This window comes from Fredinandcohnia onubensis, from assembly GCF_002734285.1.
Taxonomy (GTDB): Bacteria; Bacillota; Bacilli; order Bacillales; family Bacillaceae_L; genus Ferdinandcohnia; species Ferdinandcohnia onubensis_A.
The window spans coordinates 134,251-191,921 of sequence record NZ_NSEA01000016.1; the positions used below are offsets into that span (position 1 = coordinate 134,251).

At 40.6% G+C, this 57,671-nt stretch carries 56 protein-coding genes and 1 riboswitch (1 of these 57 running past the window's edge); of the genes, 16 read left to right on the plus strand and 40 right to left on the minus strand.

All coding sequences use genetic code 11. The features are described from left to right. Positions 1-391 precede the first annotated feature (391 nt). Both CKJ95_RS16740 and CKJ95_RS16745 read left to right on the plus strand, forming a co-directional pair. Entirely contained in the window at positions 392-595 is a 204-nt protein-coding gene (locus CKJ95_RS16740) for a helix-turn-helix transcriptional regulator (RefSeq protein ID WP_099354599.1), read from the plus strand. A gap of 2 nt (positions 596-597) precedes the next feature. Continuing rightward, the gene (locus CKJ95_RS16745) at positions 598-1,071 is read left to right on the plus strand and encodes a hypothetical protein (protein WP_099354600.1); all 474 of its coding nucleotides are present in this window, start codon (positions 598-600) and stop codon (positions 1,069-1,071) included. 148 nt (positions 1,072-1,219) lie between these two features. Here CKJ95_RS16745 and prmC read toward each other — a convergent pair whose 3' ends face one another. Together prmC and prfA are read right to left on the minus strand one after the other, a co-directional pair. Continuing rightward, positions 1,220-2,089, minus strand: a complete 870-nt coding sequence (gene prmC, locus CKJ95_RS16750; RefSeq protein WP_099354601.1) for a peptide chain release factor N(5)-glutamine methyltransferase — start codon at positions 2,087-2,089, stop codon at positions 1,220-1,222. Further along, entirely contained in the window at positions 2,089-3,165 is a 1,077-nt protein-coding gene (gene prfA / locus CKJ95_RS16755) for a peptide chain release factor 1 (RefSeq protein WP_099354602.1), read from the minus strand. Before prfA ends, prmC begins: the two co-directional genes overlap by 1 nt. Positions 3,166-3,622: 457 nt before the next feature. Between prfA and CKJ95_RS16760 the strand changes: the two genes are divergently transcribed. Next, positions 3,623-4,138 (plus strand): MerR family transcriptional regulator, encoded by a 516-nt coding sequence (locus CKJ95_RS16760; RefSeq protein ID WP_180271556.1) that lies wholly within the window; start codon positions 3,623-3,625, stop codon positions 4,136-4,138. A 67-nt stretch (positions 4,139-4,205) separates the two neighbouring features. On the opposite strand, the gene CKJ95_RS16765 is transcribed toward CKJ95_RS16760, so the two are convergent. From CKJ95_RS16765 to CKJ95_RS16795, 7 genes are all read right to left on the minus strand, one after another. Next, positions 4,206-4,826: a thymidine kinase gene (locus CKJ95_RS16765; protein WP_099354604.1), complete on the minus strand. Its 621-nt coding sequence runs from the start codon at positions 4,824-4,826 to the stop codon at positions 4,206-4,208. A 173-nt stretch (positions 4,827-4,999) separates the two neighbouring features. Further along, positions 5,000-5,200, minus strand: coding sequence for a 50S ribosomal protein L31 (rpmE, locus tag CKJ95_RS16770; RefSeq protein ID WP_099354605.1), 201 nt, complete (start codon positions 5,198-5,200; stop codon positions 5,000-5,002). Positions 5,201-5,405: 205 nt separating this feature from the next. After that, positions 5,406-6,698 carry a transcription termination factor Rho gene (gene rho / locus CKJ95_RS16775; RefSeq protein WP_099354606.1) on the minus strand — a complete coding sequence of 431 codons (1,293 nt, stop codon included), beginning with the start codon at positions 6,696-6,698 and terminating at the stop codon, positions 5,406-5,408. Between the two features lie 447 nt (positions 6,699-7,145). Continuing rightward, positions 7,146-8,108 (minus strand): class II fructose-bisphosphatase, encoded by a 963-nt coding sequence (gene glpX / locus CKJ95_RS16780; RefSeq protein ID WP_099354607.1) that lies wholly within the window; start codon positions 8,106-8,108, stop codon positions 7,146-7,148. Between the two features lie 142 nt (positions 8,109-8,250). Then, a complete protein-coding gene (locus CKJ95_RS16785) occupies positions 8,251-9,537 on the minus strand; it encodes a UDP-N-acetylglucosamine 1-carboxyvinyltransferase (RefSeq protein WP_099354608.1) in 1,287 nt (428 codons plus the stop codon). Positions 9,538-10,221: 684 nt separating this feature from the next. Next, positions 10,222-11,085, minus strand: coding sequence for a class II fructose-bisphosphate aldolase (locus tag CKJ95_RS16790; RefSeq protein ID WP_099354609.1), 864 nt, complete (start codon positions 11,083-11,085; stop codon positions 10,222-10,224). Between the two features lie 337 nt (positions 11,086-11,422). Then, positions 11,423-11,794 carry a response regulator gene (locus CKJ95_RS16795; protein ID WP_010677224.1) on the minus strand — a complete coding sequence of 124 codons (372 nt, stop codon included), beginning with the start codon at positions 11,792-11,794 and terminating at the stop codon, positions 11,423-11,425. Positions 11,795-12,080: 286 nt separating this feature from the next. On the opposite strand from CKJ95_RS16795, the gene CKJ95_RS16800 reads away from it, so the two are divergent. Continuing rightward, complete coding sequence (locus CKJ95_RS16800; RefSeq protein ID WP_099354610.1) at positions 12,081-12,614, plus strand: DUF2529 domain-containing protein; 534 nt, start codon at positions 12,081-12,083, stop codon at positions 12,612-12,614. A 78-nt stretch (positions 12,615-12,692) separates the two neighbouring features. Here the strand turns inward: CKJ95_RS16800 and CKJ95_RS16805 are convergent, their stop codons facing one another. The 9 genes from CKJ95_RS16805 to CKJ95_RS16845 all read right to left on the minus strand — a co-directional run bounded on the left by CKJ95_RS16805 (position 12,693) and on the right by CKJ95_RS16845 (position 26,365). Further along, a complete protein-coding gene (locus tag CKJ95_RS16805; RefSeq protein ID WP_099354611.1) occupies positions 12,693-14,300 on the minus strand; it encodes a CTP synthase in 1,608 nt (535 codons plus the stop codon). A 339-nt stretch (positions 14,301-14,639) separates the two neighbouring features. After that, the gene (rpoE, locus tag CKJ95_RS16810) at positions 14,640-15,212 is read right to left on the minus strand and encodes a DNA-directed RNA polymerase subunit delta (protein ID WP_099354612.1); all 573 of its coding nucleotides are present in this window, start codon (positions 15,210-15,212) and stop codon (positions 14,640-14,642) included. Between the two features lie 192 nt (positions 15,213-15,404). Continuing rightward, positions 15,405-18,665: a fused isobutyryl-CoA mutase/GTPase IcmF gene (gene icmF, locus CKJ95_RS16815; protein WP_099354613.1), complete on the minus strand. Its 3,261-nt coding sequence runs from the start codon at positions 18,663-18,665 to the stop codon at positions 15,405-15,407. A gap of 126 nt (positions 18,666-18,791) precedes the next feature. Next, positions 18,792-19,430: a TetR/AcrR family transcriptional regulator gene (locus CKJ95_RS16820; protein WP_099354614.1), complete on the minus strand. Its 639-nt coding sequence runs from the start codon at positions 19,428-19,430 to the stop codon at positions 18,792-18,794. 77 nt (positions 19,431-19,507) lie between these two features. Continuing rightward, positions 19,508-20,647, minus strand: coding sequence for an acyl-CoA dehydrogenase (locus CKJ95_RS16825; RefSeq protein ID WP_099354615.1), 1,140 nt, complete (start codon positions 20,645-20,647; stop codon positions 19,508-19,510). An 87-nt stretch (positions 20,648-20,734) separates the two neighbouring features. Beyond that, a complete protein-coding gene (locus tag CKJ95_RS16830; protein WP_099354616.1) occupies positions 20,735-21,868 on the minus strand; it encodes an acyl-CoA dehydrogenase in 1,134 nt (377 codons plus the stop codon). 70 nt (positions 21,869-21,938) lie between these two features. Beyond that, positions 21,939-22,793 (minus strand): 3-hydroxybutyryl-CoA dehydrogenase, encoded by an 855-nt coding sequence (locus CKJ95_RS16835; RefSeq protein ID WP_099354617.1) that lies wholly within the window; start codon positions 22,791-22,793, stop codon positions 21,939-21,941. Between the two features lie 58 nt (positions 22,794-22,851). Continuing rightward, positions 22,852-24,033 (minus strand): acetyl-CoA C-acetyltransferase, encoded by a 1,182-nt coding sequence (locus tag CKJ95_RS16840; RefSeq protein ID WP_099354618.1) that lies wholly within the window; start codon positions 24,031-24,033, stop codon positions 22,852-22,854. 211 nt (positions 24,034-24,244) lie between these two features. Next, the gene (locus CKJ95_RS16845) at positions 24,245-26,365 is read right to left on the minus strand and encodes a (Fe-S)-binding protein (RefSeq protein WP_099354619.1); all 2,121 of its coding nucleotides are present in this window, start codon (positions 26,363-26,365) and stop codon (positions 24,245-24,247) included. A 186-nt stretch (positions 26,366-26,551) separates the two neighbouring features. Between CKJ95_RS16845 and cls the strand changes: the two genes are divergently transcribed. Then, entirely contained in the window at positions 26,552-27,754 is a 1,203-nt protein-coding gene (gene cls / locus CKJ95_RS16850) for a cardiolipin synthase (protein WP_099354620.1), read from the plus strand. A 135-nt stretch (positions 27,755-27,889) separates the two neighbouring features. On the opposite strand, the gene CKJ95_RS16855 is transcribed toward cls, so the two are convergent. From CKJ95_RS16855 to speE, 6 genes are all read right to left on the minus strand, one after another. Beyond that, on the minus strand, positions 27,890-28,069 hold the full coding sequence (locus CKJ95_RS16855) for a XapX domain-containing protein (protein WP_099354621.1): 180 nt from the start codon (positions 28,067-28,069) through the stop codon (positions 27,890-27,892). 227 nt (positions 28,070-28,296) lie between these two features. Then, on the minus strand, positions 28,297-29,967 hold the full coding sequence (gene argS, locus CKJ95_RS16860; protein ID WP_099354622.1) for an arginine--tRNA ligase: 1,671 nt from the start codon (positions 29,965-29,967) through the stop codon (positions 28,297-28,299). Beyond that, positions 29,968-30,396: a DUF1934 domain-containing protein gene (locus CKJ95_RS16865; RefSeq protein WP_099354623.1), complete on the minus strand. Its 429-nt coding sequence runs from the start codon at positions 30,394-30,396 to the stop codon at positions 29,968-29,970. It lies immediately after the preceding gene. Between the two features lie 143 nt (positions 30,397-30,539). Further along, positions 30,540-30,917, minus strand: a complete 378-nt coding sequence (locus tag CKJ95_RS16870) for a cytochrome-c oxidase (protein ID WP_099354624.1) — start codon at positions 30,915-30,917, stop codon at positions 30,540-30,542. Positions 30,918-31,079: 162 nt separating this feature from the next. Further along, the gene (speB, locus tag CKJ95_RS16875) at positions 31,080-31,958 is read right to left on the minus strand and encodes an agmatinase (protein WP_099354625.1); all 879 of its coding nucleotides are present in this window, start codon (positions 31,956-31,958) and stop codon (positions 31,080-31,082) included. A 14-nt stretch (positions 31,959-31,972) separates the two neighbouring features. After that, a complete protein-coding gene (gene speE, locus CKJ95_RS16880) occupies positions 31,973-32,800 on the minus strand; it encodes a spermidine synthase (RefSeq protein WP_099354626.1) in 828 nt (275 codons plus the stop codon). Positions 32,801-33,043: 243 nt separating this feature from the next. Here speE and CKJ95_RS16885 point away from each other — a divergent pair, with 243 nt between their 5' ends. Then, positions 33,044-35,113 (plus strand): transglycosylase domain-containing protein, encoded by a 2,070-nt coding sequence (locus CKJ95_RS16885; RefSeq protein ID WP_099354627.1) that lies wholly within the window; start codon positions 33,044-33,046, stop codon positions 35,111-35,113. Between the two features lie 194 nt (positions 35,114-35,307). Here the strand turns inward: CKJ95_RS16885 and CKJ95_RS16890 are convergent, their stop codons facing one another. Next, positions 35,308-35,817, minus strand: coding sequence for a YwhD family protein (locus tag CKJ95_RS16890; RefSeq protein ID WP_099354628.1), 510 nt, complete (start codon positions 35,815-35,817; stop codon positions 35,308-35,310). Between the two features lie 61 nt (positions 35,818-35,878). After that, on the minus strand, positions 35,879-36,559 hold the full coding sequence (locus CKJ95_RS16895) for a site-2 protease family protein (protein ID WP_099354629.1): 681 nt from the start codon (positions 36,557-36,559) through the stop codon (positions 35,879-35,881). Between the two features lie 87 nt (positions 36,560-36,646). Here CKJ95_RS16895 and CKJ95_RS16900 point away from each other — a divergent pair, with 87 nt between their 5' ends. Continuing rightward, entirely contained in the window at positions 36,647-36,835 is a 189-nt protein-coding gene (locus CKJ95_RS16900; protein WP_099354630.1) for a 2-hydroxymuconate tautomerase, read from the plus strand. A 57-nt stretch (positions 36,836-36,892) separates the two neighbouring features. Here CKJ95_RS16900 and CKJ95_RS16905 read toward each other — a convergent pair whose 3' ends face one another. Further along, positions 36,893-37,453: a DUF4256 domain-containing protein gene (locus tag CKJ95_RS16905; RefSeq protein WP_099354631.1), complete on the minus strand. Its 561-nt coding sequence runs from the start codon at positions 37,451-37,453 to the stop codon at positions 36,893-36,895. Positions 37,454-37,700: 247 nt separating this feature from the next. On the opposite strand from CKJ95_RS16905, the gene CKJ95_RS16910 reads away from it, so the two are divergent. Beyond that, on the plus strand, positions 37,701-39,002 hold the full coding sequence (locus CKJ95_RS16910; protein WP_099354632.1) for an NCS2 family permease: 1,302 nt from the start codon (positions 37,701-37,703) through the stop codon (positions 39,000-39,002). Positions 39,003-39,043: 41 nt separating this feature from the next. Here CKJ95_RS16910 and CKJ95_RS16915 read toward each other — a convergent pair whose 3' ends face one another. From CKJ95_RS16915 to CKJ95_RS16925, 3 genes are all read right to left on the minus strand, one after another. Further along, positions 39,044-39,550 carry a YwgA family protein gene (locus CKJ95_RS16915; RefSeq protein WP_099354633.1) on the minus strand — a complete coding sequence of 169 codons (507 nt, stop codon included), beginning with the start codon at positions 39,548-39,550 and terminating at the stop codon, positions 39,044-39,046. A gap of 41 nt (positions 39,551-39,591) precedes the next feature. After that, a complete protein-coding gene (locus CKJ95_RS16920) occupies positions 39,592-40,890 on the minus strand; it encodes an HD domain-containing protein (RefSeq protein WP_099354634.1) in 1,299 nt (432 codons plus the stop codon). A 209-nt stretch (positions 40,891-41,099) separates the two neighbouring features. Then, positions 41,100-41,327 carry a DUF1450 domain-containing protein gene (locus tag CKJ95_RS16925; RefSeq protein WP_099354657.1) on the minus strand — a complete coding sequence of 76 codons (228 nt, stop codon included), beginning with the start codon at positions 41,325-41,327 and terminating at the stop codon, positions 41,100-41,102. A 285-nt stretch (positions 41,328-41,612) separates the two neighbouring features. Between CKJ95_RS16925 and CKJ95_RS16930 the strand changes: the two genes are divergently transcribed. Next, positions 41,613-42,305 carry an RsfA family transcriptional regulator gene (locus tag CKJ95_RS16930; RefSeq protein ID WP_099354635.1) on the plus strand — a complete coding sequence of 231 codons (693 nt, stop codon included), beginning with the start codon at positions 41,613-41,615 and terminating at the stop codon, positions 42,303-42,305. 53 nt (positions 42,306-42,358) lie between these two features. Here the strand turns inward: CKJ95_RS16930 and CKJ95_RS16935 are convergent, their stop codons facing one another. From CKJ95_RS16935 to CKJ95_RS16970, 8 genes are all read right to left on the minus strand, one after another. Continuing rightward, positions 42,359-43,933 carry a hypothetical protein gene (locus CKJ95_RS16935; RefSeq protein ID WP_099354636.1) on the minus strand — a complete coding sequence of 525 codons (1,575 nt, stop codon included), beginning with the start codon at positions 43,931-43,933 and terminating at the stop codon, positions 42,359-42,361. Positions 43,934-43,947: 14 nt separating this feature from the next. Beyond that, positions 43,948-44,967 (minus strand): ABC transporter permease subunit, encoded by a 1,020-nt coding sequence (locus tag CKJ95_RS16940; RefSeq protein ID WP_099354637.1) that lies wholly within the window; start codon positions 44,965-44,967, stop codon positions 43,948-43,950. Positions 44,968-45,139: 172 nt separating this feature from the next. Further along, positions 45,140-45,523 carry a VOC family protein gene (locus tag CKJ95_RS16945; protein ID WP_099354638.1) on the minus strand — a complete coding sequence of 128 codons (384 nt, stop codon included), beginning with the start codon at positions 45,521-45,523 and terminating at the stop codon, positions 45,140-45,142. Further along, the gene (locus CKJ95_RS16950; RefSeq protein WP_180271557.1) at positions 45,513-46,535 is read right to left on the minus strand and encodes an ABC transporter permease; all 1,023 of its coding nucleotides are present in this window, start codon (positions 46,533-46,535) and stop codon (positions 45,513-45,515) included. The genes CKJ95_RS16945 and CKJ95_RS16950 overlap by 11 nt, the downstream gene beginning before the upstream one ends. Continuing rightward, positions 46,516-48,036: a sugar ABC transporter ATP-binding protein gene (locus CKJ95_RS16955; RefSeq protein WP_099354640.1), complete on the minus strand. Its 1,521-nt coding sequence runs from the start codon at positions 48,034-48,036 to the stop codon at positions 46,516-46,518. The genes CKJ95_RS16950 and CKJ95_RS16955 overlap by 20 nt, the downstream gene beginning before the upstream one ends. A gap of 43 nt (positions 48,037-48,079) precedes the next feature. Beyond that, positions 48,080-49,156, minus strand: coding sequence for a sugar ABC transporter substrate-binding protein (locus tag CKJ95_RS16960; RefSeq protein ID WP_099354641.1), 1,077 nt, complete (start codon positions 49,154-49,156; stop codon positions 48,080-48,082). Positions 49,157-49,313: 157 nt separating this feature from the next. After that, positions 49,314-49,470: riboswitch (SAM riboswitch) on the minus strand. Between the two features lie 198 nt (positions 49,471-49,668). Beyond that, the gene (locus CKJ95_RS16965) at positions 49,669-50,496 is read right to left on the minus strand and encodes a lipoate--protein ligase family protein (RefSeq protein WP_099354642.1); all 828 of its coding nucleotides are present in this window, start codon (positions 50,494-50,496) and stop codon (positions 49,669-49,671) included. Between the two features lie 104 nt (positions 50,497-50,600). Then, complete coding sequence (locus CKJ95_RS16970) at positions 50,601-51,140, minus strand: CarD family transcriptional regulator (protein WP_099354643.1); 540 nt, start codon at positions 51,138-51,140, stop codon at positions 50,601-50,603. A gap of 181 nt (positions 51,141-51,321) precedes the next feature. Here CKJ95_RS16970 and CKJ95_RS16975 point away from each other — a divergent pair, with 181 nt between their 5' ends. After that, positions 51,322-51,768: a MarR family winged helix-turn-helix transcriptional regulator gene (locus tag CKJ95_RS16975; RefSeq protein WP_099354644.1), complete on the plus strand. Its 447-nt coding sequence runs from the start codon at positions 51,322-51,324 to the stop codon at positions 51,766-51,768. Between the two features lie 157 nt (positions 51,769-51,925). Here CKJ95_RS16975 and pta read toward each other — a convergent pair whose 3' ends face one another. Then, on the minus strand, positions 51,926-52,897 hold the full coding sequence (pta, locus tag CKJ95_RS16980) for a phosphate acetyltransferase (protein WP_099354645.1): 972 nt from the start codon (positions 52,895-52,897) through the stop codon (positions 51,926-51,928). A 295-nt stretch (positions 52,898-53,192) separates the two neighbouring features. On the opposite strand from pta, the gene hemQ reads away from it, so the two are divergent. The 3 genes from hemQ to gerQ all read left to right on the plus strand — a co-directional run bounded on the left by hemQ (position 53,193) and on the right by gerQ (position 55,132). Next, positions 53,193-53,945, plus strand: coding sequence for a hydrogen peroxide-dependent heme synthase (gene hemQ, locus CKJ95_RS16985; protein ID WP_099354646.1), 753 nt, complete (start codon positions 53,193-53,195; stop codon positions 53,943-53,945). A gap of 221 nt (positions 53,946-54,166) precedes the next feature. Next, positions 54,167-54,589, plus strand: a complete 423-nt coding sequence (locus CKJ95_RS16990; RefSeq protein ID WP_099354647.1) for a cell wall hydrolase — start codon at positions 54,167-54,169, stop codon at positions 54,587-54,589. 75 nt (positions 54,590-54,664) lie between these two features. Next, positions 54,665-55,132 (plus strand): spore coat protein GerQ, encoded by a 468-nt coding sequence (gene gerQ, locus CKJ95_RS16995; protein ID WP_180271561.1) that lies wholly within the window; start codon positions 54,665-54,667, stop codon positions 55,130-55,132. A gap of 60 nt (positions 55,133-55,192) precedes the next feature. Here the strand turns inward: gerQ and CKJ95_RS17000 are convergent, their stop codons facing one another. After that, positions 55,193-55,564, minus strand: a complete 372-nt coding sequence (locus CKJ95_RS17000) for a DUF423 domain-containing protein (RefSeq protein ID WP_099354649.1) — start codon at positions 55,562-55,564, stop codon at positions 55,193-55,195. A gap of 96 nt (positions 55,565-55,660) precedes the next feature. Between CKJ95_RS17000 and pxpB the strand changes: the two genes are divergently transcribed. The 3 genes in view from pxpB to CKJ95_RS17015 are tightly spaced (at most 4 nt apart) and all read left to right on the plus strand, a layout consistent with a single transcriptional unit that may run on beyond the window. After that, the gene (pxpB, locus tag CKJ95_RS17005) at positions 55,661-56,383 is read left to right on the plus strand and encodes a 5-oxoprolinase subunit PxpB (protein WP_099354650.1); all 723 of its coding nucleotides are present in this window, start codon (positions 55,661-55,663) and stop codon (positions 56,381-56,383) included. Continuing rightward, a complete protein-coding gene (locus CKJ95_RS17010; protein WP_099354651.1) occupies positions 56,370-57,128 on the plus strand; it encodes a LamB/YcsF family protein in 759 nt (252 codons plus the stop codon). The genes pxpB and CKJ95_RS17010 overlap by 14 nt, the downstream gene beginning before the upstream one ends. Positions 57,129-57,132: 4 nt before the next feature. Beyond that, a protein-coding gene (locus tag CKJ95_RS17015) for a 5-oxoprolinase subunit C family protein (protein WP_099354652.1) crosses the window boundary here: on the plus strand, positions 57,133-57,671 show its 5' portion. 388 nt of this gene lie beyond the right edge of the window; the window shows 539 of its 927 coding nt (coding positions 1-539); the start codon lies at positions 57,133-57,135; the stop codon falls past the right edge of the window.

Genomic DNA, 57,671 nt, shown 5'->3' on the forward strand with positions numbered 1-57,671 from the left:
CACGCCTGATTCTGACAGTACGAAAAAGAATTACGATCAGCGAGTCAGAATACACGCCCGATTCTGACAACACAAGCAGGAATTGCAGCCAGCGAGTCTGAATACACGCCTGATTCTGACAACACAAGCAGGAATTGCAGCCAGCGAGTCAGAATACGTGGCTGATTCCGACTGCACGAACAGGAATTGCGAGCAGCGAGTCTGAATACATGCCTGATTCTGACTGCATGGGGAAGGAACTACCGGCAGTGTGCCCAAATAGGAGAAGGACTTGGACCGAGCGACCAGGATTAGGTTTTTAAATCATTTTTAAATATAGATGTAAAGTTGACTTTACAAAATGTATAGTTTACCATACAATAAAGGCAGAAACATTTGGAGGATATTGCCAATGGACATTAAAAATCGTGTGAAGGAGCTCCGTGCAAAGCACAATCTTACACAGGGTGCACTTGCTGAAAAAGTGAACGTGACGCGGCAAACGATTGTGGCATTGGAAAAAGGAAGCTATGTACCATCACTATTGCTCGCAATGAATATCGCAAGAACGTTTAACTTGCCAATCGAAAAAATTTTTTATTTGGAGGATGAGTGAAGATGAGTATTGTTCGTAATGTGATGTATTCGATTGTTTCAATCATGCTTATGGGCTGGGCCTTATCGTCAATGTATTATGCACAAATGGACTTTGCCAAAATCGTAAAAACCAATCAAGAACCACCATGGACCATTGAGGTAAACACGTTACCCATTTTTATCGCAATCATAGTAGGCACTCTTTTTACCATATTTACGTACCCAAAATTAAAAAAGAAACGAAAGTCATGGAAAAACGTATTTTTGTTGCCGACCGAATTTGAAGAAGGAGATGAACGTGAAAAGGAACTCACCGGAAAAGCATGTCGAGCTTCTTATATCAGTATGTGGTACACATTCCCAATTATCACGAGCCTATTTTTACTCTATCCATTCATCTCAGACAAAGCTCCATACTACCCAATAATCTTATTTTTGCTGTATCCATTAATACAGATCATTGCTTATTTTATTTCTTGGAAGAAGAACTACTAGAAAAATGGTAACGTGGAATAATTGACCTTATAACGCACTTCTCGTTCAGGATCACGCAATTAACGTAATTAAAACGCAAAAAAGCGTAACATCACGCAATCCATCCTCTGCACCATCAAAAAAGGCTTGGCACCTACGCCAAGCCCTTTTAAAAACCTATTTCAGCAAAAACCATACGGTCTTTTCCATTTATGTCGTTAACCACTTCAACTTTTGCTTCAGGAAAAGTAACACGTAGCATTTGTGCAACATCTTCCCCCTGACCAACACCCACTTCAAAGGCCACTATCCCTCTTTCTTTTAAAACGAGAGGTTTCTCCTTCATAAATCGGCGATAGAAATCCAATCCATCTTGGCCACCCACTAAAGCCCGTAGAGGTTCATGATCCTTCACAACCGTTGATAACGTTGCAATATCATCTTCTGGAATATATGGTGGATTGGATACAACCACATCGACCTTTTGTCCTTCTTCTATTAACGGTCCTAATAAGTCACCTTCAATAAACCTTACCTTCGCGCCTAACCGATCTGCATTTTCCTGCGCCACATCAATAGAAGCCTTTGCAATATCCACTGTCATTACATCTAGTCGATTGTTTTCAAGAGCAAGCGTGATCGATATCGCTCCACTCCCGGTCCCAACATCCACGACTTTAATCACGTCTGTTGTAGGATACAACCGTCCAATCCTTGCAAGTAACCCTTGAACCAATTCTTCCGTCTCAGGTCTTGGAATCAAGACTTCCTCATTCACTAAAAATTTACGCCCGTAAAACTCCTCATAGCCCATGATGTGTTGGACTGGAATTCCACTCACCACTTTCTCGATAGCTGCTACAAACTTCTCCTTCACAGCAGGAGGAAGCTCTTCTCTAATTTCTGCAAGAAGTTGAGCCCGACTTAACTCTAAATAATGACATAACAGCATTTCCCCGATATTTTCTTCCCGACCATGTTCCCGTAAAAAAGAAGAAGCCCATTTGAGGGCTTCGAATATTTTATGAAATTCTGCCATTATTCGGCTTGCTCCATTTTTCTTGCTTGGTCTTCCATGATGAGAGCATCAATAACTTCATCAAGTTTCCCTGTTAGGATTTGATCAAGCTTTTGAATCGTTAACCCGATACGGTGGTCAGTTACACGGTTTTGTGGGAAATTGTACGTACGGATACGCTCTGAACGGTCACCTGTACCTACGGCTTGTTTACGGTTTTGGTCATATTCCGCTTGTACTTCCCGTTGGAATTTATCATAAACACGGGCACGCAATACTTTCATTGCTTTTTCCTTGTTTTTGATTTGCGATTTCTCATCCTGACAGGAAACTACAGTTCCAGTTGGCAAATGCGTTAAACGAACCGCTGACATTGTGGTGTTAACACTTTGTCCTCCAGGTCCACTGGATGCAAACGTATCGACACGAATATCCTTTTCATGAATTTCGACTTCAACCTCTTCTGCTTCAGGTAATACCGCTACAGTTGCAGTTGATGTATGGATACGTCCACCAGACTCTGTTTCAGGTACACGTTGCACACGGTGTGCTCCATTTTCGAACTTCAATTTCGAATAAGCACCTTTTCCGCTAATCATAAAGATAATCTCTTTATATCCGCCAACACCAGTTGAGTTTGTATCCATAACTTCAGTCTTCCAGCCTTGTTGCTCAGCAAAGCGGCTGTACATGCGGTAAAGGTCACCAGCAAATAGCGCAGCCTCATCTCCACCTGCAGCTCCGCGAATTTCCATGATAACGTTTTTGTCATCATTCGGATCCTTCGGCAATAGTAACACGTGCAGGCGCTCTTCAAGGTCTTCCATCTGGTCCTCGAGCTCGTTGATTTCTTCCTTCACCATTTCACGCATCTCTGCATCAAGCTTCTCTTCAAGCATTGCTTTTGCATCGGTTAACTGTTCCTTAACCTCTTTGTACTCTCTATACTTCTCTACCGTCTCTTGTATATCAGATTGTTCTTTTGAATATTCACGTAGTTTGTTTGTATCACTTACGATATCCGGGTCACTCAATAGTTCATTTAGTTTTTCATATCGGGCTTCAACAGCCGCTAAACGATCGAACACGTTCTTCACCTCAAAATTTAGTCCATAACAGTATAATTATAGTATAGGGTACCCACATCGTCAAAGCAAATTACAAACGAAAAGCGCAGGCGCCTTGAAAAACGGAACATCGACTAACTACTGCCACGTCCTGTGGCAAACGTCGATGTCAGCACTTCCTGTGCAAGTCTGACAAGCATAAGAAAAGCTGGCGAGAAGGATGCTTTTTATCCTTCTTGACGGATTGGCTTATGACCTCGAGGGGCTAGGCGCTGGAGCTAGACACAATAACCTTATAATCATTCTCTCCCAAATTTCGCTGTCGAATTACAGATATTATGTTGGATTGGTTCTTTCTTTGACGAAAAGGTTCTAGTTTTGTCTAGACGGAAGGATTTTATCGATAAAAGGAGAATCGTAGTAGTAGATAAAGAATCGGAAGAAAGACAGTGAATATAAAAACAGAGAAATAGGGGGATTGATTGGTGTGAATACTGCGCAGTTCGCGAAAAAATTGGGGGTATCAACAAAAACGGTTCGGAAATGGATTAAAATCTTTAATTTACAATGTGCGAAAAACGAATACGGACACTATGTATTTGAGGAAACAGATTTTCCACTATTCGAAGGAATACGGAATCAAGTGAAATCTGGTGTCCCTTCTGATAAAATCGAATTATCGACACCAGCGCCTAGGAAGGGGACCGCACGGAAAATGGTTCAAGCATCAGATAAAACACTCTCAGAAAAGCTAAACACAATCATGGATCGAATTAAAGAAAACGAAAGACAAATTCAAGAAAAAGCGAGTGACGTTGTTTCCTATCAGCTTCTTCAACATCGCAAGGAAATTGATGAACTACAGAAGAGGATGCAAAAGATGGAGGACTATATCGAACAGCTTGAAAGAGAAAAGGAAGAGCTACAAAAACAAACTGCCATTACACTCGAAAAAGTAGAAGGTTCAAGAAAACGTAAAAGAGTCCTAGGATTCCTCTTTTAAGATCAGGACAATCAAACCTGGTCTTTTTTTATGCCCGAAAAGAAAAAGCACCCCCATCAGGAGCGCCTTATAATTTCAATGTATCCTTTTGAACAGCAGCTTGCAATAATGGTTTTCCTGGTACTTCATGATGGTGACGGCAACGTGGCTCATATGACTCCGAAGCACCTACTAAAATAATTGGATCATCATAGGATGCAGGTTGTCCATTAATCAGGCGTTGTGTTCTGCTTGATGGTGAACCACAGACTGAACAAACCGCCTGTAATTTAGTAACGAGCTCAGCTAGCGAAAGTAGCTCAGGCACTTTCCCAAATGGCTCTCCTCGGAAATCTTGGTCCAAGCCAGCAACGATTACACGATGGCCACGATTTGCAAGTGTTTGAACCACTTCTACAATCTCATCATCAAAAAATTGAACTTCATCAATTGCAACTACATCTGTATCCGCAGAGACCTCTTTTAAAAGATCAGCTGAGGTTGCAACTGGTTTTGCTATAAACGATGAACCATTATGCGACACAACGGAATTTTCACTATATCGATTATCTATTTGAGGCTTAAACACCTGAACGGATTGTCTTGCGAATTCAGTACGACGTACACGTCGAATCAGTTCTTCGGATTTTCCTGAAAACATGCTTCCACAAATTACTTCAAGCCAGCCACTTTGCTTCATAATATACATGAAACGAAAGTCTCCTTTCCTCGGGTTGTTTCTACCGAGCCAACTAATTGACTATGGGTTTGAGGATTTTTTTTAAGAGGTAAGTATCTATAATTGCGAGAAAAAATAGGTTTAGTAGCAAAAAAAACAGGCAAGAAGAAAAAACTTGCCTGTTTTTGGCTTTCAAACCGATATTATTTAATACCGTATTTTTTGTTGAATTTATCTACACGTCCACCTGCATCAGCGAACTTCTGACGGCCTGTATAGAATGGGTGACACTCTGAGCAAACCTCAACGCGGATCCCTTCTTTTACAGAACCAGTTTCAAATTCGTTTCCACAAGCACATTTCACCATAACTTTTTTGTAGTTTGGATGAATTCCTGATTTCATTCGTCTCATCTCCTTCCGCCCTGAATCATTGATCGAAACAGAGTTACGTTTTAGCTATCATTTTAAATACCTAAAACGCACATGTTGAAATTATAACAAGTGAATCACTGAATTGCAACTTAATCCTGCTGTTAAAAATCGCCAATTCGCAATATTTTTTCAAACACAAATTTGAAGCAGTCACAAGCTTTAGTGTGTATTTACCTTACGAATCAGAACGATTGCCGCTTCTTCTAGCAGCTGCCGCTTTCTTTTCTGCCTCAAGCATTTCAAAGAACTCTGCATTTGTTTTAGTTTGCTTAAGTCGACGTAAAAATTTCTCAGCAAAATCTGGAGAATCTGACATTGCTTTTCGAATTGCCCAAATTTTATCCAGCTTGTCTTTTTCGATAAGTAGTTCTTCTTTTCTTGTACCAGAACGACGAATATCGATCGCAGGGAAAATACGTCTTTCTGCGAGTGAACGATCAAGGTGAAGCTCCATGTTACCAGTACCTTTGAATTCCTCATAGATTACGTCATCCATACGCGAACCTGTGTCAACAAGTGCAGTCGCTAAAATGGTTAAGCTTCCGCCCTCTTCAATATTTCTCGCTGCCCCAAAGAAACGCTTTGGACGGTGGAATGCAGCAGGGTCAATACCCCCTGATAATGTACGTCCACTTGGCGGGATGACAAGGTTATATGCTCTTGCTAGACGAGTAATACTATCCATTAAGATAATGACATCGCGTTTGTGCTCAACAAGACGCATAGCCCTTTCTAATACAAGTTCAGCAACCTTAATATGGTTTTCAGGAACCTCATCAAAAGTAGAACTTACAACATCCCCTGCTACTGAGCGTTCGATGTCTGTAACTTCTTCTGGGCGCTCGTCGATTAATAATACGATCAGCTCAGCCTCTGGATGGTTCGTTGTAATGCTGTTTGCAATTTCCTTAATCAGCATCGTTTTACCAGCCTTTGGAGGCGCCACAATTAATCCACGTTGTCCGAAACCAACCGGTGCTAAAATGTCCATAATTCGAGTTGAAATATGATTTGGCTTGGTTTCTAAGATAACTTGACGATCAGGATATAAAGGTGTTAGACCTGGGAAGTGAACACGTTCCTTTGCTGATTCTGGATCATCGCCGTTAACAGCCTCCACGTGAAGTAGTCCATAATAACGTTCATTTTCCTTTGGAGGACGCACTTTACCTGATACCTTATCCCCGTTTCTTAAGTCAAAACGACGGATTTGGGATGCAGAAATATAGATATCCTCAGACGATGGAGAATAGTTGATTGGACGAAGGAATCCGAATCCTTCTGATTGGATAATTTCTAGAACACCTTCCATAAATAAAAGGCCGTCCTGCTCTGCCCGTGCTTTTAAGATTGCAAAAATCAATTCTTTCTTCGTTAACTTGCTATAATAAGAAACCTTAAATTCACGTGCTAATTCGTATAATTCTTTTAGCTTCATGTTTTCTAGGCTTGAAATTGTAATACTCATTCGTACACCACTCTTTTTCTAGTTTAAAATGATTTCTACTTACTCGTAAATGCTCTCCAATTGATTTGGTTATGACGCCCGCCAAAGCGCATTTGATGATTGGTTCATTCGTCCATTATATAAAAGCGTTTTCGCACTTTTCTCTTACGCAACAAGAGATAGATGAAACATTTTATATGTAACGGTATGGATTAAATGATAAAGAAGCATTATGAGGATTGCATAGAAGTTTTACCGCGGTACTCATTTTTGTTTAGGAAATTGGAATCCCTATTCATGAATTAATTGAAGTTTAAATAGTCTTCTTTATTTTACCCTATTCTTGTATTTTTAATCAATACCATTATTTTGATAGAGTTTGAAGTTTCGGGGTCAAAAAGCTGTTTAGCTAATACACGTATGGGTAAAAGTAAACAAGAGAAGCGAGTACAAAGACTCGCCTCTACTTTATTTCATTACTAGATTGGGCTTTTTCTTTAAGCTGTGTCTACCATCTATGAATCTAACAGTTCCTGATTTCGCACGCATAACAAGTGAATGAGTGGTTCCGATTGATCCCTTAAACTGCACTCCACGTAATAGCTCACCATCTGTGACACCTGTTGCTGCAAAAATCGCGTCATCTCCACTAACTAAATCTTCCATTTTAAGAATTTTTGAAACATCTAGTCCCATTTTGATGCAACGAGCAATCTCTTCATCGTTTTGAGGTAGAAGCTTACCTTGAATTTCGCCACCTAGACATTTCAATGCAACTGCTGAAAGAACACCTTCCGGGGCACCGCCTGAACCAAATAAAATGTCTACACCCGTATGGTCAAATGCTGTATTAATGGCACCCGCAACGTCACCATCATCGATTAACTTGATTCGAGCTCCTGCTTCACGAAGCTGTGAAATGATGTGCTCGTGTCTTGGACGGTTTAAAACCGTTGCTACGACATCTTCAATGTCCTTATTTTTCGCTCTTGCTACTGCTTTAAGGTTATCGATTATCGGTGCGTTAATATCGATTAATCCAACCGCTTCAGGGCCGACTGCGATTTTTTCCATATACATATCTGGGGCATGAAGTAAGTTGCCATGGTCTGCAACTGCTAGAACAGAAAGTGCGTTCCATCCTCCTGAAGCCACGATATTGGTTCCTTCAACTGGATCCACTGCTACGTCAACTCTTGGACCATAGCCGTTTCCAAGCTTTTCGCCAATATATAGCATTGGAGCCTCGTCCATTTCTCCTTCTCCAATGACAACTTGTCCCTTCATTGGAATCGTGTCAAACACATCTCGCATCGCAGAAGTTGCTGCTCCATCTGCTTCATCCTTTTTACCGCGACCCATCCAACGAGCTGATGCTAATGCCGCTGCTTCTGTTACACGTACAAGCTCCATCGATAAGCTTCTTTCCACACTCTCTTCCCCCTAGCTAATAATTTGATTCTATTTTTTCACATAACCTTTACATAACAAAAACGTCTTCTCTCTACTTTTCTTTATAAGGATACATGAAAACTCCCACTTTTTGTAGTGGGAGTTTGAATTTTCTATCCAATTACGAATTTTGGAGTTGTTCAATTTCTTCTTCTGTTAGGCTTTCTCTCCAAATAGTTGCACCTAAGCCTGTTAGTTTTTCTTCTAAATGACTATAGCCACGGTCGATATGCTCAAGGCCAGTAATTTCAGTTACACCTTCTGCCATTAACCCAGCAACAACTAGTGCAGCACCTGCACGTAAATCACTTGCTTTGACCTTTGCACCTTGAAGCTGAACAGGTCCGGTGACGATCGCTGAACGGCCTTCAACTTTAATTTGAGCATTCATACGACGAAGCTCATCGATATGCTTAAATCTTGCACCATAAATCGTATCTGTTACAACGCCTGTTCCACTTGCTTTTGTTAGCAAGGATGTAAAAGGCTGCTGGAGGTCAGTCGGAAACCCTGGATAAACCAGTGTCTTGATATCAACAGACTTTAAGTTCTTATTACCAGCAATCCAAATTTGGTCGTCACTTGTTTCAACCGAAACACCCATCTCACGGAATTTGGCAATCAGTGATTCCAAGTGAAGTGGGATAACATTATCAATTAATACACCTTCACCCATTGCGGCACCGATAATCATATATGTACCAGCTTCAATGCGGTCAGGAATAATCGTATGGCGGCAGCCTTGTAGAGAATCTACGCCATCAATACGGATGACATCTGTTCCGGCTCCCTTAATTTTTGCCCCCATGCTTGTTAATAATGTTGCAACATCAATAATTTCAGGTTCTTTTGCCGCATTTTCAATGACAGTACGACCTTTAGCACGCACTGCTGCTAACATGATATTAATGGTTGCTCCGACACTCACAACATCAAGGTAAATGCGGGCACCTCTTAACTCGTCAGCACGAAGATAGATTGCACCTTGCTCATTGGTCACCTTAGCCCCAAGTGCTTCGAAGCCTTTAATATGCTGGTCAATTGGTCGTGGTCCTAGGTGACATCCACCTGGTAGACCAATTACTGCCTTTTTAAAACGACCAAGCATTGCCCCCATTAAATAATAGGATGCACGAAGTTTTTTGACTTTACCATTTGGTAGTGGCATTGAGACAATATTTGACGGGTCAACATAAATTTCTTCTTTACTTATTGATACGTGGCCACCAATTTCTTCAAGCAAATCACCTAAAATTTGCACGTCAGAAATATCTGGTAGTCCCTCAATTGTTACTGGCGTTTCTGCTAGGATTGTTGCTGGAATGAGGGCAACTGCACTATTCTTTGCCCCGCTGATTTTTACAGATCCTTTTAGTGGATAACCGCCTGCTATTTTTAGTTTTTCCATATGTGGCTCCCTTCTAGCGAAGATGACGGTTTTGTAAGGGAATTCTCGAATTGCCACGGATACAACCTGTCCGGAATATTTTCCGGAAGAAAACTAACTTTAGGCAGCCCTTTTCCCTTGTTTACGTTACATAATCATAACGACACTTCACTCGAATTGGTATATTTTAACATAGATTGAATACAGAACTATACGAGTATTAACTCTTAGTTTACATGAAAATCGGAAAATCATGTATCATTTTATCCTTTTTCATTAAAACAAGCAAATTCACCTATAGAAGAAAAAATCAATAGGTCAAAGTTCGTACTACAAAAGAAGCGTTCTTTCTTATTCATATTGAGATCATTTAACGTGGCATTTAGTGTGTTTGAAGTGATTCTTGTTGAAGGTCTAAGTCCTTATACGTTATAGCGTTCGTCTAAGTTTCAAATTTTATGGGTAAGTTACACAAATCAGCTCCTTCCACTTTTTTTGTGTTTGATTACCTGTAATTACCCCTAGACTCCCATCTAAATCGGCAAGGTTTTTCCAAAAAACTCCTTGCGCAATTCTTATTATAACGCAAGAAAACCGCTATCTCCAAATCATGTTGTCAATAACAGGAAATAAGCGGCTTTTTTTTGGGTTGGAGACCATTCTCCAATCTATTTAATTAGACGTTTTTTACATCCAAAAGGTTACTTACGCGTTAGCTTTTCCAGAGGAACCAAATTCACGCATTTTGCCTTTAACAGTTTCACGAATTGCATCACGAGCAGGTCCTAAATATTTACGTGGATCATACTCTTCTGTCTTAGCAGCTAATGTTTCACGAACTGCTTTCGCTGAAGCAATTTGGTTTTCTGTGTTAACGTTGATTTTAGCTGTTCCAAGAGAAATTGATTTTTGAATATCTTTTGTTGGAATACCTGTTCCACCGTGAAGTACGAGCGGTAAACCAGTTTTGTTACCGATTTCTTCCATCTCTTTGAAACCAAGGTTTGGTTCACCTTTGTAAGGACCGTGAACAGAACCTAAAGCTGGAGCTAAGCAATCAATACCAGTGCGGTTAACAAGCTCAACACACTCATTAACATCTGCATAGATAACACCTTCAGCTATTACGTCATCTTCTTGTCCACCAACAGTACCAAGCTCAGCTTCTACAGAAACTCCGTGGAAATGTGCAAGCTCAACTACTTTAGAAGTAATCTCAATGTTCTCTTCAAATGGATGATGAGAAGCATCAATCATAACAGATGTGAATCCAGCGTGAATAGCTTTCGCACAATTCTCGAATGAAGAACCATGATCAAGATGAATAGCAACTGGAACTGTGATATTGGATTCTTCCATAATCGCTTTAACCATTGCAACTACAACTTTAAATCCACCCATATATCGGCCAGCACCTTCAGAAACACCTAGAATAACTGGTGAATTTTCCTCTTGAGCAGCTTGTAAAATAGCTTGTGTAAATTCAAGATTGTTAATGTTAAATTGACCTACTGCATACCCTTCTGCTTTTGCTTTTTCAAGCATTTCTTTCATTGAAACCAAAGGCATGTGAATTTCCTCCTTTTGTACCGTTTTATTGTGTAAATTAAGGCATTATCCCTATACACGATAGAACCACGGCAAAGTCTCACCGAGTTATTGTATACCTATTCCACAGATTTCGTATCACCTAATAGAATGACCGAAATAAAATCATAATATGTAAGCTCGTGTTAGAAATTAACAGACAAAAAGCACACAAAAATGCCCTTTGTGTTAAGGAATAGCAACAATACAGTACTAAGCATATCACAAGATTTTGATTTCGCAATACAGGAATGTTTCACAATTTTTCGTGAAGCGTTTCCAATTTGTTCATATCGCTATTTTGTATTTTTTGTGTTTTTTATTCAGATTTTAATGGGATATTTGCTCTCACTGCTTCACGAAGCTCATCAATGTCAAACGGCTTTGCAAAATGGGTAATTGCTCCCAAATCTTTCGCTTCCTGGATCATATCAAGTTCACCATAAGCTGTCATAATGATTACCCGAATATCCTGGTTTATTTTTTTCAGCCTTTTTAAAATTTCAATACCATCCATACCAGGGATTTTCATATCTAATAAGACCAAATCTGGAGAGTGCTTTTGAACGATATCGATTGCTTGTACCCCATTAGCTGCTTGGAATGTCTTATAACCTTCTTTTTGAAAAACTTCGTTTAATAGAATCCGTATTCCGTATTGATCATCCACAATTAAGATTTTTTCTGACATTCTTGAAAAACCCCCCTTAAATAGATAAAAATAGTTGGATAAAATCCTTTGTCTTCCACGATCGTTTTTAGTTACGTTCGTTTTTTCGAATATTATTATATCGTTATTCATTTTTAATTCTACCATACCTACTTAATTTCCTGCTTTTTACCTAAAAAAACTTTTACTTCCAAGACCGAAACAATTAGTACAACATATTTCGACATCATTTCTTATTTTTTTCGTATAACGTTATTATGATAATATATGGAAATAAGTCTATCGACAAGAAAGGAAATTTACATTTATGTTAAAAATTTTTACTACACAGCTTCAAGGTCAGTTTAAGAGAATTATGGAGCATGAGGAAATGAATATGGAGGATGGGGCTAGGATCCTCGCTCAGTCAGTCATTAGTGATGGTACAGTTTTTGTACATGGTTTTGGCGAAATGGCAGCAGTTGCAACCGAGGCGTTGGCTGGTGCTGAACCATTAAAGTCTGCAAAGCCCTTATTTACTGATGGAAAAATGAACGAGATTGAAGATGTTGACTCTGTTCTTTTGATCACTAGATTTTCTACCGATGAAGAAGCCATTAAGCTTGCAGAAGAACTGCGCGGTAAAGGAATCCAAACGGTAGCGATTTCCGCAATTGTAAAAACGGAAGATGAACGCACTCTTGAGAAGAGCGCCGATATTCATATCGACAGTAAGCTGCAAAAGCCACTCATCCCTGATGATGATGGAACCCGTTTTGGCTTCCCAAGCGTGATGACCGCTCTATATGCCTATTACGGTCTAAAATTTACAATCAAAGAAATGGTCGAGGAATTTGAATAGGATTAAATTGAGTAATGTTCCGTTTTTCACCACATTACACATAATAAAAAGCGAGTGAACTATCACTCGCTTTTTTTATTACATTTTTTCAGCTTGAGTTAATGATGCTTTAATAAATTCTCTGAACAATGGCTGTGGGCGGTTTGGTCTTGATTTAAATTCTGGGTGGAATTGAGAAGCCACAAACCAAGGGTGGTCTTTCAACTCAATGATTTCCACAAGACGTCCGTCTGGGCTTGTCCCTGAGAAGACAAAGCCTGCTGCTTCCATTGCTTGACGATAATGGTTATTGAACTCATAACGGTGACGGTGGCGCTCATATACCACTTCATCATTGTATGCTTCATACGCCTTTGTGCCTTCTTCAATTTTACAAGGGAAGAGGCCAAGACGAAGTGTTCCACCTAAATCCTCAACATCTTTTTGCTCTGGTAAAAGGTCAATAATTGGATGAGGAGTATCAGGGTTAAGTTCCGCAGAATGTGCTCCTTCTAAACCTAGTACATTTCGTGCAAACTCAACAGATGCTAGCTGCATTCCAAGACAAATACCGAGTAATGGTGTTTTTGTCTCTCTCGCATATTTGAGGGCTACAATTTTCCCTTCCACTCCGCGGTCACCGAAACCGCCTGGAACTAGAATCCCATCTGAGCCAGCAAGTAATTCTGCAACATTCTCATCTGTTACTTCCTCAGAGTTCACCCAGTTGATGTTGATATCAGCGTCAAATGCATAGCCGGCATGCTTTAAAGCTTCTGCAACAGAAAGATACGCATCCTGAAGCTCGACATATTTTCCGACTAACGCAATATTCGTTGTTTTTGTAAGGTGTGTCACTTTCTCAACAAGTTGTATCCAATCTGTCATGTCTGCTTCTTGGCAATCGAGTTGAAGATGCTCGCACGCAATTTGGTCAATACCTTGCTCCTGAAGAGATAACGGAATTGAATATAATGTTTCCGCGTCACGGCTCTCAATAACCGCTTTTGGATCGATGTCACAGAATAACGCAATTTTCTCTTTCATATCTTCAGAAATTGGCATTTCTGTACGAACAACAATGATATTTGGCTGAATACCAAGGCTACGAAGTTCTTTAACACTATGCTGGGTTGGCTTTGTCTTCATTTCTCCAGCAGCCTTAATGTAAGGAACAAGCGTACAATGTACATACATTACATTGCGTGCGCCAACATCACTTTTAATTTGACGAACTGCTTCTAAGAAAGGTAATGACTCGATGTCTCCAACCGTACCACCGATTTCAGTGATCACGACATCTGCATTTGTTTCACGTCCAGAACGAAAAACTCTTTCTTTGATTTCGTTTGTGATGTGTGGAATAACCTGAACTGTTGCCCCTAAATAATCACCACGACGCTCTTTCTTTAGTACAGTTGAATAAATTTTACCTGTAGTTACGTTGCTGTATTTGTTTAGGTTAATGTCAATAAAACGCTCATAGTGGCCTAAGTCAAGGTCTGTTTCAGCACCGTCATCGGTAACGAAAACTTCACCATGCTGATACGGACTCATTGTTCCTGGGTCCACATTTATGTATGGATCAAATTTTTGAATCGTTACATTCATGCCTCGGTTTTTCAATAAACGGCCTAAAGATGCGGCAACAATCCCTTTTCCTAGGGATGATACAACCCCACCTGTTACGAAAATATATTTAGTCATCTTTCTCTTTTCCCCCAATCATGTAATTAGTTAAAGTTTGCTCAAAAAATCAAAATGTATAAAAAAATTCTTCTTGGTGCGGGGGTAAATTATTTAACTCACCGAACCTTGCACTCCTATAAAGTGAAACATTAACTGGCAATTGCCCTCCAAAGGGGGCTTACAGCTAGTTAATGCTGGATAAAATAAAAAAGCTCCACTTACAATATGTAAGGGAGCGAAACTTTAATATGGTTTCGTAGATACTCTTTTTTTAGAGCCCAAAAAGTATTCTACCGAGATAAGAATAAAAAGTCAATATGAGTTTGAGTTTAATTTAACTTGTTAAAAACTTGAGGATTAGTCTTCTTCCTCTTCTTCAAATTCTTCTTCTTCCTCTTCTTCCTCGTCTAACTCATATTCTTCATCATCGATAAGTTCTTCATCGTCATCCTCGAAGTCCTCTTCGTCGTCGATGTCATCAAAGTCCTCATCATCTTCTTCGTCTTCGTCCTCGATGTCATCTACATCTTCGTCTTCTTCTTCAAAGTCTTCATCATAATCAAGATCATCTTCATCAAGATCGTCGAAGCCAATGAGTTCGTCGTCCTCATCCTTCTTCTTGCTCTTTTTCTTCTTCTTCGGCTTTTCAGTATGAGTAACCTCTTCATCGATTTGCTCGTATGGATACCATGTACGTAGTCCCCAACGATTATCACCTAATGTAATAAAACGACCATCGATATTGAGATCTGTATAAAACTGAGAAATTCTTGTGCGAACCTCTTCTTCTGAAAGCCCTAAAGTTTTTGTTATTTCGTCAACTAGCTCGTTAAATGTAATCGCATCTTTTCTCCCTAGGAAAATCTCATACGCTACTTCAAGCATTGACATTTCTTTTATTTGCTCTGGTGAGTATTGATCGAGACTCATCAAGGCACTCCCTTTCTATGTATGTAACTGGAATTCTGGTAAAAACATGTTGTCAGGATTCTTCTTATAAAAAATAAAAAAGAGTTCTGTAAAATACATATCATTCATTATAAACAAAATCAACCACTTTATGCCAGTGTTATCATATTTTAAGGCTGAGTCATTCATTTTTGACTCAGCCTCGATCTTTTTCTACATATTTCTTCGGTATTGTCCGCCTACTTCATAGAGCGCCTGTGTGATTTGGCCAAGACTCGCGACTTGAACCGTTTCCATCAATTCTTCAAAAATGTTTCCATTGTTAACAGCAACCTGTTTTAGTTTTTTTAATGCTTCTTCTACTTTATCCTTATTTCGTTCCTGAAATTTTTTTAAGTTTTTAATTTGAAGTTCTTTTTCTTCTTTTGTTGCACGTGCGAGCTCGATATTGTTTAAATCCTCCTCTGTTGGTGGGTTAGGATTTAAATACGTATTTACGCCAATGATCGGAAGCTCTCCCGTATGCTTTTTCATCTCATAATACATGGACTCATCCTGGATTTTTCCGCGCTGATACTGTGTTTCCATCGCGCCAAGAACACCACCACGATCATTTAGACGGTCGAATTCCTGAAGCACAGCTTCTTCCACTAAATCAGTAAGTTCCTCAACAATAAAAGAACCTTGAAGCGGATTTTCATTCTTCGTTAAGCCATGCTCTTTCGTAATAATCATCTGAATTGCCATCGCACGGCGAACCGATTCTTCGGTTGGTGTTGTAATGGCCTCATCGTATGCATTCGTATGCAGCGAGTTACAATTATCTTGAAGAGCCATTAGTGCCTGCAGTGTCGTACGAATGTCATTAAAATCAATTTCCTGTGCGTGGAGGGAGCGTCCAGATGTCTGTACATGGTACTTTAATTTTTGACTACGCTCATTTGCTCCATATTTTTCTCTCATGACCGTTGCCCAAATGCGGCGTGCCACCCGGCCAATTACCGTATACTCTGGGTCTAGCCCATTACTAAAAAAGAAGGATAAGTTTGGTGCAAAATCATCAATATTCATTCCACGGCTAAGGTAATATTCCACATACGTGAACCCGTTTGATAAGGTAAAAGCGAGTTGAGAAATCGGATTAGCACCCGCTTCTGCAATATGATAACCCGAAATGGAAACTGAATAGTAATTTCTTACTTTATGATCAATGAAATATTCTTGGATATCTCCCATCATACGTAATGCAAATTCCGTTGAGAAGATACACGTATTTTGACCTTGATCTTCTTTTAAAATATCCGCCTGAACGGTTCCACGAACTGTCTGTAATGTTTTCGCGCGTACCTCTTGGAATTCCTCCACCGTTAAGATGCGACCTAGCTCCTGTTCACGCTTTTCAACCTGTTGGTGAATGGCAGTATTCATGAACATCGCAAGGATAATTGGTGCTGGTCCATTGATTGTCATTGAAACCGAAGTAGACGGTGCACAAAGGTCAAACCCCTTATAGAGCTTTTTCATATCATCAAGGGTACAAACGCTGACTCCACTTTCCCCGACTTTCCCATAAATATCTGGGCGATAGGCAGGGTCTTCACCATATAAAGTTACAGAGTCAAACGCTGTACTTAAGCGTTTTGCATCATCATCCTTCGATAAATAATGAAAACGGCGATTCGTTCGATCTGGAGTCCCTTCGCCGGCAAACTGACGCTTTGGATCTTCCCCTTCACGTTTGAACGGAAACACACCTGCTGTATAAGGGAATTCACCTGGTACATTTTCTTTGTAGACCCAATGGAGAATTTCCCCAAAATCTTTAAATCCTGGGAGAGAAATCTTCGGAATCGACAGGCCAGAAAGACTTTTGGTTTTTAAAATCGTCACGATTTCCTTGTCACGAATTTTTGTAATGAATTTTTCGCCCTTGTAGGTTTCCTTCAGAGATTCCCAGTTTGCAAGGATTTTCTTCGACTCATCCGAAAGCTTTGCTTCATATTGAGATTGAAGTGTTTCAAGTGCTTTGAGGACTTCTTCGTTGCCAAGTTCCTTCACACTTTCGATCGTACCGCTAATTTGGAATAGCTTTCTTGCAATCTCCACTTGTTCGGCTGCTTTTTTATGATAGTTTCGAACCGTGTCTGAAATCTCACGCAGATAATAACGGCGGTCATTTGGGATAATCACATTTTGTTTTTGGACATCTGCCGTCTTTTCAAATGATGTTTCCCAATCTGTACCCATTTTACCATTGATTTTATCCACTAAATTCGCAAAAAGCGCGTTCGTTCCTGGATCATTAAACTGACTTGCAATCGTACCGAATACCGGCATTTCTTCATAGTCTTTTTCAAATAAAAGGTGGCTACGCTGATACTGCTTTTGTACTTGACGCTTCGCATCTTCTGAACCCTTACGTTCGAATTTGTTAATTACAATTAGATCAGCATAGTCAATCATGTCGATTTTTTCAAGCTGTGAAGGCGCACCAAATTCACTTGTCATGACATACATGGAGATGTCACAGACCTCTGTAATTTCGGCATCGCCTTGCCCAATTCCGCTTGTTTCAACAATGATTAAGTCAAAGCCTGCTGCTTTTACAACTGCAATTGCATCTTTAATTGCTAGCGACAATTCTGATTTTGAACCTCTCGTAGCAAGGCTTCGCATATACACCCTTGGAGAGAAAATGGCATTCATGCGGATTCGGTCCCCGAGTAAAGCACCACCTGTTTTTTGTTTTGTTGGGTCAACAGATAAAATCGCCACTTTTTTATCGTCGAATTCATTAATAAAACGGCGAATCAGTTCGTCCGTGAGGGAGCTTTTTCCTGCCCCACCTGTACCTGTAATCCCCACAACTGGAACTGTTTTCTCAAGTTCTTTTACTTTTTGAATGGCATTTTGCGCAGCTGCAGCCGTTTCATTGTTGGCTCCAATTTGATTTTCCGCAATCGTGATGAGCTTAGCGATTGTATTGTAGTCCCCATTTTGAAGGAGCTCAAGCTCATCTGTTAGCTCCGTGCTTGTTGGGTAATCACACTCTTGTAGCATCTTGTTAATCATCCCTTGAAGACCCAGAATGCGACCATCATCTGGAGAAAAAATCCCAGCAATTCCGTATTCATGAAGTTCCTTAATTTCACGAGGGATGATGACTCCACCACCACCGCCATAGATGCGAATATGGGAAGCTCCGCGCTCTTTCAAAAGATCATACATATATTTAAAATATTCCACATGGCCACCCTGATACGAGGAAATCGCGATACCTTGCGCATCCTCTTGGATTGCTGCATTCACAACTTCCTCCACGGAACGGTTATGTCCAAGATGGATTACCTCTGCACCACTCGCCTGTAGGATGCGACGCATAATATTGATCGAGGCATCATGCCCATCAAATAAGCTTGAAGCTGTCACAAACCGAACATGATGCTTAGGACGATATACCTCTAACGTACTCATTTCCATTCCCCCAGTCTCACCTATTTTGCATAATCAAATGCGCCTTGGCGTATTTGCGCCCGATTTTTTTCGACTTGCTCGAAAATTTCCTTTGAAAAATCGTGGCATCCGCCGGAGGCTTTAGCTTTATTCGGTTTTCTCATGAATAAAGCTAATTCCTCTTAACAAAAGCTCTGTTTGCATCACAATATATTCCTCAAGTGTGAAAAGCCTGCGCATCGCCCAGCGGCGAAAGCCCCACATTTGTCCTTGAACAAAAATATTATGAGCTACAAGTTCAACCTGCTTTTTCGGCAATTGAAGTTCCCCGTTGGCAATGCAATCTTCAATTGCTTTTTCAAACATACCCACCATTTCCACTTCTTTGTTCAACACATATGGAAGAGCATCCTTTGAAAGAGATTTCGCCTCCTGATAAAGGACAAGAACCTCATCCTGCATCTCATCCATCACAAGAAAGTAATTTCGAATCGCAAGCTTGAGACTCTCAATACTACCTTCCTTTGTATTGATTGCTTCCTCCATTCGTTCTTTAACTTGATCGTAAATACTGTCCACGACCAAATAAAGAACATCTTCTTTCTTACGGATATACTCATAAAGCGTGCCAATGCTAAAACCAGCAGCTTTTGCAATCTCTCTCGTTGTTGAGCGATGAAACCCTTTTTCCTTAAAAAGCGTCACCGCGCCCTTAATCATCTGATCCCGTCGCTTCTTAATCAACCGCTCATCCTTCACCGAAGCCGGAACATCATTCCTCCGCATCTGTTCACCTCCACTTGGGACAGCTGTCCTTCGTCCCACCTTTTTCCTGGGACAAGGGACCTGTCCCCCTTGACCCATTATTTTGTTAACATTCTAGATATTACGAGGCGTTGAATTTCTTGTGTGCCTTCATAGATTTGAGTGATTTTCGCGTCACGCATATAACGCTCGACTGGATAGTCTTTTGTATAACCGTATCCACCAAAGACTTGAACTGCTTCTGTTGTTACTTTCATCGCTGTATCACCAGCAAAAAGTTTCGACATGGCAGATTCTTTTCCATATGGAAGTCCTTCTGATTCTAGCCACGCTGCTTGATAGGTTAAGAGACGGGCTGCCTCAATACTTGTTGCCATATCAGCAAGCTTGAAGCCAACACCCTGTTGAGCGGCAATCGGTTTACCGAACTGGACACGTTCTTTCGCATATTCGGTAGCTGCATCAAGAGCTCCCTGAGCAATTCCGACCGCCTGAGCTGCAATCCCGTTACGACCTCCATCAAGCGTCATCATAGCAATCTTAAAGCCTTCACCCTCTTCGCCAAGTAAATTTTCCTTAGGGACACGGCACTCTTCAAACATAATTTCAGTAGTAGGTGATGAACGAATGCCCATCTTCTGTTCCTTTTTCCCTACAGAGAAACCCGGGAAGTCGTTTTCGATAATAAACGCACTTGTACCTTTATGTTTTGAAGATGGGTCGGTTAACGCAAAGACCACATAAATATCAGCAATTCCACCGTTTGTGATGAAGATTTTAGACCCGTTTAACACATAATGGTCGCCTTCTACTCTAGCAGTTGTTCTCATTCCACCTGCATCTGAACCAGAGCCAGGCTCTGTTAATCCATAAGCACCGATTTTTTCTCCTTGTGCCATTGGACGTAAGTATTTTTGTTTCTGTTCTTCACTACCAAACTTGTAAATCGGCCAACCAGCAAGAGATGTATGAGCGGAAAGAGTTACCCCTGTTGATGCACATACTCTCGAAATCTCTTCAACTGCGATACAATATGCTAAATAGTCACTACCAATACCGCCATATTCCTCTGGCCACGGAATTCCCGTTAAGCCAAGCTCTGCCATTTTATCGAAAATTTCACGATCAAAGCGTTCCTCTTCATCACGCTCCGCCGCTGTCGGTGCAACCTCATTCTTTGCAAAATCACGAACCATCTTACGAATCATTTCATGCTCTTCTGACAACTTAAAATACATTTCCATTACCTCCATTGGGACAGAGGGACAGGTCCCTCGTCCCACCATTATTTTCCTGGGGCAAGGGACCTGTCCCCTTGACCCACCTTATAAATGTTTGCTGATGACGATTTTTTGAATTTCGCTGGTGCCTTCGTATATTTCAGTTATTTTGGCATCCCGGAAGAATCGTTCTACCGGATAATCTTTTGTATAGCCATAGCCCCCGTAAACCTGAATGGCTTCGGTTGTGACCTCCACGGCTGTTCTAGAGGCAAACAGTTTTGCCATCGAGGATTCTTTGCCACACGGTAAACCTTGATCGTGTAGAAAGGCAGCGCGATAGATTAGTAGTCTAGCAGCCTCAACATTTGTAGACATATCTGCTAGCTTAAAGCCGACTCCTTGCAAAGAAGCAATCGGTTTGCCGAATTGGTAACGATTCTTGGCATATTCCACTGCATGTTCCAGTGCCGCCTCCGCAATCCCAAGTGCTTGAGCAGCAATGCCGATTCGACCCATACTTAGATTTGCCATTGCGACTTTAAAGCCCTCACCTTCAACCCCTAGAATATTTTCAGCCGGAACCTTTACATCCTCTAGTGTGATTTGAAGCGTACGGGAACCAAGAAGTCCCATTTTATGCTCATCTTTTCCGAACACAAGGCCCGGTGTACCTTTTTCAATAATAAAAGCCGTAATACCCTTGCTTCCCGTTTCATTCGGGTTTGTGCGTGCAAATATAATATATACATCCGCTTCGCCACCATTTGTGACAAACACCTTTGACCCATTTAACACATAATGGTCATCCTTTTTAACAGCTCTTGTTTTTAAACTCGCAGCATCTGAGCCAGCGCTCGGTTCTGTGAGACAAAAAGCCCCCAGATACTCCCCGCTTGCAAGTTTTGGAATATACTTTTGCTTTTGCTCTTCCGTTCCGAAATATAAGATGGGATGCGTCCCAACTGAGGTATGAACGGATAAAATAACCCCGATGGTCGCGCTCACCTTGGAGAGCTCATTGATCGCAATAATATAGGACGTAAAATCCATCCCCGCTCCACCATATTTTTCAGGGGTTGTAATTCCCATTAATCCAAGGGACCCCATTTTCGAAAGAATTTCTCGTGGAAATTCTCCCTTTTCCATACGCTCCACAAACGGTGCGATTTGCTCTTTCGCAAAATCACGTACCATTTTTCGCATCATTTCTTGTTCTTCTGTAAAATGAAAATTCATGCTGTTTCCCTCCAATGTGGGATCTTGATGAGTTAGGTTGTGTTTAAGAGTTGTCACTCAAGTTTCACCCCTATCCTTCGTACGTATAGAAACCTCGACCAGATTTTTTCCCTAACCAACCAGCTTTCACGTATTTACGAAGCAATGGACATGGTCTGTATTTGTCGTCCCCAAAGCCTTCATGTAGGGTTTCCATAATGTATAGACATGTATCAAGCCCGATAAAGTCAGCGAGAGTTAGTGGCCCCATTGGATGATTCATGCCAAGCTTCATCACTTCGTCAATTGCTTCTTTTGTAGCAACACCTTCATAGAGGGTGTAAATGGCTTCATTTATCATCGGCATTAAAATACGATTGGACACAAATCCTGGGAAGTCATTGACTTCGACTGGTACCTTATTTAACGTTTTAGTCATATCTTCAATCACTTGATAGACTTCATCAGCTGTGGCTAAGCCACGAATAATTTCAACTAATTTCATTACTGGAACTGGATTCATAAAATGCATGCCAATTACCTTTTCCGGGCGCTTCGTGGCCGCGGCAATTTCTGTAATTGGAAGAGAGGAAGTATTTGTTGCTAAAATAGCATTCTGAGGTGCAATTTCATCTAGTTGTGAGAAAAGTTTTGTCTTGATGTCCATATTTTCAACGGCCGCCTCAATGACAAGGTCGACATCACTTGCATTTTTCAAATCAATAGATGGGGTAAGTCTTTTCAAGGTCGCCTGCTTCTCTTCTTCACTCATGCGACCTTTATCGACTTGACGTGTAAGGTTTTTCGTAATCGTCCCAAATCCTCGATCCAAATATTCTTGTTTTAAATCATGTAGCTTCACATCATAGCCTGCCATCGCACAAACCTGTGCAATCCCAGAGCCCATCTGTCCTGCACCTATGACCATCACCTTTTGAACCTTCATTAAACATACCTCCTATCGGTGGTGAAATAAGTGTCACCACCTGTCTATATTTTGAGATTTAGTTTACTTCGACCATAATTGCATCGCCTTGACCGCCACCACTACAGATCGCTGCAATGCCAATGCCACCGCCACGGCGTTTTAATTCATGAATAAGTGTAATTATAATTCTCGCCCCACTAGCCCCGATTGGGTGCCCAAGTGCTACAGCCCCACCATTGACATTGACTTTCTCAGGGTCAAGATTAGCAATTTTACCACTTGTTAAAGCTACCGCCGCAAAAGCTTCGTTAATTTCAAACAAATCGATTTCATCGACTGACTTACCCGTTTTCTTTAACAATGCATTGATGACCAAGCCTGGAGTTTTCGGGAAATCCTTTGCTTCAACGGAAATGGCAGCATGTGCTAGTATCGTCGCAAGAGGTTCTTTTCCTTCTTGCTTTGCTCGCTCCTCACTCATGAGAACAAGTGCAGCCGCTCCATCATTCACACCAGGAGCATTCCCAGCCGTAATCGTGCCATCTGCGCTAAACACAGATTTCAGCTTTGCTAGCTTTTCAATGGTTGTGTCTGCTCGTGGAGCTTCGTCTTGGTCAACGACTGTAGTTGCACCTTTGCGACCTTTTACCTCTACTGCGACGATTTCCTCTGCGAACTTGCCAGATTCAATTGCCGCAATGGCACGTTCGTGACTGCGGAGAGCCCACTCGTCTTGTTCTTCACGAGAAATACTAAGCTCTGACGCTACCTCATTGCCATAGGTCCCCATATGAACCCCCTGGAAGCTACAGGTTAAGCCATCATGTACCATTAAGTCCTTTAAGCTTGCATCTCCCATTCGTAGCCCAAAGCGTGCTTTAGGCAAAAAATAAGGCGCATTGCTCATCGATTCCATACCACCAGCGACAATCACCTCTTCATCACCAGCACGAATAATTTGATCAGCTAGAGTGACACTGCGAAGCCCCGAAGCGCACACTTTATTGATGGTTTCTGTTTTTACTTCCCACGGAATTCCTGCGTTTCTTGCAGCCTGTCGGGATGGAATTTGCCCTTGGCCACCTTGCAGAACATTTCCGATGATCACTTCATCAACTTTTTCACCTTCAATACCTGCCCGCTTTAATGCTTCCTTGATGGCGAATCCACCAAGTTCAGAAGCTGTTAATGAACTAAGACTTCCCCCTAATTTCCCAAACGGAGTACGAACACCACTGACAATGACTGTTTTCCCCATGCTCCAACCTCCTTGTTTTTTCCCTCAACTTAACGCAAAAATCGAAACCGCTTACATTTTTTCGACTGAACGCTCGCTCAACCTTGTCTGAAAGAAGGAGGCGTACCAATGTACACCTCTCTTTATCTGTTAATCTATTGTGAATAAATAAAATGTTTCCTATATTCCTATTTTACAACATTGATAATGGAAGATAAATCATATTTTTCCACTAAGATGAAATTTCTTTTTGGTCACCAACAACGGATCGTTCAAGGATTTCAGCGATATCATATGTGCCGATTTGCTCCTCTACTTCCTTCGCCTTTGTACCATCGCTTAGCATTGTTAAGCAGTACGGGCAACCAGAACCAATCGTTGTAGGACTTACCGCAATCGCTTGCTCTGTTCTTGCTACGTTAATGCGAGTGCCTGTATCCTCCTCCATCCACATGAGACCACCGCCAGCTCCACAGCACATTCCCTTTTCACGGTTACGTTCCATTTCAACTAGCTGAACACCTGGAATTTGTTTTAAAATTTCACGAGGTGGGTCATACACATCATTGTATCGGCCTAGATAACAGGAATCATGCCATGTAATTACTTCATTTACCGCATGTTTCGGAACTAAGCGTCCCTCTTTTACAAGGTCATACAATAGCTCTGTATGATGGACAACCTCTACATCTTCAAGGCCCATATCTGGGTACTCATTTTTGAAGATATTATAGGCATGCGGGTCGATTGTGACAATCTTCTTCACTTCTGCCTTTTCAAATTCAGCAATATTGTTTGTCGCAAGCTCTTGGAATAGGAATTCATTTCCGAGACGACGCGGTGTGTCTCCAGAGTTTTTCTCTTTGTTTCCTAATATCGCAAATTTCACGCCAGCCTCATTCATAAGCTTCGCAAAAGATAGAGCAATTTTCTGGCTTCGGTTATCGAATGCACCCATTGAGCCAACCCAGAATAAGTATTCGAACTCTTCACCGGCTTTTTTCATTTCTTTTACAGTTGGTACATGAACATCATCACGAACTTCACGCCAATTTTCTTTTTCCTTACGATTGAGTCCCCAAGGATTTCCTTGGCGCTCAATATTCGTCATCGCACGTTGAGCATCCGCATCCATTTTACCTTCTGTAAGAACGAGATAACGACGTAAATCAATAATTTTGTCAACATGCTCGTTCATTACTGGACATTGGTCTTCACAGTTACGGCATGTAGTACAAGCCCAAATCTCCTCTTCAGTAATGACATCCCCAATTAAGCTTGGATTGTATGCTAACTCTGACGTTGCTGCTGATTCATTCGCTCCTTGGCTAGCTGAAGCCAGTGCAAGCTGATTTCCTTTTGTATGATTGAATGCAACAGCTGGAACCCACGGAACCTGTGACGTTACAACAGCACCTGTTTCCGTTAAGTGATCACGTAATTTCACAATTAAATCCATTGGCGAAAGCATTTTTCCGGTACCTGTTGCCGGACACATATTTGTACAGCGCCCACATTCCACACATGCATAAAGGTCGACTAACTGTGTTTGCTTAAAGTCTTCAATTTTACCAACACCAAACGTTTCTTGGGTTTCATCTTCAAAATCAATTTTCTCAAGCTTCCCTGGGCTTGTTTGTCTGCTTAAATACACATTCGCAGGCCCTGCAATTAGATGCGCATGCTTTGATTGCGGCACATAGACTAAGAAACTTAAAAGGAAGATTAAGTGAATCCACCATGCGATATAAAAAATTACAATGGCAGCTGTTTCATTAAGCCCACCTAATGCAAGTGAGATAACGGATGCAATAGGCTCGGTCCAAGTTGCTTCATGGCCATGCCATACAATCCCAGCACCGTTTCCTACTAAAACAGAAAGCATTAAACCACCAATAAATAATAGAACAAGTCCTGATTTAAAGCCCCTTTTCAATCGCACAAGCTTTTCCACATAACGGCGATGGAAAGCCCAAACGACTGCAACTAAGATCATAAATGTGACAATCTCTTGGAAAAAGGTAAAGCCCGGATACAAAGGTCCAAGTGGAAGATGGGATCCTGGTTTTAGACCCTTCCAAATAAAATCAATCGCTCCAAATTGGACTAGAATAAACCCATAAAAGAACATCACATGGATGATTCCACTCTTTTTATCTTTTAAAAGTTTTTTCTGCCCAAACACATTAACCCAAATCCGCTGAAGTCGCTCCTTTACTTCTCCATCAAATTCGACCTTTTTGCCAAGCTTGATATAAGCAATCCGTGTCTTGATCAGATAAACGAAAAGATAAACGGCGTAAGCGGTTACAGATAAGAATGCAAGAAGATTAATAACTAAGAGGATATTCACTTTTTAGCCCCTTTCTAAAATTTTTAATGGAATTAATTTTCTGACTATATAGTTCGTATCTCCATTATATAATGAATGAGCATTCAGTCAACAACTTTTTCTTTAAAAACCTTAAATAATCAATTCCATTTTCGTATAAACTAAGTGAACGTCATAAAGCACAACCTCATCATAGGAGGGGTATATTTGCGAGCTATCTTCTGGATTGTCCTTATTATCATTATTCTATTACTGTTGCTCCGCCTTGATTACAGTCTCGGAAGAAAAAGTCACCTAAAAAAACAAGAGGACGAGGAGTTCCCACTACGCGACAGTAACATTTCCCTATATTCAACAGGAGAAACACTCTTCAACGATCTATTTATAGATATTCAAAACGCAAAAGAACATGTCCATGTCGAATTTTATATTCTGCAAAATGATGACTTCAGTAAAGAATTCGTCTCACTCATGAAACAAAAGGCCGAACAAGGTGTGAAGGTTCGCTTGCTTTTAGATTGGGTCGGCAGCCACAATGTCACAAAGGAAATGGAAAAAGACTTGGCTCGATCAGGAGTTTCGTTTGCCTATAGCAATAAGCCCACATTTCCATACCTTTTTTATAAGCTTAACGCCCGCAATCATCGAAAAATTTCTGTTATTGATGGAAAAACGGGTTATATTGGCGGTTTCAATATCGGAAAGGAATATCTTGGGCAAGATCCTAAATTCGGGTTTTGGCGAGATTATCATTTGAAGTTGACTGGAGAAGGAGTCGCAGATCTTCAAACTCAGTTTTTGGAGGACTGGCATGACTCAACAAAGGAAGCCGTTGCAAATCGTGACGCGTATTTCCCGCAGCTGCCTAAAGGAAAGTCTAAAACAAAGCTCATTTCCACCAATGGGGCATATCTCGAGGGTCATTTTATCAATATGATCAAACAGGCGGAACAAGAAATCATCATCGGCTCCCCTTATTTTGTACCAAGTGAACAACTCAAAGAAGAATTAAAGAATGCCGCAAAACGAAATGTTCGGATTCATGTCCTTTTACCGAAAAAACCGGATCACCCTTTGGTCAAAGAGGCCTCCATTCCATATATGGACGAGCTCTCAAAGCTTGGCATTCAGTTCCATATGTATACTAGAGGATTTTACCACGCAAAAGTCATTTGCATTGATGACAAGCTCTGCGATATCGGAACGGCCAATTTTGATAAAAGAAGTCTTTACTCCAACTATGAAATTAATTGCTATATCCATGACAAAGATATGATTCAAGAGGTCAAAAATATGGTGACAGACGATTTTAATACATCACAAAAACTCACCCGTGATCGAATCAACGAACTAAAGGCGGAAAATAAGTTTAAGATTAAAATCGCCACGTGGTTTTCGCACTTTTTATAGGGGGATGAGTGCGGAATAGTCACCTTGGCGCTGAATACTGTCACTATTTCTAAAATACTGTCACTATTCCAAATTTACTATCACTATCTGATAAATACTGTCACTAACAAATCAGGCACCCGTAATGGGTGCCTGTTATTTTGGTCCAAATTGAATCATTGGCGCTAACCATTGGAATAGCTTAAATCCTAAATAAACCCCAACGATTCCGGTAACTCCTGCGAGTGCTGGTGGCGCGGGGATTGGCAATTTTAACAAAGCAAAAATAAATCCAACAATGATACCCGTTAAGAGTGCCAAGATAACCTCTTTCATGTATGTATCCTCCCTTTTCCTCTCATTATTCCCGATAAAGTGAAACTTCAATCAGTGGGGGGTTCTTAATCCCCACTGATTGTTAGTTGAACCAATCGGGCTTTTACGGGCAGTTAACCCCACACCTAAACTTCTTCGTTTTTACAAAAGTTTTGAGGTGGGGTTTTACTGCCCGTTAATGCGGGATAAAAAGGCCCTCTACTCTACGTGAGGGCCTCTTGCATATATTACATTTTTTCTGGTGCAGATACACCGATTAGCTTTAATGAATTTTGCAATGTAATTTGTACTGCCTTCATTAACGCAAGACGTGCTTTTGTTTTTTCAAGATTGTCTTGATCAAGCACCTTCTCCGCATTGTAGAAGCTATGAAGTGCAGCTGCTAGTTCATTAATATAGTTTGTGATGCGATGTGGAATTCGTTTTTCTGCTGCTTCTGTTACCGCTGCAGGGAATTCACCAAGCTTTTTCAATAGGTCAACTTCTTTTTCAGAATTGATATAATCAAGCGCATAATCACCGTCTAAAGCAATATTCAGCTCATCGCCAGAGCGTAGCATGCTGCAAATACGTGCATGTGCATATTGCGCATAGTACACAGGGTTCTCGTTAGATTGTGAGACCGCTAAATCAAGGTCAAAATCAAGATGAGTGTCAGAGCTTCTCATTGCAAAGAAGTATCGAACAGCATCTAAGCCAACCTCTTCCGTCAGTTCACGCATTGTAACAGCTTTTCCTGTACGCTTACTCATCTTCATTTTTTCACCATCTTTAAATAGGTGAACAAGCTGAATGATCTCAACCTCAAGTGTGTCCTTATCATAGCCAAGTGCTTGAATCGCCGCCTTCATCCGAGGGATATAGCCGTGATGGTCTGCTCCCCACACATTAATAAGCTTTTCAAAGCCACGCTCGAGCTTGTCCTGATGGTACGCGATATCAGGAGTTAAATACGTATAAGAACCATCATTTTTAATTAAAACACGGTCTTTGTCATCGCCGAAAGTTGTTGAACGGAACCAAGTTGCACCATCTTCTTCATAAATATGCCCTGCATTACGAAGCGCATCAAGTGCGCGGTCAATTTTTCCGTTATGGTATAGAGACGTCTCAGAATACCAAACATCAAAACGAACTCGATACTCCTCTAAATCCTTTTGAAGCTTTGCCATCTCGTATTTCAAACCATATTCACGGAAAAAGTCAAAGCGTTCTTTTTCATCCATCGCGACATATTTATCGCCAAATTCTTCTGCAAGACGCTTTCCAATGCCCACGATATCTTGGCCATGATAGCCATCCTCTGGCATTTCAACCTCTTGGCCTAGCGCTTGTAGATAGCGTGCCTCAACAGACTTTGCTAGGTTATTAATTTGGTTCCCAGCATCATTGATATAGTACTCACGGGACACTTCATAACCAGCTTTATCTAAAATATTACTTAACGAATCACCAACAGCTGCACCACGAGCATGTCCAAGGTGAAGGTCACCTGTTGGGTTTGCCGAAACAAACTCCACCTGAACCTTTTGCTTGTTGCCAACAGTTGTTTCACCGTACGCCTCACCCGCTGTTAAAATCGTCGGGATTAGGTCTGTTAAGTATGAATTATTCATATAGAAATTGATGAACCCAGGTCCTGCAATTTCAATTTTTTCAATCGATGCTTTTGATTTATCAAAGTTTGCTACGATCTCTTCAGCAATCATACGAGGGGCTTTTTTCGCCACACGTGCTAGTTGCATGGCCATGTTTGTTGCATAGTCCCCGTGCGCTTTATCCTTTGGAAGCTCCAACACAACTTCTGGAATCTGGTCTTCTGTTGTTAGTCCAGCTTTTACAACTGAGTCCTTAATTTCCGCTTTCAAGCGTTCTTTTACTTGATCAACAACATTCATCTAGTTTCGCTCCTTAAATGTAATGGTTATTTTATGTAATCCAGACACTTCACCATGTAGTGAAAGCTCATATGCTAAAAATAACGTCCCTTTACGAGAGTTTTTGTACCATTTGTATTCGATATTATTTGTTTTTGCGGTGAGGTCAAAGGTTCCGTTCTGGTTTTGGAATGAACCCTGTGTGGTTGCATTTTTTCGGTAAACCTGACGCATTTTCACCTGTCCCGAACGAAGGATGAGAACCTCTTTTTCCGAGATTTTAATAACCGTTTTAACCGTACCTGTTTCTTGCTTTTCGTCAAATTGCAAATATGTATTGTCGCCTTTTATGTAGTATAGACCATTTGCGTCAAAAGCAACATTTTCTTTTCGCGGTCCATCCTTAATTTCCGTTACAAATTTGAGTGTAATGGGAGTTCCAGTACTCATTTCCACACATCCCTATAAGTCTTTAACTTTAATAGTATACGGCATTGTGTGAAGGAATTTCAAATTAAAATGGATACTCACCTCACGGCACAATAAAAAACCCGACTTTATAAGCCGAGTTTGGGAAAAATGCGATAATTCTATTATTGCTTAGTGACTTTAACGTTCAAGAAAATATTGATTGCAAACAGGATAATCGCGAGGGTTGTCACAGTGCCACCGACAGCAATTGCAGGTTCGACTGCTGCATTTCCGAGCATTAACATCGTGAGTCCAATCATCATAACCGGTAAACCAATATTATGAAGCCAAAAATGAATCTTTCCAAGCTTCGATTCTCCTGCCTGCGGGAACAAATAATAGACAATGCCTGCAAGCCCCATAGATGCCCAGCCTAATAAATTAATATGAACATGGACCCCTGTTAATGTGTAATTGTGTGACATCGACATGCCCATCCCGATGAGAACACCAATCACAAAATACACTGCAGCCATCTTTATAAAACGAACCCCGACCATCTAACTCCCCCTCTAATAGGTAAAATGTAGTTCAAAGGTAGTATATTCACCTGGTCAGAAAGAATTGTCATAATAGTGAAAAAATATTTCGCGCAGGACTATGGTTTGAAGAGACATAAAAAAAGCCTGAGCCACAAGGCCCAAGCTTTCTAACACGAGTATTTACTTTTTCTGTATCCACCCTAAAATCATTTCGCGAATTAGTTTACTTGCTGTATTCGCTGTTTGTTCAGACACATCATAAATTGGTGCAACCTCTACCAAGTCTGAGCCAACGACACGAACATCTGATTTTGCAATCTCATGAATCGCACCTAATAACTCTTTAGATGTAATTCCTCCTGCATCCACTGTACCTGTACCTGGTGCATGTGCTGGATCCAATACATCAATGTCAATGGTCACATATACAGGACGACCCGCTAACTTCGGAAGAATCTTTTTAAGTGGCTCAAGCACTTCAAATTTTGAAATGTGCATGCCGTTTTCCTTTGCCCATTGGAACTCTTCCTTCATTCCTGAACGAATTCCAAATGAAAACACATTCTCTGGTCCGATCAATTCTGCAATTTTACGAATTGGTGTGGAGTGAGAAAGTGCTTCTCCCTCATAATTCTCACGTAAATCAGTATGGGCATCCATATGAATAATCGCAAGATCTGGATACTTTTTATGAACTGCTTTCATAACCGGCCAAGAAACGAGATGCTCGCCGCCCATACCCAGTGGATATTTTCCTGCTGCAAGTACCTGGTCAACAAAGTCTTCAATTATATCCAGACTGCGCTGTGGATTTCCGAAAGGCAATGGAATATCACCGGCATCATAATATTTTACTTCTTCTAGTTCTTTATCAAGATAAGGACTGTATTCCTCAAGTCCAATCGACACCTCGCGAATTCGGCTCGGGCCAAAACGTGAGCCTGGACGGTAGCTGACTGTCCAGTCCATTGGCATTCCGTAAATGACGGCTTCGCTCTCTTCAAAATTCGGATGGCTTTTAATAAATACATTTCCTGAATAAGCTTCATCAAATCTCATCGAAAATCCCCCAATTATTTCGTTAGATCTGCAACAAATTTAGGCAATACAAACGCTGCTTTGTGGAGTTCTTTTGTGTAATATTTTGTTTCAATTTCATGGAAGCGATCGTCGCTTACTTCTAATGGGTCATATTTTTTCGAACCGATTGTGAATGTCCAAAGACCACTTGGGTATGTTGGGATGTTCGCAATATACAGACGTGTGATTGGGAAGATTTCCTTCACATCACGTTGCACGTTGCGGATTAAGTCTGGTGTAAACCAAGGGTTGTCCGTTTGCGCCACAAATACACCGTCTTCTTTTAATGCCTTCGAAATCCCTGCATAAAAACCTTTTGTAAATAGATTTACCGCTGGACCTACAGGCTCAGTAGAGTCAACCAAAATGACATCATATTCATTTTCACTGTTCGCAATATGCATGAAGCCATCATCAACTTTCACATCGACACGTGGGTCTTCAAGCTTTCCTGCAATTTCAGGAAGGTATTTCTTTGAGTACTCAATTACTTTTCCATCAATATCAACCAAAGTTGCTTTTTTCACACTTGGGTGCTTTAACACTTCACGGATTACACCGCCATCGCCGCCACCTACAACAAGGACGTTTTCAGGATTTGGGTGAGTGAATAACGGTACGTGTGCCACCATTTCGTGATAGACGAACTCGTCCACTTGAGTAGTCATAACCATCCCATCAAGAACGAGCATATTACCGAATTCCTCTGTTTCTATCATATCGAGTTTTTGAAACTCTGTTTGTTCTGTATGTAAGGTTTGTTTAATTTTTGCTGTGATACCAAAGCTTTTTGTTTGTTTCTCCGTAAACCATAATTCCATTTTCATAACATCCTTTCATTGAATAACTTAGGGATTTATTCCCTTATCGTTCCCTATTCCCTTAAAAAAATCGATGTCAACTTCAAAAAGTATAAGGCAACGGCCCAAAAATGCAAGAAAATTTTTCACCTTTTAGCAAATAAATGTTTAAAAAGGCAGAAAACTTTTCATACTGATTGATATATGCCTACGAAAATGGCTCTATATGAAGCTTTCAAATAAAAAAAGAGAGAGGTGAACTCTGTGGAGCTTATTACAAATGACCGGATAAAAACAGCGATAAAAATCATGCGAGCCCTTTTATTCATTGGCTTAATTTGCTGTACCCTAGTTGCTGTCGGGATATTGGGTGTGCTTGCCTATGCAAAAACACAGGGGGCACCTCCTCTTGCAGTTCCTTTATCCACCTTATTCTACGCAGAGGACGGAACGTTAATCGGAGAAGAACGTCATCAAGGGGAGACTCGCTATTGGGTGTCTCTCGACGATATGTCTGAATCCATTGTTGATGCCACCGTTTCCATTGAGGATCGGAACTTTTTTGACCATCATGGGTTTGACTATAAACGGATTGGCGGAGCGATTATCGCCGACATTAAGGCTATGGCAAAGGTGCAAGGGGCGAGTACGATTACCCAGCAATATGCCAGAAACCTATTTTTAGAACATGAAAAGACATGGAATCGAAAACTCACTGAGGCCCTTTATACCATTCGGCTAGAACTTAATTATTCGAAAAAAGAAATTCTTGAAGGTTATTTAAATACAATTTATTACGGACATGGCGTCTATGGAATTGAAGCTGCAGCTAATTATTATTTTGGGAAAAGAGCAGGCGAGCTGTCGCTAGCGGAAGCCTCCATGCTTGCAGGAGTTCCAAAGGGTCCTACACATTATTCACCATTAGTAAACGAGGAAAAAGCAAAACAGCGTCAAAAAGTGATCCTCCTTTCAATGGTTGAGAATGGCTTTATTTCAAAAAAGACCGCTGAACAAGCACATGCTGAGGAACTAACCTTTACAGGCAACAAAATGGCTGGGCGTGAAGACATTGCCCCGTATTTCCAGGATGTTGTAAAAAAGGAGCTCCAAACAAAACTAAAGCTTGACCAACAAACGATTGAAACGGAGGGTTTACGTGTCTACACCACACTTAACCCAGAGCTTCAAGAAATCGTAGAGGCAAAAGCGAAAAATTTTATTAATGAGGAATCTAAAATTCAGCTCGGATTTGTCGCGATGGATCCGAAGAATGGTGAAGTTCGTGCACTCATTGGCGGTCGGGATTACGAGGAAAGCCCATTTAATCGGGCAACACAAGCAAAACGCCAGCCAGGTTCAACCTTTAAGCCATTTTTATACTATGCAGCCCTTGAAAAAGGCTACACTCCGTCGACGCAAATTCGAAGTGAACTGACGACGTTCTCATATGACGATAATCGCTCAACATACACACCACGAAATTATAAAAATTACTATGCGAACGACTCGATTACGTTAGCTCAGGCAATTGCCCTATCCGATAATGTGTATGCTGTAAAAACCCATCTCTTTCTTGATGACGGGGAACTCATCGACACTGCGAAAAAGCTTGGAATCACAAGTAAACTTAAGGATGTTCCTTCTCTCGCATTAGGAACTTCGGGTGTGAGTGTAATTGAAATGGTCAACGCATACGCAACCATTAATAATGGTGGAAAACAACATAAGCCTGTTTATATTACTAGAGTTGAAAATTATAAGGGTGAAGTCATTTATGAAAATACCGCAAAGCCAAAACAAGTGCTTGATGAGGATCTTGCGTTTGTCACAACACAGCTAATGACAGGCATGTTTGATGAAAAACTAAACGATTATACAGCCGTTACAGGATCCACGATTAGCGATAAGTTGACCAGGTTTTACGCGGCAAAATCAGGCTCGACTGACACCGATAACTGGATGATTGGATACTCGCCGCAGCTCGTCGCTGGTATCTGGACCGGCTATGACAATAATGAACCAATGACAATCGTTGCAGAAAAACAGTATGCAAAGAATATTTGGGCGGGGTTCATGGAAGAAGCGCATCAGGACATTGCGCCTACACCGTTTAAACCGACTGAAGGTGTTGTTGGAGTGTATGTAAATCCAGAAACAGGTTTGCTTCCGACAAAGGATTGCCCTGTTTCAAGGCTTACTTACTATAAAGCAGGAACAGAACCAACTGAATACTGTTCGAAAAATACCGACGACGTAAAGAAAGAGAATCAAAAGAAGGACGAAGAAAAGGAAGACAAAGGCTTCTTTAAGCGAATCTTTGATTGGTTTTAAATGAATGTATGATGGTCATGCTCTAGGATGCTAAAAAAGTATATAAAAAAGAAACCCCCAGGCTGTGTAGGTCCTGGGGATTTCTATGTCCTAGTTTCAATGTGTGTACATTGTAAATTTAGTGTACTTTATTTTATTAAAAAAGCTCAAGCTTTAGTCCGTTTGTTCACTAAAATGTCACAATTTGAAGAACCTTAATCAACCTTCAATCCCTCTTTTAACTCATCACTTGAGTTATCCCAAATCTCTTTATTGTGGTTAATTAAGAAATCCGCCAGTAGCTTCTTTGATTTGTCGTCCATAAAATCAACCATGATATGGCGCTTTAATGACTTATCCATTTTGTTTACGTGCTCTGGTAAGGATTTATAGCCGCGGCGAATCGAGCGGTCAACGGTCATTTCACAAGCTGTCACTCCCGCATAATATGGACCCTCTTCCCTACGATCAATCGTTACCCACACAAGCCAGTATGGCTTCCCATTAGGGACATCCTCTTTATTCGGCAGAAATTTTATCCCTTTTTCAACCACACTTCGTGCATGCATTGCACCGACATCAACGAATACATCTTCAGCGTCTATATCAACAAATACGGGTGAGATATTTTCGAGGCTAAGCGCCCCAATTCCATATCCTTTATGCCCATCAGTTGGATCATTTTTAATGATATTAAAGGCTACTTTTTTCTTGTTTTCATCCACCTTACATCCACCTTTCCACTTCTATTCATTACCAACAATTTTACCATACGAGCGTCTGATTTTATAATTGAAGAATTGGCCTGAAAATCATAACCAGTAAATCTGTAATGGCATAGACCCCGTTATGTAGTAACGGGTATAAAAACCGGTCCCCAACCGGCGTAATAACCAAAACTAAAAATAGTACAATGCCAAGACCCTCATACTGCGTTAATTTTGGGCGAATGCGAGCCGGCACAAGGTCTTCAATGATACGGTATCCATCAAGAGGCGGAAACGGTAATAAGTTAAAAATAAACAGCACAATGTTCAACCGTACAAATAGGTTAAAAAACGTTTCAAAACCCTCTCCAAATGCTACTGGAATCGCTGCAAATACACCAACACGAATAAAGACGATGTAGACTAATAAAGCGAGTGCCGCTACAAGCAGGTTACTCAGTGGTCCAGCAACGGAAACAAGAATCCCAGCAAGCCTTGGCCTTTTAAAATGAAATCGATTGACAGGTACAGGACGCGCCCACCCAAACCCTGCTAGGAAAATTAGAATCGTCCCAAAAGGATCTAAATGAGCAATCGGGTTTAACGTCAATCTCCCCTGCCGCTTCGCTGTGTCATCACCAAACTTGTATGCAACATACGCATGAGCAAACTCATGCACCGTAAAGGCAACCAGTAATGTGATCACCACATATGGAATCAAAGATAAATCAAATGCTAAAAAACCACTTAATTGTTCCACCAAATTTCTCCTTTTTATAGAAAAGTTGTTATTTTCAGTATACAATACTCTTATGATGATATAAAAGAATGATTGGAGAGATTCATTGTGCCATACGTAACAGTTAAAATGCTAGAAGGACGCACTGAAGAACAAAAAAAGGCGCTTGTTGAGAAAGTAACAGCAGCGGTTTCTGAAACAACAGGAGCTCCAAATGATAAAGTCGTTGTTTTCATTGAGGAAATGACGAAAAATCATTATGCGGTAGGCGGCAAACGTTTAAGCGATCAAGAATAGAGTGTTTAAAAACCCGTGGTAAATAAACCACGGGTTTCTATTTTGCGTATGTAAAGATTAGACCCTTAGTGAGCCACGAAAACCTCTAGCACCATAGTAGGAGTCTGCACCATTGTGGTACATAAAAACAGTGTCATAACGTCGGTCACAAAAGATAGCTCCACCGAGTTTTCTAATAGCAGCAGGCGTCTGGACCCAGCTTGACGTCTTCAAATCAAAATTACCAAGTTCCTGCAATGCGCGATATTGTTCTTCCGTTAATAGTTCAATGCCCATTTCCGTTGCCATATCCATAGCGCTATTTTCAGGTTTATGTTTTTTTCTTGCTTCCAGCGCTTCACGGTCATAACAAACACTTCTACGACCTTTTGGGCTTTCCGCTGAACAATCAAAAAAGATATACTCATCCTTTTCCTTATCATATCCTACAACATCTGGTTCACCGTCAGTTGCTTCCATCTGATGAAGTGACCACAGTTTACTAGGATTAGCTTCCAGCTTTGCTTGAACCTTTGCCCATTCAAGATCGCTATGTCGGTTCATGTTTTTCTCAAATCGCTCTTTCAGTGTGTTGAGCAACTCTTCAACTTGTTCTAGTGACAATTCCTTTTTTGCCATGTTGAATTCCTCCTTATAACTCGTCCCTTTAGTAAGCCTACCTTAATTTTACCCCAAGATCGCTATTATTTGCAGCGCAAAAATCCGGAGTGTTTACACCTTAATCGTCATCCACGATTTTCCACCTCACCAAATGACTATTCTGGGAAAACTAACCTAAGATAATTTTCTCTTGCAGTCCATCTGTAAAACGAATATTATAGAAAAGGATTTTTAAATCGTTCGTCTTTTGGAGGTACAGATTAGTATGTTTAAATTATCAGAGTTGAATACAACGGTTAAAAAAGAAGTTTTAGCTGGGATTACGACCTTTTTAACAATGGTATATGTAGTTGTCGTGAATCCGGTTATTTTATCAGATGCAGGTGTTCCCTTTGAGCAAGTATTTTTAGCCACGATTATCGCAACTGTTGTCGGAACACTATGGATGGCACTTTTTGCAAATTATCCAATTGCGATAGCTCCTGGAATGGGATTAAATGCTTTCTTTGCTTATTCAGTTGTAGGCGCAAATGAAAACATCACGTATCAAACAGCATTTGCCGCCGTATTTGTGGCTGGTATCATTTTTGTGATTTTGTCATTAACCCCGTTTCGTGAAAAATTAATTGAGGCAATTCCACCAAACTTAAAGCATGGGATCACAGCAGGAATTGGTTTATTTATTGCCTTTATTGGTCTTCGTCTTACAGGGATTATCACGGCACACCCAACAAATTTAGTAACATTAGGTGATTTACACTCACCATCGGTTCTTTTAGCACTTGCTGGATTAGCCATTACCCTTATTCTGATGGCACGTAAAGTAAATGGAGCTCTATTTTTCGGAATGATTATCACAGCCATTATTGCTTATTTTACTGGACAGCTTGAGTTTAAAGAAGGATTCGTTAATGCACCGTCTCTACCTGAAGGTTTAATTATCGCAAATCCATTCGCTGCAATTGGCGATGTTATTCAGTACGGACTGTATGCTGTTGTCTTTTCATTTTTACTCGTTACAATCTTTGATACGACAGGTACGATGATTGGAGTTGCAGAACAGGCAGGGTTAATGAAAGGAAATGTCATGCCGCGTGCTAGACAAGCCCTTCTTGCTGACTCGGTTGGTACAACAGTTGGAGCCATGTTTGGAACAAGTCCTACAAGTGCATATATTGAGTCGTCAACTGGGGTAGCTGCAGGTGGTCGAACAGGTCTCACCACAGTAACGGTTTCAATCTTGTTTATCGTAGCTGCCTTCTTTGGACCATTGGTGAGTGCCGTTTCTGGGATTGCTGCGATTACAGCACCAACCTTAATTATTGTTGGGTCACTCATGATGGGGAGCATTGCACATATCAGATGGAATGAGATTGATGAAGCCTTTCCAGCATTCTTAATTATTCTAAGCATGCCACTCACATCGAGCATTGCAACAGGGATTGCGTTAGGCTTTATTTCCTACCCACTTATGAAAGTAGTCATGGGTAAATGGAGAGAAGTGCACCCACTTGTTTATCTATTTGCCGTATTGTTTTTCTACCAACTTGCTTTTTTACCGCATTAGATACAAAAAAACTCGGCGGGTTTTACCTGCCGAGTTTTCTATTAATGTTTTACAAGATTGCGAAGAGATTCGATATATTGATAAGCTTCTTCAACTTCTTCGTCTGTATAACGTTGCTTCGCTTTTAACGTAAATACCTTCTCTTTGACTTCTTCCTTTTCAAGTCCCTCAAAGTATAAAACAGTAGACACCAGCTCTAAAAAGCGCGCACTTTGTTCATTTAAGGCTTGCATACAGTCATCAAGTGGAGGCATGTCCAATTGGTAATGTCCCAAAAACTGCTCGCCCTTTTCAGTCAATGCGTAGCGATACTGATAATAGCCGCCTTTTTTCTCCTTGACCTCATCTAAAAATCCAAGATTACAGAGCTCCTCCACACGTAATGTGAGCTCCTCTGAGTATGGCCCATAAAAATGGAAGTTGTACTTTTCGTAAAAAGGATAATCAATTTTTTTGGCGATATAAATCATTTTTTGAAGCTTTTTTCGACCCGTGATTTCCCCTGCAGCAGCGAATGCCTTCATTACCTTTGCATGTTCTGTTAACAAAACCCCTTCATCTCCTCATTCGAAATTGGCCAGTATACCTTTTATATATCTAAAACATCTTTTATTTTCTGTTTTACTGTAGAGTCATTTGGTAATTTTTCAATCATATCTTGTGGAAAATATAGCTTGTGATCCGTTCGCCTTTTTCCAGAAATGGCATCCACAATTTCGGACTGCCTTGATAATTCGCGAATCTCACCATTTGGCATTAACAAGTTGATAGGAAGTCTTTCCTCTTCCTCACCTGGCCGGTAAAAATCATACGGCAAATCTGATGATGAATCCACCACTAAATAATAATTCGGATCAATCCCTGCTTCCTCAAAAAGAGTTCTTAGCTCCATCATCTTCATCATTTGTGAACTAGGGTCAAACTCTGCATATTTAAACAAATTGCGATTGAGAAAACGACGACATAGGTCTCTTAAAATTTCGTCATCCTCATCCTGCCATACCTGAAAATAGAAAGTAAAAATAGCTTCATCTAGTTTCACATAGTCCTGTAATGTCAATTTTTCTTCAAAAATGGATTTCAAATGGACTGGGGCTGTTTTAAATTCGTAGTGTTCCTTGTACAAATGTTTAGCACGATGGAGGATTTTTGTTAAAATGACCTCTGCGCTTCGTGTAACTGGATGGAAATACACTTGCCAATACATTTGATATCGGCTCATAATGTAATCTTCAACCGCATGCATCCCACTGCTTTTAAAAACAACTTGGTCTTCCTGCGGTCTCATGACGCGCAAAATCCGCTCCATGTCAAAGTTTCCGTAGCTAACACCCGTATAATAGGCATCTCGCAATAAATAATCCATACGATCAGCATCAATTTGACTGGAGATGAGACTTACGACTAATTTATTTTTATATGTTTTTGCAATCACTTCGGCGACCTTTTTCGGAAAATCATCCCCGACTTGCTTCAGTACGTGATTTACTTCTGTGTCCCCAACAATGATTGCTTGTGTAAATTCTTCATGATCATAATGAAATACTTTTTCAAATGAATGTGAGAATGGCCCGTGACCCAGATCGTGAAGTAGCGCTGCACATAAACATAATAAGCGCTCCTCGTCATTTAACAATGGGCGTTCACGAAATACATCATCGATAATTCTTCGGACAATTTCATACACACCTAATGAATGGTTAAAACGGCTATGTTCCGCCCCGTGGAAGGTAAAATAGGTTGTCCCTAATTGGCGGATGCGACGCAATCTTTGAAACTCCGATGTTGCGACGAGTTCCCAGATCACTTTATCCTGAACATGAACATACCTATGTACAGGGTCCTTAAACACCTTTTCTTCACTTAATTTCCCATTGGAATTTGTCATGTATTCAACCTCTTCCATACTGGCATGCTATTATTATATATTTTTATCACTGACAAAAAAACCTAAAATTCTCCATAAGTCGCCTCTAACCAAGTCATATCAATGGTTGGAAAATTTTTCGACATGTTTTAGAAATTCTAGTTGGATTTTGGGAATCCCTGCATGAAAACATAAAAAAACACCTTTTCTCTTAGAAGAGAAAGGCGATTTTAGTCCATTTTCAGTTTCTTCATGACTTTTTCAATCAACTCGTCTTCTGTTGGAGCTGATACCGGACGGTTGTTAACGAATGCGAATGATTTTTTTCTACCAGGGCCACAGTATGATTGGCAGCGAATATCAATTGTTGCCTCACCATCTACTTCCTTTAAGCGTGGCACTAAGGTTTTAATATTGGTTGCCTGGCAATCATCACAGATGCGAAATTCGTTTGCCATATTACCTACAATCCCTTCATTACGTTCATATATTTGATCAGTCATTGCTTAGCATGACGATTTCCTTTAAAAACACTACATGGTATTTTAACCCTTTCAACATAATCATTGCAAGGGAACGAGATAATTTTCAAAAATTCTCCACAAGTACGCGTTACGATATTTAAATATAAATAAATAAGTCTACTATCCTTTTACAAATAGGGTATAAAGTTCGAATCTATTGACCAATATAAGTAATAACCTAACGCAACTATATACATTTATATTGGGAGATGAATAAATATGAAAGAAAGACAAGATGCTTGGACAGAAGAAAACGATCTATTATTAGCTGAAACGGTTCTAAAACACGTAAGAGAGGGTAGTACACAATTAAATGCATTTGAAGAGGTTGGAGACAAATTAAACCGTACTTCAGCTGCATGTGGTTTCCGTTGGAATGCAGTTGTCCGTCATAGCTACGAGAAAGATTTACAACTTGCGAAAAAACACCGTAAACAACGCCAGCGTGCACTTGGTAAAAACCAACCTGTGAAAAAGCAACTTTTGTATACACCACCAACTCCAAGTCTAGAAGAATTTGCGGACGAGTTACCACTATTTCCATCTGAATCTACAAATATTCGTCAGGAAACACGAGTACCGCAGTATACGACTTCTAGGCCACAATTGACGATTGATTCCGTGATTTCATATCTTCAATCTATGGGCAGCACAAGTCTCGGGATTGAGGCACTGAAATCCGAGAATGAGAGATTGAAAAAAGAAAAGAATGAGATACTTCGTAAAAATGAAGATCTGGAAAAGAAGATTGCCCAGTTGGAGCAAAGCTCAGCCAATATTCAAGAAGACTACGAAACATTAATGAAGATTATGAACCGTGCAAGAAAACTAGTCTTATTCGAAGAAGAAGAACGTCCAGCCACATCCTTCAAAATGGACCGCAACGGAAATTTAGAGAAAATGGCGGAATAGAATAGATAAACCCCCTGGCTGTTTGTTCTTACAAACGGCGCAGGGGGTTTGTTTTACCAAGGGCCTACTCCAACAAGTTCTACTTTTTCAATCGTTTTTTCTGGTGTGAAGTAGAACATTACAAATATAGACTCAATATCAACCTCTAAATAGCTCTCTTCCAATAGGGAGCTTTGTAGAGTGTAAGCATATCTTCCGATGTCTTGAAACTCACCGTTTTTTACTGCATCTAATGGTAAATGATCCACCAATAGTTGATAAGCCTCATCCATATTGGCAATAGGTTCTTTAAATGTAATCACGGGTAGTTCACAACGACCCGCTCCGATTGTTCTACATTTTAGCATTAAGGTATCAGTCTCGTAATCCCGATCTGATTTCTTCTCCATATTGAGTTCAAGATGCTCTAATTTATCGTAAAACCCACCTTTTGCAGTAGTTGCAACTGTTGTCGCTACAAGTTTTCCATTTTCAAACACATATTTATCTTCATCAAACTGTATTGCTTCATTGGCTTCCTCGACTTGCTCTACTTCTTCCTCAACCTCTTCCTCAGCTGGTGCAACTACATCCGTTGCCTTTCTATCTAGTCCAGTTACGATAACTGTTCCAACTGCAACCACAAACACGACTAGTGTCACAGCACCTACCATTTTACTAGCAACAAACGTTTCTCCAACTCTTTCAACCAAACGTCTTACAGTTTGATTTTTCTCACTAGATGCCTGTCTTGCAAATAACTTCCTGAATCCTTCACTTAAGAATTGAAATGTTAACAGCAGTAATGTTAGAGCAATCGCTGGGAATAATGGAATCCAGACAGCCTTCATAACTTCATATCGGGCAGCAGACAATAGTCCTGGCCAATCAAACAATCCTGTTACAGAGTTATATCCAGCTTCCTCATGAAATGTCCCACCCCCTGGGATATAATCAATCGCATGCTCAATAAAGTATTGAAACAATGCAAGCTGTCCCACTAGTAATGTCACACGTGCTAAATCATTAAAAAAATTGACAACTACACTTTGGGAAACGGATGGAAAATAATGCATAACTGATAACTGAAAAGGCGTACTTCCCACGGTCACACTCGCTTGGACAAACTCTTTCTGCGATACCTCATAAATTTCATGGGCTAGAATATAACTAACCCTCCCCACTTCAATAAGTGCGATAATCATGACTTTCCAATAAACAGCGTTTTCCAGGCCTTCAACTGGGACAATTTCAAGTAGCAAAATCGCGGCAATAATGGTAGGGATACTCCCAAATAAGGAATACCAACCATTTGACACCATGTAGGCAATTCCTTTTTTCGAGGAAGCCAGAAACGCCATCGGGATCGCAATGATGTACCGAATTAATGTGATGAGCACAATAATTTTCAGGGTATCCTTTGCTCCTATAACAATCATACTTAAAATATCGCGAGCTTCGCGGTCAGTCCCTAACGGATCTTCTTTAGAAGGTGGGAAAGGCGCTCTTCCAATTTCACCCCCATCATAAAACCTCATTCGGTGTTCGGGAGCAGTATCATCAATAAATGGCAAATGTGGACCAACAAAACTTATAAATAACATAAATCCGAGTAGAACTAACCCTGTCCAAAGCGACCAATTTTTCATGAACACCCTCCTCCCTAATGACCAGGTTTTACGTACGAGATTATATAAAACACAAAAAGCCAAACAAATACATATTGAAAAATAACCCTTGTGATTTGAGTCCACAGATTCCTTTTTTCAATCTCATATTTGTATTGCCAAATTACAGACACGAGTTGTGTGATGAATAAAAGCAGTACGAAACAGAATGAAATTTCTGCTATTAACCCTATTTCCGGGAATTGTGCAAATGGCTGATTCTCCGGTTTCTTTAAATCTAACCGTCTGATTGACACCATCATGCGCCATGCTGCTCCCTTATACTCCATTAACCACTCAACAATGAATAAATTCGAAACCACATAGGTCATGACAACACCAACATGTTGTAAGATCGAACGAAAGCATTTTTTCAAGATATGCTTATGTATAACAAATCGTTGAGTCAGTCCCTTTGCACGAGCATATTGAATATACATCTCGCCATCCTCAGCCGCTAGAGCAGTAAAGGTTATTCTCGCAAAATACATCATTGGATAAAGAGACACTAAAATTCCTGGTAATATAAAGTTAAACCACTGATCATGTCCAAAAAAATCAATAAATCGAAAGTGAATTAAAATAATCCACTGCAGCACTATAATCATAAAAAAGTCAGGTAGCGAATTGAGGAGAGAGGTTACCCCTGTTCCTAGAAAGTTTAGGGAAGTGTAACGATTACGATAATCAAAAATTCCCTTTCCGATTCCTAAAGCAATCGCTAGCAAAAAGGCCGTCACAATCACCGATAAACTTCTCGGAAAATATTCAAGGACGATTTCTTCATACAGTTCCCCATTTTTTGTTGTTCCTAGACTTCCTTCGGCTTGTGCATTGCTAATGAGTTGCCTGATTGTATCCCAACTATCGGAAACATTAAACATCATTTTTAATGTTGAAAAAAACGTTGATACATTCCCATTCCCTAGAAAAAAGGCGATCCCCAGTATAACAAGTACAAAATAAAGAATTGTAACCAAGTCTCGTCCACTTAACACCCTTAATCTCTTAAGCATCCAAAAACCCCCCCTTACCGATAATTGTAAAAAATAGGAACTACCACAAAATCATACCATATATGTAATTTTCAGAAAACACCCACATTTTTTGACGTATAAAGACATAAAAAGGTTGCACAAAAAAATAAAAAAACCAGAGGAATATCCTCTGGTCGCAAATTACTCTCTATTATTTTTGAAACAATTCAATCCATTCCCCGTCAGGGCCGGTGAAGAAAACGTATTTAGCCCCGCTTGGAAGCGTCGTAATGTTTTCATCAATAAACGTAACACCGTGCGCTTTGACTCTCGCAATTTCTTCTTCAATATTCTCAACGGTAAATGCGATGTGGTGAACCTTTCCTTCTGTTGGAAGGTTTGGATTATAACCAGAGATTAGCTCAATAACCGTTTCGTCTGAATCACTAAAGCCAAGGAATGCTAGCTTCAAGTTTGGGTCAATATGGTCCTGTTTTTCTAGCAACTTCAACCCTAACACTCCTGTATAAAACTCAATGGTTGTGTCTAAATCCTTTACTTGAATTCCAACATGTTCTAATTTTTTAAGCGGCATGTTTTTGCTCTCTCCTTTTTCGAATGACTTTTGGTCGGTATTTTACGCCGATGTAGGTAACAGCAAGTGCCAAGACCAGCACTCCGCCTTTTACAATTTCAAATGCATAGTATGGTAGATTTAGCATGGTTAGTCCATTTAAAAGAACTCCAATAAGTGCTGCTCCAAAAAAGGTTCCAAGTGCATTGGGTTTTCCAGCACCAAGCACTGAAAACCCAACAAACACCGCTGCAACAGATTCCATTAACAACGAAGCGCCTGCATCAATTTGTCCCGAACCGACACGTGCTGTAAACAAAATTCCCGCCATTGATGCAAACACACCAGAAACGGTATAAGCAATCAACTTCACCTTGTTTGTGTTGATACCTGACAATCTTGCAGCCTCTGCATTTCCACCTGTCATATATAAGATTCGGCCCCACCGCGTATGGTTAAGAATCACATACGCAAGAAGCACGAAAACGAGCATAATCCAGACCGGAACCGGTAATCCAAGCATCTTCCCTTGCCCAATCCATAAAAATGCTTGGCTGAACTCACCAGGGGCAGTCCCGCCACTAGTCAATGGCATTTGGTTGTAGATGGAATACCCTTCCGTATAGGTCCTGTGCAGGCCAGATACGATATACATCATTCCGAGTGTCGCGAGTAGATCCGGTATCCCTATTTTTACAATTAAAAACGTGTTTACAAGTCCAACCGCAACCCCAATTAGTAGCGGTAAAAGCAGTACCACCCAAAGCGGTAACTCATACCAAACCATCAAGGACGCCGTAATTACGACCGACAATGACATCGTTGATCCTACTGATAAGTCAAATCCGTCAACAACAAGTGTAAACGTTACCCCTAATGCAAGAAGTGTTACAATTGAGATGGATCGTAAGATATCTGATAGATTTCCATATGAAAAAAATGCACTGTTCACAGTACTAAAATAGATTAAGATAAAGCCCATTAATAAAATGGCCCCGTATTTAAACAGGAAGCTAATGATATTTCCTTTCATGTACGTCATCCTTTCCACCACTAGCATACAAAAGGATTTGATCCTGTGTTGCCTCTTCTCCTGAAAGTTCCTTTACGATTTCTCCGTCATACATGACAAGAATCCGGTCTGAAATTCTTATAATCTCATCCATTTCAGAAGAAAAATAAAGAATCCCTTTCCCTTCATCGGCGAGGGAATAAATAAGCTTGAAAATATCCTGCTTCGCACCGACATCAACCCCTTTTGTCGGCTCATCAAACAAATAGAGGCCTGCATTCCGAGAAACCCATTTTCCTATCGCAACCTTTTGTTGGTTTCCTCCACTTAAATGCTCAGCTAGGGTTTCAGTATCGTTTGTTTTAATTCCAAGCAATTCGATGATGGAGCTTGCATAGCTTTTTTCAGCCTTCCGATTCATAACCAAAAACGGTGAGAATTTTTTCAAATTGGCAAAGGATAGATTCGTAGATATGGATTCATGAATAAACAATCCTTCCTTACGGCGCTCCTCTGAAATAAGCGCAAAACCCGCCTCAATTGCTTGTTGTGAATGGGTAAAATGATGAGATTTCCCCTTCACGATCACATCACCCTGTTCGTATGGACGAAGGCCAAACAATGTTTTCGCAAGCTCTGTTTTTCCGGCGCCAACTAACCCAACAACGCCAACGATTTCCCCTTCAGAAACCGTAAACGAAACATCGGTTAGCTTTTCTCCATCATCAAGCCCGTTTACCTCTAATAGAAGATCTCCCTTCACGGCTTTTCGTTTCGAAGATTGTTCTGTAAAGGTACTTCCCAGCATCGTTTCAACAACCGTTTTTGGAGTCACCTCTTTTGTTGAAAAAGTGGTAATCGTCCTGCCATCACGCATAATCGTTAACCTCTCGCAGATTTCAAACACCTCTGGTAATCGGTGCGAGATAAAAACGCAACCGACTCCTTTTTCCTTCAGTGTTTCTACAATATCAAAAAGGTACTTTGTTTCCTCAATCGATAATGGTGCTGTTGGTTCGTCAAAAATGATAACCTTCGCTTCATGTGCGAGGGCTCTTGCAATCAACACCAACTGCTTTTCAGCAAGCGATAACTCTAATGCCTGTTTTGTCATGGGTATATCCGTGACATTCAAGAGCTTTAGAATCGAGGCTGCTTGTTCACGAAGCTTTCTTTTATTGATGAACAAGCTTTTTTCAGTTGAAAAGGTATCGAGTAAAATATTTTCAGCAACCGTTAGCTGAGGTACAATCGCCGTGTCGACCTCTTGATAGACAATGTGAATGCCTGATGCTTTTGCATCCTTCGGAGAACGAATCTCAATTGTTTTGTCTTCAAGGGTAATCACCCCTGTATCTAGCTCATACGCTCCTGATAGAATTTTCATCAGCGTGCTTTTTCCAGCGCCATTTGCCCCTAGCAACGCGTGAACCTCGCCCCTTTGTAACTCAAAAGAAGCATTCTCAAGTGCAATCACATTACCAAAACTTTTTGTAATTTCCTTCATTTCGAGTAAAGGCATCTACATATCCTCCTTTACAGAGGACCTCCGGAGGCCCTCTTTTTTACTCTCCAGCTTCAAGCTTTTTCAACTCATCTGTGTAACCTTGTTCGCTTTTTCCCCAACCTTCAATATATTGGTCAAGCTCTGCAGTTGTAATTTTTTCTTCAGGAAGAGCATCCTTTGTTACGAAAACTGGCTCTAGTTTTACTCGTTCTGGTGTTTCATCACCATTTAGTTTTTGGTAGGCAAAACGAACTTGAATACGTCCGATATCTTTTGGATCAACCGCTGCAGATGCAACCCATGGGCTGTTTTCTGCCTGAATCATTTGTAAATCTTCATCACTCATGTCAATTCCATACACTTTAATATCTGTACGGCCTGCTTGTTCAATTGCACGAACAGCACCTTTTGCAAATTCATCCCACGCTGCCCACACTGCTGTAATTTGGCCTTCTTCAGGATATTGCTTTAATAGAGCTTCCATCTGTGCTTGTGTATCAAGTGCAGTGTTAGCAGTTGCTGCACCAAATGTTGCGATTTCCTTTATACCAGTATTGTTATCAAGAAACTCTTGATAGGCGATTTGGCGTCTTTCCATTGGAGCAAAGCCCGCCACCCAAATTTTTACGATATTTGCTTCACCGCCAGCATCTTCCGCTAATTTCTCTAGTGTCATTTGTGCCATTTGCTGGTCGCCTTGTTCAAGTACTGTAACTCCATCCACTTCTACTTCCGCATCAAACACTACAACTGGAATCCCTTTTTCAACTGCTTTTTGTATAGAGCTTTGTAGGGCTTCCTTTGTTCCATGGTCCACTAAAATCGCATCAAAGCCTTGATTTACCGCTGCATCAACGTTTGACGCCATTTTTGCTAGGTCTCCCTCAGATGTAAAAACAGTTGTTTCACCCGCGAATTTTTTCACTTGCTCTTCAACGCCTTCAATATATTGAGCTGAGAAAGTCCCTAAGTTTTGTTGCATAATTAAGGCAATTTTTTTGTTTGCTAATGGATGGTCAGAATTTTTTACTTCTGTGCTATCTGTTTTCGTTGTTTCCTCTGCTACTTTTGGCTGACAACCAACCAATACTGCAATAATTAGTAACGCTGTGAATAATAATTTTTTTAATTTCATTGTTTATCTCCCCTTTTTTTGTATGTAATTCTATTTTTTAAATCTCTTTTACCGTTTAAAAGCCATCACTCTCCTGTTTTTATGAGGCTTTTTTAAACAAAAATAAAAGCCTCTTTCTCATCAGAAAGAGGCTTGAAGCATACAAAAGTCTTCGCACCTCTTATCTACCAGAAAGAAAAATCCTTCTGTTGGAATTAGCACCGTGCCTTACGGGTTATACCCGGCGATAAAAAACTCGCCCCATCTCACAATGGTATTACGGTCGGTTGCTGGGCGTCATAGGGCCAAATCCCTCCGCCTACTCTTGATAAGAGAAAATACAGCAATAATATTCGATTAACTTACTTGACGAGAATCATATCACGCCCAAAAACAAAATTCAATATTTTTATTATAAAAAATATTTTAATAGTGAAAATATTTCTTGGCGAAAAAATTACGGTAAAACGCAATTGAACGCGCACAACCTTACTTTTCGACAAAAAAGGACCAGGAGAACCGTCCCCCTGGTCCTATAATGCTTTTTCATTTCGATCAAGCACACGCACATAATTTTGCTCAAATAACGGCATTTCTTCCCCCGTTAGTTGCGAAGCGAAAATGTGCTCACTTTCTTTTTTTAGTGTTTGAAGCAGCAACAGCATGACAGTTTGGACAGTAAGGTTTGGGTCAACTAATTCCGCCAAAGAAGCCATTGTTTCTGGCTTTACATCTGGGTAAACAAATTTTGACTCCGCACCTTGCAGGCCAATATCATAAAATCGACGAATGATGTCTGCCCGTTCTGATCCACTTCCAGTCACACCAAGATAAATTTGTACTGCTACTCCATTACGTAAGCGGCGCTGAGAAATCCCCGCAAATTTTTTCCCATCTATACTTAAATCATAGCTTCCAGGGCAATATGATCCAACAATTTCTCGTGCAACGATATCGACTTCATAGCCCTCAAACATTTTTCGAATGAGTTCAAGCATTGTATCATAGCCGCGGTTGATATCAATCCCTTTTTCAGTCTCAGGAAAAATGAGTGAAATGTTCAACACTCCCTCATCCAATACCACTGCTAATCCACCTGAATTCCTGACAATCGCGCGGTAGCCCAATGATTCAAGGAACTTAACCCCTTCATCCAAAAAAGGCAATTTAGTATCCTGTATACCAAGAACGATGGTTTGATGATGAACCCAAGTCCGTGCTGTAGCTGGTGATTCCCCTTTACCCACAAACGCACAAAGAGTGTCATCTATCGCAAACGATTGTAGTGCATCAAATTGATAGCCTAGACTAGATTGATCAATAATCCGCCAACTTGGCTGATATAAAAGACTTTCGGTCATATGGCATACTCCTAAAAAATACTAGATTAAAAATGAGGTCGATTAAAGAAATAAACCCCAAAAAACCAGGCTATGCCTGGTTCCTATACCGTCCTATTTTACCCTTAATTTACGTATTTAGCTACCTCATGTCGTGAGGATTTGTTCATTTTAAAGGCAATCATTTGATTGATTTTTTTGGCTACGGCCTCAACTGTTGTATCTAACGTAATGGCGAATTCTTTAAATAATATTTTTTGAATATAAAGAAGGAGTCGGCGGTCATGTTCCGACAATTTTTTATCGTTCATTTCGAGTTCATGCTTTTTACATAGCAATGTATTAAGTACTCTTGAAATTTCTTGTCTGTCTCCAGACGAAGCGATCCCAGAATAAGCTTTTTGACGTTCCGAACTATTATCAATCCACTGAATTCCTGGTAGCTTAAAGGATTCTAAGAGTTCCTCTGATTCACTTTTTTCAATGATTCCTTGCATTAAAATCCGGTCATTATCCACTGGGTTTTGGATTATCAACGAGTTATCTTCAATTGGGTGCATTATATAATAAGTCCGAGTCATACCACCATATGTTTTTTCACATATATCATCTATTTGGCAAATACCCACGTTCGAATAAATCACTAGATCACCTATGTTAAACATGTACCATGCTCCTATCCAATGGATTGTCAACTTAGTTGACTTTATTTAATCATACACCATAATCCAAAAAATATCAACTTGGTTGACAAAATAAACCCTCAGTCTAATTTCGTCAACTTAGTTGACAGTACCTATTAATTTTTGTATAGTAATGGCGATTATAAAATCGGGAGTGGAATTTATGGACCCTGTACTTCAACATTTAGATTTAATCGACCTCTTAAGTGAGAGACATGGTCAACTTCGAGGGATTGCAGAAAAATTATGGAACGAGACTAGCGACATCGCGATTTCAAATTCAGAATGGTATATCATGTCACGTATCTATAAAAGACAAACAACGATTGCGAATGTTTCTAAAAATGTCGATATAACGAGGCAAGCTACTCATAAATTTATTAAAAACTTAAAGGCAAAAGGGCTCGTCAACGTAATGGATGACGAAAACAATAAAAAGGAAAAACGAATCGAATTAACACCCCTTGGCGAAGAATCCTATGAGAAAAATGAGGAGCTAAAAGCAACGATTGAAAAGCAAATCATAGAAAAAATTGGGGACGAACAAGTAGAGCTACTAAAAAGAGTGCTAAAAATGGATTGGGAAATGAACATTAGGGTGCGTGCCTGACGATTTACTGCCACTGTTTCAAAAATACTGCACTTATTCTTAATTTACTGCCACTATTTTGAAATTACTGCCACTAATCGTAATTTACTGCCACTAGCAAAAAGACACCCACCCATAAAAAAATGGCCATGTCCTAAAGACATGGCCATTCTCATTCTTACAATGCTTGAGCTGCTGTGATTAAAGCAAGTTTATAAACATCCTCTGAGTTACATCCGCGTGAAAGGTCGTTTACTGGCTGATTTAAGCCTTGTAAAATTGGACCAACCGCTTCAAAGTTTCCAAGACGCTGTGCAATTTTATATCCGATATTACCCGCTTCAAGGCTTGGGAACACAAATACATTTGCGTCACCCTTGATTATGGAATCTGGAGCTTTTTTCTTTGCAACAGATGGAACGAATGCCGCATCAAATTGGAATTCTCCGTCCAATACTAGGGCAGGATTCATTTCCTTCGCAATTTTGACAGCTTCTACTACCTTTTCTGTTTCAGGTGATTTTGCAGAACCTTTTGTTGAGAAACTTAACATTGCTACTCTTGGTTCAATATCAAACATATCAGCTGTATTGGCACTCTCAATTGCAATCTCCGCTAAATCCTGGCTATCTGGTGCAATATTAATCGCACAATCGGCGAAAACATACTTCTCATCGTCTCGAACCATGATAAACACACCAGAAGTCTTTTTCACACCTTGCTTGGTTTTAATGATTTGAAGGGCAGGGCGAACAGTGTCTGCAGTCGAATGTGCAGCACCACTTACAAGCCCATGTGCTTTACCAGTATACACGAGCATAGTTCCGAAGTAGTTTTCATCCTTAAGGATCTTACGTGCGTCCTCCTCAGTTGCTTTGCCCTTACGTCGTTCAACAAATGAAGCCACAAGCTGATCGAACTCTGGGTATGAATCAGCATCATAGATTTCCACTCCCTCAAGGGAAACACCAAGTTCCTTCGCTTTGCTTTCAACCGCTGCTTTTTCACCAACTACGATCGGTACAAGCACCTTTTCACTTGCCAAACGGCTTACTGCTGTTAAAATACGCTCATCTAATCCTTCTGGAAAAACAATCTTCATGTCCTTCCCAGATACCTTTTGTTGTAATTGAGTAAATAAATCGCTCACTCTTATTCCTCCTAGCACGTTATTAATGCGTTTTATGTAAGACGGGCTCGTCGGTCGCCCTGAAAAACTGCCAACCACTAGAATACGGCTTTTTTCACAAATTGAAAACCAAAAAGCCTTAAAAATCATGTGACAGTATTATGTCACTATCTTCAATTTTCCCAACAACCTGACAAATTACTCACTCTCACTTTTGTTCACAAAATCTCCTAAGGTTTAATCACTTTGCTATAGGGAAAACTGTGATATAGTAGTGTTGAATACATAACCATGTGAAAAATAAGGAGTGATTGTAATGGCTGAAGCAGCACAAACGCTTGATGGCTGGTATTGCCTTCATGATTTTCGTTCAATCGACTGGACGTCTTGGAAAACCCTTTCTAGTGACGAGCGACAAGCAGCAATTCATGAATTTCTTGGTTTAGTAGAAAAGTGGAATAAAACTCAAGCAGAGAACCAAGGAAGCCATGCATTATATACAATTGTTGGCCAAAAAGCTGATTTCATGATGATGATTCTTCGCCCAACAATGGAAGAATTAAATGAAATCGAAAATGAATTCAATAAAACAAAGCTTGCTGAATACACAATTCCTACATATTCTTATGTTTCTGTTGTTGAATTAAGTAACTATGTAGCAGGCGAAAGCAATGAGGATCCATATGAAAATCCTTATGTGCGCGGACGTTTATACCCAACCTTACCGAAGAACAAATATGTTTGCTTCTATCCAATGGATAAGCGCCGTGATGGCAATGACAACTGGTACATGCTATCAATGGAAGAACGCAAAGAGCTTATGCGCAGCCACGGTATGATTGGCCGTCAATATGCAGGAATCGTAAAACAAATCATCACAGGCTCTGTTGGCTTTGATGATTACGAATGGGGCGTAACCCTATTCTCAGACGATGTGCTTCAATTCAAGAAGCTTGTCTATGAAATGCGCTTTGACGAAGTAAGTGCTCGATACGGCGAATTCGGAGCATTCTTCGTTGGAAACATTTTAACTGAAGAAAAAGTACCACAATTCCTACACATTAACTAAAAAAAGAGAGGGGCTTCCTCTCTTTTTTTTATCCATATTCATAATCCTTTTTCCTCGCTCATACAATGCAATGATGAATCCACTAAACATACCCACCAAAAAGTTCTAGTCAACATCCCAAAAAATAATCAAAAAGTAGGAACCCATCTTTCACCGAGACAATAAGTTAGTAAAGAGGTTTTTTCATTATCCTTGTCTTCTTTTGTTAGTGAGGTGAAAAGATGGCAGTAGTTGCGCACACGGAGGCAGATGTAAAGCTGTTAGCAAGGCTGTTACGCGCTGAGGCTGAAGGCGAAGGCAAACAAGGCATGCTATTAGTAGGTAATGTTGGGGTAAATCGCGCAAGATCACGTTGTCTGGATTTTAAAGATATTAACACCATTCGAAAAATGGTCTTTCAAAGTCCTGGTGGCTTTGAAGCAACCCAAAAGGGCTATTTCTACCAGGCAGCTCGACCGTCTGAAATTACACTTGCACGAAGGGTATTAAAGGGGGAAAGATTTCACCCTGCCAGGTTTTCTTTGTGGTTTTTTGAACCATCAGGAAACTGTCCGGCACAATGGTTTAACCAGTGGAACGTAGGAAGGTTTAAAGCACACTGCTTCTACCAACCAACACAGGAGGATTGTCCAGACGTTTTCTAAGGCATTTGCCTTTATTAAAAAGAGAAAAACATAACAATCTGAGGAGGGCTAACATTGAGTAAAGATAATCAATCAATGCAAAATCCGTATGCTGCTTACGGGTATAACCCACAAAGCATGGGCCAGTATGGAGGCTACATGGATCCAAACCAATTCGCATATGGCGGATATCCATACCAACAGCAACAACAAGGAGGCTTTCAAGCACCACAGACGCCAACTTTCGCTCCAACGGGTGGGGTTGCGCAAAATGTACCGGGTATGCTTCCGCTTGAAGAATCTTATATTGAAAACATTCTTCGCTTGAACAAAGGAAAGCTTGCGACAGTCTACATGGGCTTTGATAACACCAACCAACAAAAGGTTTTCAAAGGTGTTATTGAAGCAGCAGGCCGTGATCACATCATTTTAAGTGACCCACAAACAGGCATGCGCTACTTACTATTGATGGTCTACTTACAATACATTACTTTCGACGAAGAAATTGAGTACGAATATCCATTCGGAGCTAATGCTGGCCTAGTCAATTATCCACCACGCTAAAAATGCAAGGAGTGTCCACGGACACTCCTTTTACATTTGTGGCTCATTAAGCTCATCTTTTTACATATGTTTTACAGCAGCCACCATCAATAATACCCAGCCTAGTAAAAAGGCAACGCCACCAAGCGGAGTGATGGCACCAAGGATTTTAATTCCAGTCACACTTAAAACGTACAAGCTTCCAGAAAATAAAATGATCCCCACAAGCAAGCTCCAACCGGCCGTTGTAATTAAACTAACTTGTGAAAACTTGTCCGCTAGAAATGCAACAATAAACAATCCGATCGCGTGAAACATCTGATATTGAACGGCTGTATTCCATGTTTTTAAGTATTTTTCGGTGATTTTTCCTTCTAAACCATGGGCACCAAATGCACCAAGCGCAACTGCTAAAAATGCATTAATCGCTCCCAATATTAAGAACAATTTCATTTTCGTTCTCCATCCTTTTTTTGAAATTCGTATTTTTATTCTATCATATTCATTATAAGATAGGAGTAGGACTCAAGACCACAAAGGAGTTTTAACATGAACTACGAGATTATTCCTGTTGGAGACATGGCATTAAAGATTCTATACAAGAAGCCGGCTTCAGACAGTTTGCAGCGTCAAATCCAGCAAACTACGAAACAAATTGAAAAAATGAATATATCAGGGGTTGTTGAACTCGTTCCAGCCTTTCAATCGATTACAGTTTACTATAATCCGATTCTCACTACCTATAAAAGTCTTTTTGCGCAAGTTTCTAAGATTAGCGAAGCGCACTCGACAGAACAAAGCACCTCTTTAAAAGAGATTATTGTGATTCCAACCTGTTACGATGGCGAGGACATCGAGATTGTTGCTCGCAGGCACGGGCTCTCAACCAAGGATGTGACTTCCATCCATAGCAGCGTCGATTATCTTGTCTATATGATTGGCTTTCTACCGGGCTTCCCGTATTTAAAAGGGCTTCCTGCTACACTTAGCACACCACGCCTTGCAAACCCCCGGTTAAAGGTTCCAAAAGGGGCAGTCGGCATTGGCGGTGACCAAACAGGGGTGTATCCACTCGAGTCACCGGGAGGGTGGAATCTCATCGGACGAACACCGGTACCTTTATTTGACCCGGAAAGGCAGAATCCGTTTTTACTAAAAGCAGGGGACTATCTCCGCTTCACTCCGATCTCAGCCGAGGAATTTAGGGAAATTGAAAATCTAGTAAAAGAAAACCAATACAAGGTAGAGGTGAAAAAAATTGAAAATAATTGATCTAAATTGTGACTTAGGCGAGAGCTTTGGTGCCTATAAAATCGGGAAAGACGAGGAGGTCCTTTCCTTTATTTCCAGCGCAAACGTCGCTTGTGGGTTTCACGCAGGCGACCCACATGTAATCAACCAAACTGTACTACTTGCGAAGAAATATGGCGTGGCAATCGGTGCCCATCCAGGCTTTCAGGACCTTGTAGGATTCGGCAGGAGAACCATGGCCGTTTCACCAAAAGACGTCTATGATCTCGTGCTCTATCAAATCGGTGCTCTCGCTGCATTTTGTAAGGCTCATGAAGTGAAACTCTCTCACGTAAAACCACATGGTGCTCTTTATAATATGGCAGCAGTCGACGCTAACCTTGCCGAGGCAATTGCTAAAGCTGTCCGCATATTTGATCCGACTCTTTCACTCTATGGACTTGCAGGTAGTAAGTTAATTGAAGCTGGGGAAAAATACGGCTTACATACGGTTTCTGAAGTGTTCGCTGACCGAACCTATCAACCTAACGGAACCTTAACACCAAGGACGCAAGAGGGCGCAGTCATTCATGATAGCAACATTGCAATCAAACAAGTCCTGCAAATGGTGAAAGAACAAACCGTTCAGACGACAACTGGCGAAATCATCCCAATTAAAGCCGACTCCATCTGCGTTCATGGCGACAATGACCACGCCCTTCAATTTGTAAAAGAATTACGACAGGCACTAACCAACGAAAGCATTACAATTAAGGCAATTAGGTGATCATATGGGACAACCACTATTAACCGTCCTTAAAAAAGGACTCTTAACCACATTTCAGGACCAAGGCCGCTATGGCTACCAACAATTTGGAGTCGTCACAAGTGGAGCTATGGATACTTATTCAAGCCAGCTTGCCAATATTCTTGTCGGTAATTCTAGAGGAGAGGCCGTACTTGAAATCACCATGCTTGGCCCGACATTACGGGTAGAAGCAGATTCAATTACACTTGCTGTTTGCGGGGCCGACTTAAGCATGACCGTAAACGGAAACAATGCCTCATTGTGGAGGTCTTTTGTCGTGACAAAAGGGGATATTATTAAGTTTGGCAAACCCGTATCGGGAACTCGCGCATACGTAGCAGTGGCGGGCGGATTCGAAGCTCAAGAAGTCCTCGGAAGTAAATCCTATTACGCAAAGGCAAAGCTTGGAACAGAGATCAATGATGGCGATATTATATACGGTTCTGTTCGTACCCTTCGAAAAAATACAGGGCTCTCGCACCACCTTATACCAACGTTTGATAAAGAGGTAACCGTTCGCGC

Excerpts from the sequence above, each read along its gene's own strand:
- CKJ95_RS16740 (WP_099354599.1), top strand. The coding sequence starts at position 392 with ATGGACATTAAAAATCGTGTGAAGGAGCTCCGTGCAAAGCACAATCTT.
- CKJ95_RS16745 (WP_099354600.1), top strand. The coding sequence starts at position 598 with ATGAGTATTGTTCGTAATGTGATGTATTCGATTGTTTCAATCATGCTT.
- prmC (WP_099354601.1), bottom strand. The coding sequence starts at position 2,089 with ATGGCAGAATTTCATAAAATATTCGAAGCCCTCAAATGGGCTTCTTCT.
- CKJ95_RS16765 (WP_099354604.1), bottom strand. The coding sequence starts at position 4,826 with ATGTATATTATGAAGCAAAGTGGCTGGCTTGAAGTAATTTGTGGAAGC.
- rpmE (WP_099354605.1), bottom strand. The coding sequence starts at position 5,200 with ATGAAATCAGGAATTCATCCAAACTACAAAAAAGTTATGGTGAAATGT.
- rho (WP_099354606.1), bottom strand. The coding sequence starts at position 6,698 with ATGAGTATTACAATTTCAAGCCTAGAAAACATGAAGCTAAAAGAATTA.
- CKJ95_RS16785 (WP_099354608.1), bottom strand. The coding sequence starts at position 9,537 with ATGGAAAAACTAAAAATAGCAGGCGGTTATCCACTAAAAGGATCTGTA.
- CKJ95_RS16790 (WP_099354609.1), bottom strand. The coding sequence starts at position 11,085 with ATGCCTTTGGTTTCAATGAAAGAAATGCTTGAAAAAGCAAAAGCAGAA.
- CKJ95_RS16795 (WP_010677224.1), bottom strand. The coding sequence starts at position 11,794 with ATGTCAGAAAAAATCTTAATTGTGGATGATCAATACGGAATACGGATT.
- CKJ95_RS16800 (WP_099354610.1), top strand. The coding sequence starts at position 12,081 with ATGTTAAAAATTTTTACTACACAGCTTCAAGGTCAGTTTAAGAGAATT.
- CKJ95_RS16805 (WP_099354611.1), bottom strand. The coding sequence starts at position 14,300 with ATGACTAAATATATTTTCGTAACAGGTGGGGTTGTATCATCCCTAGGA.
- rpoE (WP_099354612.1), bottom strand. The coding sequence starts at position 15,212 with ATGAGTCTCGATCAATACTCACCAGAGCAAATAAAAGAAATGTCAATG.
- icmF (WP_099354613.1), bottom strand. The coding sequence starts at position 18,665 with ATGAGTACGTTAGAGGTATATCGTCCTAAGCATCATGTTCGGTTTGTG.
- CKJ95_RS16820 (WP_099354614.1), bottom strand. The coding sequence starts at position 19,430 with ATGCGGAGGAATGATGTTCCGGCTTCGGTGAAGGATGAGCGGTTGATT.
- CKJ95_RS16825 (WP_099354615.1), bottom strand. The coding sequence starts at position 20,647 with ATGTATTTTAAGTTGTCAGAAGAGCATGAAATGATTCGTAAGATGGTT.
- CKJ95_RS16830 (WP_099354616.1), bottom strand. The coding sequence starts at position 21,868 with ATGAATTTTCATTTTACAGAAGAACAAGAAATGATGCGAAAAATGGTA.
- CKJ95_RS16835 (WP_099354617.1), bottom strand. The coding sequence starts at position 22,793 with ATGAAGGTTCAAAAGGTGATGGTCATAGGTGCAGGACAGATGGGCTCT.
- CKJ95_RS16840 (WP_099354618.1), bottom strand. The coding sequence starts at position 24,033 with ATGGGGAAAACAGTCATTGTCAGTGGTGTTCGTACTCCGTTTGGGAAA.
- CKJ95_RS16855 (WP_099354621.1), bottom strand. The coding sequence starts at position 28,069 with ATGAAAGAGGTTATCTTGGCACTCTTAACGGGTATCATTGTTGGATTT.
- argS (WP_099354622.1), bottom strand. The coding sequence starts at position 29,967 with ATGAATGTTGTTGATCAAGTAAAAGAACGCTTGAAAGCGGAAATTAAG.
- CKJ95_RS16865 (WP_099354623.1), bottom strand. The coding sequence starts at position 30,396 with ATGAGTACTGGAACTCCCATTACACTCAAATTTGTAACGGAAATTAAG.
- CKJ95_RS16870 (WP_099354624.1), bottom strand. The coding sequence starts at position 30,917 with ATGGTCGGGGTTCGTTTTATAAAGATGGCTGCAGTGTATTTTGTGATT.
- speB (WP_099354625.1), bottom strand. The coding sequence starts at position 31,958 with ATGAGATTTGATGAAGCTTATTCAGGAAATGTATTTATTAAAAGCCAT.
- speE (WP_099354626.1), bottom strand. The coding sequence starts at position 32,800 with ATGGAATTATGGTTTACGGAGAAACAAACAAAAAGCTTTGGTATCACA.
- CKJ95_RS16905 (WP_099354631.1), bottom strand. The coding sequence starts at position 37,453 with ATGGCAAAAAAGGAATTGTCACTAGAACAAGTTGAAGAGTTGCTCAAC.
- CKJ95_RS16910 (WP_099354632.1), top strand. The coding sequence starts at position 37,701 with ATGTTTAAATTATCAGAGTTGAATACAACGGTTAAAAAAGAAGTTTTA.
- CKJ95_RS16920 (WP_099354634.1), bottom strand. The coding sequence starts at position 40,890 with ATGACAAATTCCAATGGGAAATTAAGTGAAGAAAAGGTGTTTAAGGAC.
- CKJ95_RS16925 (WP_099354657.1), bottom strand. The coding sequence starts at position 41,327 with ATGGCAAACGAATTTCGCATCTGTGATGATTGCCAGGCAACCAATATT.
- CKJ95_RS16930 (WP_099354635.1), top strand. The coding sequence starts at position 41,613 with ATGAAAGAAAGACAAGATGCTTGGACAGAAGAAAACGATCTATTATTA.
- CKJ95_RS16935 (WP_099354636.1), bottom strand. The coding sequence starts at position 43,933 with ATGAAAAATTGGTCGCTTTGGACAGGGTTAGTTCTACTCGGATTTATG.
- CKJ95_RS16940 (WP_099354637.1), bottom strand. The coding sequence starts at position 44,967 with ATGCTTAAGAGATTAAGGGTGTTAAGTGGACGAGACTTGGTTACAATT.
- CKJ95_RS16945 (WP_099354638.1), bottom strand. The coding sequence starts at position 45,523 with ATGCCGCTTAAAAAATTAGAACATGTTGGAATTCAAGTAAAGGATTTA.
- CKJ95_RS16950 (WP_180271557.1), bottom strand. The coding sequence starts at position 46,535 with ATGAAAGGAAATATCATTAGCTTCCTGTTTAAATACGGGGCCATTTTA.
- CKJ95_RS16955 (WP_099354640.1), bottom strand. The coding sequence starts at position 48,036 with ATGCCTTTACTCGAAATGAAGGAAATTACAAAAAGTTTTGGTAATGTG.
- CKJ95_RS16960 (WP_099354641.1), bottom strand. The coding sequence starts at position 49,156 with ATGAAATTAAAAAAATTATTATTCACAGCGTTACTAATTATTGCAGTA.
- CKJ95_RS16965 (WP_099354642.1), bottom strand. The coding sequence starts at position 50,496 with ATGACCGAAAGTCTTTTATATCAGCCAAGTTGGCGGATTATTGATCAA.
- CKJ95_RS16970 (WP_099354643.1), bottom strand. The coding sequence starts at position 51,140 with ATGTTTAACATAGGTGATCTAGTGATTTATTCGAACGTGGGTATTTGC.
- CKJ95_RS16975 (WP_099354644.1), top strand. The coding sequence starts at position 51,322 with ATGGACCCTGTACTTCAACATTTAGATTTAATCGACCTCTTAAGTGAG.
- hemQ (WP_099354646.1), top strand. The coding sequence starts at position 53,193 with ATGGCTGAAGCAGCACAAACGCTTGATGGCTGGTATTGCCTTCATGAT.
- CKJ95_RS16990 (WP_099354647.1), top strand. The coding sequence starts at position 54,167 with ATGGCAGTAGTTGCGCACACGGAGGCAGATGTAAAGCTGTTAGCAAGG.
- gerQ (WP_180271561.1), top strand. The coding sequence starts at position 54,665 with ATGCAAAATCCGTATGCTGCTTACGGGTATAACCCACAAAGCATGGGC.
- CKJ95_RS17000 (WP_099354649.1), bottom strand. The coding sequence starts at position 55,564 with ATGAAATTGTTCTTAATATTGGGAGCGATTAATGCATTTTTAGCAGTT.
- pxpB (WP_099354650.1), top strand. The coding sequence starts at position 55,661 with ATGAACTACGAGATTATTCCTGTTGGAGACATGGCATTAAAGATTCTA.